Genomic DNA, 55,560 nt, shown 5'->3' with positions numbered 1-55,560 from the left:
GAGCCTGGGCGGACCGGAGAACTCGCTGGCCGCGTTCGAACGCGCGGTCAGACTCGGGTACCGCTATCTGGAGACCGACGTCCACGTCACGTCCGACAACGTCCTGATCGCCTTTCACGACACCCAGCTGGACCGGGTCACCGACGGCACCGGGGCGGTGGCCCAACTGCCGTGGCGGACCGTCTCCGCAGCCCGGATCGCGGGGCGGGAGCCGATCCCCACGCTGGCCGAACTGCTCGACGCCTTCCCGACCACGCGCTTCAACATCGACGTCAAGGCCCCGGGAGCGATCCGCCCGCTGGTCGACGTGATACGCCGCACCAACGCCTGGGACCGGGTCTGCGTCGGCTCCTTCTCCGACGCGCGGATGCGCGCCCTGCGGCAGGTCGCCGGGCCGCGCCTGGCCACCTCCGCCGGGCCGCGCGGCGTAATGGCGCTGAAGCTGCGCTCGCTGACCGGCGGACACGCGCCGATCGCCCGCGCCGTCCGGCGGCAGGCGGTCTGCGTCCAGGTGCCGGAGACCGTGCCGGGCACCGAACTGCGCCTGGTGGACCGGGCGTTCGTGACCACCGCGCACCGGATGGGCCTCCAGGTGCACGTCTGGACGGTGGACGAACCGTCACGCATTCGTGATCTTCTCGATCTGGGCGTGGATGGCATCATGGCGGATCACATCGATGTCCTTCGCGATGTCCTGATCGAGCGCGGAGCCTGGTTTTGATCTCTTCTCCCACTGCCGCCACCTCTCCGGCGACAGCCGACCCCGCCGCCCTGAAACGCACCCAGTTCGGCTGGTACATGAACGACTGGGCCAACGCGGCCTTCTCGGCCACCGTGCTGACCGTCTTCCTCGGGCCGTACCTCACCGACATCGCCAAGAAGGCCGCCGACGCCCACGGCGACGTGCACCCCTTCGCCATCCCCGTCAAGGCGGGGTCGTTCTTCCCCTACACCGTCTCGTTCTCGGTGTTGATCTCCGTCGCCGTGATGCTGCTGGCCGGCGCGGCGGCCGACCGGACCGGGCGGCACAAGACGCTGCTCGGCACCTTCGCCTACGTGGGCGCCGCCGCGACGCTCGGGATGTTCTTCCTCGGCGGCTCGCACTACCTGCTCGGCGGTGGCCTGCTGGTCGTGGCCAACATCTGCTACGCCGTCTCGGCGGCCCTGGCCAACTCGTTCCTGCCGGGCCTGGCCGCGCCCGACGACCGCGACGCCGTCTCGTCCAAGGGCTGGGCGTTCGGTTACGGGGGCGGCGGGCTGCTGCTGATCGTCAACCTCGGCCTCTTCCTCGGCCACAGCGCGCTCGGCCTGTCGTCCGGTACGGCGGTCCGGCTCTGCCTGGCCTCGGCGGGCGCGTGGTGGGCGACGTTCACCCTCTTCCCGATGCTGCGCCTGCCGCAGCGCCCGGCCACGGCCCCCGTCGCCCGCCCGGTCGACGAGCACGCCGGGGGCACCCTGCGCGAACTGGTCGGCACCCTGCGCTCGATGCGGCGCTACCCGCTGACGCTGCTCTTCCTGATCGCGTTCCTCTGCTACAACGACGGCATCCAGACAGTCATCTCCCAGGCCTCCCTCTACGGCAGCCAGGAGCTGGGCATGAGCCAGACCACGCTGATCGCGGGCGTGCTGCTGGTCCAGATCGTCGCCATCGGCGGCGCACTGCTGCTCGGGCGGATCGCGCGGCGGTACGGGGCGAAGAAGACCATCCTCGGCTCGCTGGTCGCCTGGGTGGTGACGCTCGCCTTCGGCTACGTGATGCCCGGGCACCAGCCTGTCTGGTTCTACGCCCTCGCCGCCGCCATCGGGCTGGTCCTGGGCGGCAGCCAGGCGCTGTCGCGCTCGCTCTTCTCCCACCTGATCCCCGCCGGGCACGAGGCGGAGTACTTCAGCCTCTACAAGATCAGCGACCGCGGCACGAGCTGGATGGGCCCGCTCGTCTTCGGGCTCGCCTACCAGCTGACCGGAAGCTATCGGATCGCCATCATCTCGCTGCTCGTCTTCTTCGCGATCGGTTTCCTGCTGTTGTTGCGCGTTCCGGTACGCCGGGCGATCGAGGCGGTCGGCAATCCGGTGCCGTCAATTTCGTGAGGATGTGACGGCCACCACACGGATGTCGTTGCGGATGTCCTTGCGGATTCGTGACGGATGGGAACTGCGGGCCAACAGAGGGTGATATCTGCCTGCAGATGTGACAAATCGGACGCCGATGGGTACAAACAGGTGCGGTGCGGGTGTGCGGCGAAGGTCGCGCGTTTTGCGCGCTTACCGCGGGAATCTTCGACGATTGCCGCGCGTTGTACGGATCGACGAAGACAGCGACATCCAGTCCTGTGGGCCAAGAGCCCGGGAGGCACGATTCATGAGTGAGCGAGCTCTCCGCGGCACGCGACTCGGGGCGACCAGCTACGAGACCGACCGCGGTATCGATCTGGCGCCCCGCCAGACCGTCGAGTACGCATGCCAGAACGGACACCGCTTCGAGGTGCCGTTCTCCGTGGAGGCCGAGATCCCCCACGTGTGGGAATGCCGGTTCTGCGGCAGCGAGGCGCTGCTGATCGACGGCGAGGAGCCGGAGGAGAAGAAGACCAAGCCGGCCCGTACGCATTGGGACATGCTGATGGAACGGCGTACGCGCGAGGAGCTGGAGGAGGTGCTCGCCGAGCGCCTGGCGGTCCTTCGCTCGGGCGGCATGAACCTCGCGGTGCATCCGCGCGACGCGCGCAAGTCCGCGTAGCCGCGACAGCGGCACGGACCTGACGACGAGGCCCGGGCTCCCCTTCGGGGGAGCCCGGGCCTCGTCGTGCTTTTCCCCTTTTCCGGTAACCGGTCCGGGGTCCTCCGGGGACCGGTCGGGTCAGCGGCGGATCTGGCCGTAGGGGCCGTCGTCGTCGCGGCGGCCGTAGTCGTAGGGACCGGACTTCGGCTCGTCGTCGTGGATCACCTCGCCCTGGACGACCTTGCCGTCCGGCTGGTGGATCCGCATCTGCTCCTGGACCTGCTCCTGGTACCGGACGGCGTCACCCAGCGGTCCGCGCCGCAGCAGCGCCCTCGGGACCCGCTGCAGCGCCTTGGCCACCGGCGGCACCAGGCAGAGCAGCCCGACCACGTCGGAGAGGAAGCCCGGCACCATCAGCAGGACGCCTCCGGCGATGGTCACCGCGGTCCTGGCCTCGCCGTCGGGCATCCGCCCGGTCGTGGTCGCGCGCAGGGCGCGCAACCCGGCCCGCTTGATCACCCACCCGCCCAGCACGAACCCGCCGGCCAGCAGCGCGAGCACGGCGAGCCACCCGATGACTCCGGCGAGCTCTACGACGATCCAGAGCTCCAGCAGCGCGTAGGCCGCGACGAGCAGAGGGAGGAACCGCTTGATGCGTGAGCCGCGCACGGTGGCCGGGACCTTTCGTCGAACGAGGGGTTCCTACCGGAAACGCACGAGGTGAATCCTGTGTTCCACGGAGCCCGCGCCCCCAGCGTGCTGCAACTACTTCGGCTGCCGCCGACGCTGCCACACGGCGAAGCCGCAGGCTGCAAGCCCCAGCAGGGCCAGTGCCCACTCCGGCGTCGCTCCGACGCGGTCCGCGAGGGTGAGACCGTCCCGCAGAGGGACGTTCGCTTCGAGCTCGGCCTGGGTGGCCAGCTGGGTGCGTTCGATCACTGAGCCGTTCGGGGCGATGACCGCGCTGATCCCGCTGGTCGCGGCGATCACGACCGACCGGCCGTGCTCGACCGCGCGCAGGCGCGACATCGCGAACTGCTGGTCCGGCTGGTCGGTGTGCTCGTAGGTCGCGTTGTTGGTCTGGATGACGATGACGCGTCCGCCCTTGGTGACCGCGTCGCGGACGATGCCGTCGTAGGCGACCTCGAAACAGATCACGTCGCCGATCTTGGCCGGGCCCACCTGGAGGACGCCCGTCTTGTCGCCCGGGGAGAAGTCGACGGCGACCCGCTTCAGCTCGGAGATGTACTGGCTCAGGAACGACCGGAACGGCACGTACTCGCCGAACGGCACCAGATGCTGCTTGGTGTAGTGCGCGCCGGGGCCCGTCTTCGGGTCCCAGACGATGCCCTCGTTCATCACGTGCGTCGCGTCCGGGCCGTCCACCAGGGCGCCGACCAGGATGGGGACTCCGGCCTGCTTCGCCGCGCCGTCGATCAGCTGGTAGGCCTCAGGCGTGACGTACGGGTCGACGTCGGAGGAGTTCTCCGGCCAGATCACCAGCTGCGGCTGCGGCAGCTTGCCCTCGCCGACCTTGGCCATCAGCGCCTCGGTGGCGGCGACGTGGTTGCCGAGCACCTGCATCGGACGGCCGAGGAAGTCCATGCCCGCGTGCGGCACGTTGCCCTGGATGAGCGCGATCTCGGCCGAGGCCGGGCCACCGGCGGTGTCGCCGCCGGTCGGCAGCGGGACCGCGTACCCGACGACGCCGAGCGCGACCGCGCCCGCCGCGCAGGCCACGCCCGCGCGGCGTCCGCGGGCCCGCAGCGCGAGGATCGCGGCGGCCAGCAGCGCGCCGCTCAGCGCGACGGCGAAGGTGACCAGCGGGGCACCGCCGAGCGCGGCCAGCGGGGTGAAGGGTGACGAGGTGTTGGCGAAGGCGAGCCGGCCCCACGGGAGCCCGCCCAGCGGAACCCGGTCGCGGGCCCACTCCTGGGTGACCCACAGGCACGCCGTCCACAGCGGCCATGCGGGCAGCCGGGAGACGGCCGCCTGGCCCATCGCCATCAGCATCACGAACGCGGCCTCGGCGAGCGCCAGCAGCACCCACGCGTCGTAGCCGATGACGTCGATCCAGATCAGCAGCCAGAACATGAAGACGCCGCCGAAGACGATGCCCGTCCACGCGGCCTGCTTGAGCGTGCGCCGGTAGGTCAGCAGCGCCAGTCCGGTGACGGCGACGATCGACAGCGGCCAGATCCCGAAGGAGGGGAAGGAGAGGGCGAGCAGCGCACCGCAGAGCGCGGCGAGCCCCGTGCGCGGCAACCCGGCGCGGACGCGCGCGAGGCGCGACGGACGCGCGGTGGGCTGGGCCTCCGCGCGGTCGTCGGTTTCCAGAGTCAAGGGCACGCTCGCCGCCTATCCGCAGCCGATCGGGTGATCACGATGATCCATGGCAGTGGGAAGACGGTACATCCTCACGGTAAGCGCAGGTGAGGACGGGAGCGCACAGGTTCGGAAAGAGGCGCGGAAAGGGGCCCGGAACGGGGCTGGAAACGGCGCGGAAACGGGCTCGGCCCGGACGCTCTTCGGGCCGACTCGGGATCCGCTGGCTGCGGGTCGACCAGAAGCCGTTGTCTACTGAGCGTCCGGGCCGAGCCCGGGTCGCACCCGTCGGCGTTGGGCCCGCGGACCCGGTGCCGCCCACGCTCCCCGGTCCGGCAACACTGGACCTGGCTGCCTGCCAGCGGCGATCCCGGGTTTGGCGTGGGTGGTGAGGTGGGGTGGACGACGACGAACCTACTCGCCCGCCGGGGCGGCCTGTCAACCGCCGCTCTACCTGCGCGGACGGCGCGTCGTCGCAGGTCAGCCACGTGTGCTGGGGCTGTGAGCGGCGTGTGGGCAACCCTTCGTTCGGCGGTATCCGGGCGTGTCGGGCCACTCGCGAGGATGATGGGCTCCGCCGGACGGGTGCCCGGCGGAGCCCGTCGCGCCGGTCAGGCGGCGGGCGCGGCTCAGGCGGTTCAGGCGGGAGCCGCTCAGGCAGCGAGGTGGACGGCGCGGCCGCCGACCAGCGTGGCCAGGCAGCGCGGCAGCTCGCGGCCGGGCGTGAGGTCGGGCAGGCCGGGGACGCCGCTGCGCGGGTCGGTGGACCAGTTGGCGACCCGCTGGTCCGGCGCCTGGACGACCAGCTCGCCCGGCTCCCAGACCGCCAGCGACGCGGGCGCACCGGGGACCAGCACGCCGGCGTCGTCGCGTCCGAGGGCGCGCCAGCCGCCGCGGGTGTGCGCGGTGAACGCGGCTCGCACGGAGATCCGGTGCTCGGGCGTGCGGTGGAAGGCGGCGGCGCGGACGGTCCCCCACGGGTCCAGCGGGGTGACCGGGGCGTCGGAGCCGAAGGCGAGCGGGACTCCGGCGCGCAGCATCGCCGCGAAGGGGTTCATCGTCCGCGCGCGCGCAGAGCCGAGCCGCTCGACGTACATGCCGTCCTGGCCGCCCCAGGCCGCGTCGAAGGCGGGCTGGACGGAGGCGGTCAGGCCGAGCTCCGCGAAGGCGGCGATGTGGGCGGGGGTCAGCAGCTCGGCGTGCTCGACCCGGTGGCGCATCGACCGGACCCGGTCCAGGCCGAGCTTCTCGGCCACCGCGCGGACGCCGTCGACCAGCGCGGTCAGCGCGGCGTCCCCGATGGCGTGGAAGCCCGCCTGGAGGCCCGCCTCGGTGCAGGCGGCGACGTGGTCGGCGATCTGCGCGGCGGAGAGGTAGGACGCGCCGGTGTGGGCGGAGTCGGTGTAGTGGTCGTGCAGACAGGCGGTGTGCGAGCCGAGCGCGCCGTCGACGAACAGGTCCCCGCCCGCGCCGACCGCGCCGAGCCGCCGGGCCGTCTCGACCGCGCCGAGCTCGCCCCAGTAGCCGAAGACCTCCGGACCGGGCGTCCCGGCAGCCAGTGCGAGCAGCGCGGAGAGGTCCGCCTCGGAGGAGATGTCCGGGCCCGCGCACTCGTGCAGGGAGCCGATGCCGAGCGTGACCGCGTGCGCGAGGGTCGCCCGTTGGGCCGCGTCCCGCTGAGCGGGCGTCAGATGCGCGAGCGCGGCGCGGCGGACCGCGTGGTGCGCGTCGCGGCTCAGCGGCGCGTCGGGGGCGTGTCCGGGCAGCGCGGCCAACTCCGGCCCGACGAGCGCACGGAGCGCGGTCGAGGCGAGGGCGGAGTGGACGTCGGTGCGGGAGAGGTAGATCGCGGCCCCGCCGGCGGCCTCGTCCAGCTCTGCGCGGGACGGCGCGCGGTGCTCGGGCCACTTGGTCTCGTCCCAGCCGTGGCCGAGCAGGACGCCGTCGCGGGTGTCGCGCGTGGCGACGAAGGCGCGGATGCGGTCCAGGGCTTCGGCCAGGCTCGGGCAGTCGGTGAGGTCCAGCCCGGTCAGCGCGAGGCCGGTGGAGGTCGCGTGCACGTGCGCGTCGACGAACGCCGGGGTGACGAGCGCGCCCTGGAGGTCGACGACCAGCTCGGCGTCCCGGGCGTAGCTCTCGGCCGCGCCCTCCTCGCCGACCCAGGCCACGGTCCCCTCCTGCAACAGGACGGCGGTGGCGAAGGGGTCGGCCGGGCTGTAGACGTCCCCGCCGCGCAGCAGGACGCTGCGCGGGGCTGTCTCGGCAAGGGCGGTGAGGGGTGCGGCGGCGCTCATGCGGTCAAGGTTATGCAAGCGAGAAGGCTGCACTCACCTCAGGGCGCGGGGCACTCATCTGAACCGGGGTGGCCTCGCCTCGTAGGGCGTGCTCAGCACGACCGTCGTGCGGGTCGAGACGCCTGCCGCGGAGCGGATGCGGGCGAGCAGGTCCTCCAGGTCACCCGGTGCGGTGACGCGGACCTTGAGGATGTAGTTCTCGTCGCCCGCCACGCTGTGGCACGCCTCGATCTCCTCGATGCCGGCCAGCCGCTCCGGGGTGTCGTCGGGCGCGCTCGGGTCGAACGGCTTCACCGAGATGAACGCGGTGAGCGGCAGGTTGACGGCGTCGGGGTCGACGATCGCGGCGTATCCGCGGATCACTCCTCGTTGTTCGAGACGTCGCACCCGTTGGTGCACCGCCGAGGTGGACAGGCCCGTGGCCTTGCCCAGGTCTGTGTAGCTCATCCGCCCGTCGGCGACCAGCAGCTGCACAATTTGTCGGTCGAGTTCCTCCACCCGCACAACTTATCCGACGCGAGATGTGAGCAAGGCCACAGTCGCACGACAACCACGCTGCCACGCCCAGGATTATCGGATGCCGCGCGCGGGAAGTGCTCGCTATGGTCGCGACCACCGAGGTCCGCGTGCCTGCTCCAGGGGGAGTTCAGATGACTGTTGCCGAACAGCTTCCTGCTGTCGTCGAGCCTGTCGGGCTCGGCGAGCGCCTCGACTCCGAAAGAACGCCCGGCATGGACCCGGGCGAGGCGGAGACCTGGGAGATCACCCGGTTCCTCTGCCCCGACTGCCACCGCCCGATCGCCGTGCTGGACAACGAGGAGCGCTTCCCGCAGCACGCCGTCGTGAGCAACCCGTGGCACCCCTTCTCGGCCGCCCTCTGCCAGGGCTCGGGCCGCGGGCTGGAGGACGCCGCGGACTACGACGCCGACGAGGACCCGGAGTTCGACTCCGAGCCCTCGCTCGCCGAGTTCCTCACCCTGCCCGCGGAGCTCGACTGGCGTCGGCAGCCGTTCTCGCACGTGGGCGGGGCCGGGTCGACCCCGATACGGCGTCAGGGCCAGTAACGGTCCGTCAGGACCAGTAGCGGCCCTCGACCATGGCCGCGAGCGCGTCGCGGTGCAGGATCAGGCGGTCGGGCTCCTCCGGCAGTTGGGCTTCGCCGAAGTGGATCTGCCGGTGGCCGATCCTGAGCATCACCACCGCGTGGCGCAGCGCCGCGTAGAGCGTGTAGAACTCCAGGTCGGTCGGTGTGTGGCCGCTGGCCTCGGCGTACTGGGCCGTGACCCGGTCGCGGTCCAGGAAGCCGGGCAGTCCGGGCTGACCGAAGGCGACCGTCAGGTCCTGGAAGAACCGGTGCAGGAAGACGAACCAGCCCAGGTCCAGCTCCCGCGGGCCCAGGTCGGCCATCTCCCAGTCCAGCACCGCCGCCGGGGTGAAGCCCTGGTAGATCACGTTGCCGATGCGTGCGTCGCCCCAGCTCAGTACGGTCTCGCCCTCCTCGCTCGGCCAGAGCTGCTCCAGCCGGGCGAAGGCGCGCTCGATCAGCGGCGAGGCGGGGTTTCCGTCCACCACCCAGGCGTAGTAGGCGCGTTGGGCGTCGACGTGCCTGCGTAGGGTACTCCTGCCGTCGCCCTGATCCGGCTGCAGGAAGGCTGCTTCGGCCACCGGGACCGTGTGCAGCTCGGCGAGGAGGGCGACGCTCGCGTGCTCCAACTCGGCGCGTTCGGCGTCGGTCGCCTCGTGCAGCCAGTTGCCGCTGTAGGTGTAGGGCATGACATCGGGCGGGACTCGCCCGTCCACACGTTCCATCAGAATGGCTGCGGTGCCCAGTGGTTCGGGATCGGTCTCCAGTCGCAGCAGGCGTGGCACCGGGGCCTTGGTGTGCGCGGCGACCAGTTCCATGCAGCGGTACTGCCGCTCCATGTCATACCCGGGGAATACGGTGAAACCGGCGGGGTCGGCGGGGTCCGGGGCGCGTCGCAGCACGCAGGGCTGCACGCTGCCGTCGGCGTGCCGCAGATCGAAGAGGACGGTGTCGCTGGACATGCCGTTGGACTGAGGGACGGTCAGATCGGTGACGGAGGCTCCGGGCAGCCAGCCGTCGATCCAGGCTGCGAGCCGGACGCGGAGCTGCTCGGGGTCGCGGGTGCTGGTGCGCGGACGCGGTGCGCTGGGGGTGGCCATGGCGCGGCTGCTCCTCTCGTGAACGGACGGATCAGGGTGCGACGGAGGAGAAGTCGGCAAAGCCTCCCCCGGCCTTCGGCTAGGGGGTACCCCCACGATCGTGGCGGCCGAAGCTGCCGTGTTCGAAGATGCCGTGGCCGGTCTCCCCGTCGAGGGTGAACCGGGCCGCGTGGTCGGTGACGCCGTACGCGGCGAGGCCGAGGTCGTTCGGGTCGGTGAGGTCGTAGCTGCGGCGGTCCACCCAGCCGCGTCCCTGCCAGGTGCCGTGCTGCCAGTCGGCGGCGGGCGGGTAGCCGGCGCCGACGGCGAGCGGGGAACCGCCGAGGAGTTCGGCGCGGATCTCGACCGGCTTGCGCGCGGAGTCGGTGAGGTGCAGCACCGCGCCCTCCGGCACACGCGTGCCGGAGCGGTAGCGGATGTCGACGTGCGGCCAGCCGAGCTGCTCGTCGCGCCGCGTCCCGTCGTGCCTTGCCTCGCCGTGGCCGGTCGCGTCCCGCCCGGTCCCGTCGGCGTGGACGAGAAGTGCCTCGTTGAGGGTGCGGTAGCCGTCGGCGTCCTCCTGGAGGATCACCATGACGAAGCGGTCCCGGAAGCGGATCGGGCACCAGACCCAGTGGAACCCCTCGGGCCGCTGCTCCTCGGCCGCGCGGCCGGGCTGCTCGCCGGGGATCGGTCGGACGCCCCAGCTGCGGTCCCGGGTGCCGGTCCACTCCTCCGGCGTGACCCGGTACTCCACGCCCCCGGCGCGGATCACGCCGGTCGCGCCGCCCGCCTGCACGAAGCGCCGACCTTCGAGGGTGAGCCGGTCACCGGTGCGGCCGACGTGGTGCGGTTCCCACACCGCGGGGAACTCGGACTGCCAGGTGAGGTCGACGGCAAGGCCGTCGGGTGTGCCGTCCCCCTCGCAGACGAGGCGCAGCGTCTGCAGCGGCTCCACCACCTCGATCCGGATCGGCCCGACCTGGAGCTTCATCCGGTCCTCGCCCAGCGCGTCCGAGGCGCGGACGGCATGCAGCGTGTCGCCGACCTTGAGCGTCGCGTAGGCGTCGATGACGCCGGTGTTGGGGTAGACCCCGAGCCCGGCGATGAGGAGGGCGCGGCCGCTGTGGTCGAACACGTGGAAGATGCAGCGGTCGTAGGCGTTGCGGTCGCCGGTGGCGACGTGCCGCATGGACAGCGGCACCTGGTGCACGGGGTACTCGTCCAGAGGGACGGGACGGAGGGTCACGCTGGCCTCCTCGACAGGAAAGGTATCTGACGGTACGTCAGGTAAACTCGGGAGGCCATACCCCGATCGGCCGGTTCGCGGCGACCCTCGACAGCCGGCGGCACGGTGACTACGCTCGCCGACGCAGATACTCAACTAATTGACTATCTTCGAAGTTCGACGAAGCAACAGAGCGACGAAGCGGAGCGTGGCCATGGAGCGCACGGTGCACCCATTCCGGGCAGCGGTCGAGGCCGGTGACCACGCGGCCCTGGAGGCGCTGCTGGCCGAGGACGTCGTCTTCACCAGCCCGGTCGTCTTCAAGCCCTACCCGGGCAAGGCCTTCACGGCGGCGATCCTGCGCGGAGCGGGCCGGGTCTTCCAGGACTTCCGCTACGTCCGCGAGATCGGCGGCGACGACGACCGCGACCGCGCCTTCGTCTTCAAGGCGACCGTCGACGGCCGCGAGGTGCACGGCTGCGACTTCCTGCACTTCGACGAGGACGGCCTGATCGACGAGTTCACGGTGATGGTGCGCCCGCTCTCCGGAGCGCAGGCGCTCGCGGCGGCGATGGGCGCGCAGTTCGAGCGGATCACCGCCGAGGCGCTGGGCTCGTCGGCGGAGTCGGTGACGTCCGGGGAGTCGGCGGAGTGAGCGCCGCGTCCGGCGGGACGGCACGCCGTTCCAGGACGGCGAGCGCCTGCTCGCACCAGCGCAGGTTCTCCCGCTCGAACATCAGGCCGCGCAGCAGCGTGATGTAGGGACCGACGGGTTCGGCGGCGGCCAGGAACTCCTCCTCGCCGCGACCGTCCAGCAGCCGTGCGCGCAGGCGTTCGTAGCGCGTGATCTTCGCCTCCGCCCAGGCCGCACGCTCACGGAGCGCGGCGCGCACCGCGTCCGCCTCGCCCGCGTCCACGGCGTGCACCTGGACCAGGAGTTCGTCCCGGATCGCGGACGGCCGAGGGGCCTCGGCCGTGAAGGCGTGGAGCGCGGCGCGGCCGGCGTCGGTGAGCGAGAAGAGCCGCTTGTTCGGCCGCCGCTCCTGCTCGACGACCCGCGCCTGGACCAGGCCGTCGGCCTCCATCCGGTCCAGCTCGCGGTAGAGCTGCTGCGGCGTGGCCATCCAGAAGTTCGCCACCGAGGCGTCGAAGGCCTTGGCCAGGTCGTAGCCCGAAGCCTCGCCGTCGAGCAGCGCGGACATGATCGCGTTGCGCAGTGCCATGCGCCGAGCGTAACCGGCGCAGGGTGGCTGGATACCCTCACAGCATCATGCTCACCTTGGACTCACTCGCGGCGCGGCTGGCGGCGCTGCCGCCCTCCTGCGGCCCGACCCGGCTGATCGCCGTCGACGGCTTCGCCGGTTCCGGGAAGACGACCTTCGCCGCCCGGCTCTCGGCCGCGCTCTCGCCACGTCCCGGGGACGCGCCGGTCGTGCATCTGGACGACCTGGCGACGCACGAGCAGTTCTTCGACTGGACCGACCGCCTGCGCGACGAGGTGCTGGAGCCGCTCGCCGCCGGGCGGCCGGTGCGGCACCGCGTCTACGACTGGACGCTGCGCCGCTTCGCCGCCACCCGTGAACTGGCCGCCGCCCCTCCGTTTCTCCTGCTGGAGGGGGTCGGCGGCGGACGCCGGGCGGTGCGGCCGTATCTGGTCGCGGTGGTCTGGATGGAACTCGACGCCGCCACCGCCCGCGCGCGTGGCGAGGACCGGGACGGACCGGATCAGGCCGACTTCTGGTCGCACTGGTTCGTGGAGCAGTCGACACACTTTCGGCACGATCCCACCAGACCTTTCGCCAATTTTCTGGTGGACGGGGCGACCGGGGATCCGATCGGCGACGCACCGTAATCATGACTGCGTGTGCCCGGTGTGTTGTCTGCGAGCCAATGAATTGCCACCCCGCAAAGGGAGTTGCACCAGGGACCTGCAGCAGGTGGGGCCTTGACCTGCGGGCCTGGCAGCAACTACGTTCTCATCAGCGCGACAGAGCGTGATCGCGCTCCAGAGACACGAGCTGCCGGCCGTTCCCCCGTGGCCGGCAGCTCGTCCTTTTTTCGGCGGATCCGCCCCTTTGGCCCGACATGCGTCGTGCGGCCTGCGTGACCGTCGGTTACCACCGGAACCCCGCGCGCCGCTTGTGTCCGCCGTTTGTCCGTGTTCCCACCAGCCGATACGGCCGCACGGCACTCTTCCGGATCAGCATCGGGCCGGTACGATGCCCCCATGAGCGCGGTGCCTCGGCCCCGCGCGCTCACGGACCGTCAAAGTGCGGCGTCTGCAGGCCTCCCGGGTCGGTCCAGTAGCTGGGGCCAGCCCAGCAGCTGGGCGGCGGGTCGCGGCACAGCAGGGGGCAGAGCGGTGGGGACAGAGGACAACGGCGACAGGCGTTCCCGTAGCCTGGCCGACCGCGCCTGGCTGCGGGCCATGGACGCCTATGCCGCCGGCGCGTACACCCGCGCCGAGGAGGAGTTCCGCGCCGCTGTCCGCCTTGACCCGGGCATGGCCGACGCGTGGCTGGGCCTGCACGCCCTGCGTTCGGACACCTCCGCCGCGCTGCTCGCCATGTACCGGAACCGGCACCGCTTCGGCGAGCAGCGGGGCAGGCACCGGCGCCCGCTCAGTTCCTGGTACTGGCTGGGCTGGTGGGTGCAGCCACTGCTGGAGGACGAGCGCGACCTGGCGCTCGCGCACGCCTCGCACTGGCTGGACGGCCGCCATCTGCCCGAGCTGGACCAGGCTTTGGCCGACTGCCCGCCGCCCGGGCTGGACCACGCGGTCCGGTTCCTGCACGCCTGCCGCTCCTACCTGACCAAGGACTGGGAGCAGTTGATCCGCGACACGGACGGCCTGCTGGACGATCCGCTGCTCGGGATCGAGGCGGGCCTCTTCGCCGGGATGGCCCGGGTGCGGCTGGACATGGCCGGTCAGGCCGAACTGCCGCTGGCCACCTCTCTGGCCCGCTGCCGTTCCGAGCAGCCGCAGCGCAAGGAGTTGCGCTACTGGCTCGCCCGCGCCTACGAGGGCGTCGGCCGCAGCGCGGCGGCGCTCTCGCTCTACCGTGCGGTGCACCGCGTCGACCCCGGCTTCATGGACACCGCCGCCCGCCTTGCCGCGATCACCGCGGAGGACGGCGTCGACCCGTCCTTGCTGGAGTCCCCGCCGGAGCCCGGTCTGCACCGCCCGCGCCACGTGAGCGGCGGCGCCGGTTTCGCGGGCTCACCGCCCGAGACGGCGTCGGCCTCGCCGTTCGACCCGCTGGACCCTTCGCTGGACTCCTCCCTCGAAGGGGCCTTCGACCCCGCCTACTACGACCCGCTGCCCGGCTTCCCTCTCGCAGACGAGGACGACGACGGTGCGGACGCGGACGCGGCCTCAGGCGCCGTGGACGGCGCGAACGGCGCCGCCGACTCCGCCGACTCCGCGTACTTCGACGCGGCGGGCACGGGTGCCGCGGACGCCGACGAGGACGACGAGCCCGAGGAGAGCGACGACGCCGAACCCCGGATGCCGGGGGCCACCGCGCTGGGCGCGCGCCACCGCGCCGACTCCGCGGCGGTGCCGCCGCTGCCCCCCGGCACGACCGTCCAGCCGGACCAGCAGCGCCTGGACGCCGCGCTCGCCGAGCTGGACCGGATGGTCGGCATGGCACCGGTCAAGCGCCAGGTGCTGGCGCTGTCCGCGCAGTTGCGGATGGCCCGCCTCCGCGCCGACCAAGGCCTCCCGGTGCAGCCGCCGAAGCGGCACTTCGTCTTCTCCGGCCCGTCGGGTACCGGCAAGACCACGGTGGCCCGGATCCTCGGCCGGGTCTTCTACGCCCTCGGCCTGCTCAGCGGCGACCACCTGGTCGAGGCCCAACGAGCCGACCTGGTCGGCGAGTTCCTCGGTCAGACGGCCGTCAAGGCGAACGAGCTGATCGACTCGGCGCTGGACGGCGTGCTCTTCATCGACGAGGCCTACAGCCTGGCCAACTCCGGCTACTCCAAGGGCGACGCGTACGGGGACGAGGCGCTCCAGGTCCTGCTGAAGCGCGCCGAGGACAACCGCGACCGGCTGGTGGTGATCCTCGCCGGCTACCCGGAGGGCATGAACCGCCTGCTGGCAGCGAATCCCGGGCTCAGCTCGCGGTTCACCACCCGCGTCGACTTCCCCAGCTACCGGCCGGACGAACTCTCCGCGATCGGCGAGACGCTGGCCGAGGGCGACGGGGACTTCTGGGACGAGGAGGCGCTGGAGGAACTCCGTTCCATCTGCGCCCACGTCGTCCGCGAGGGCTGGATCGACGACCTCGGCAACGGCCGCTTCATGCGGACGCTGTACGAGAAGTCCTGCGCGTACCGAGACTTGCGTCTCTCCGTCCTGGCTGATCCGCCGTCCCGGCAGGACCTGGCCGCGTTGCGGTTGCCGGATGTGCTCCAGGCCTACGGCGAGCTAATAGACGGACGCTGACTTTTCACTCCCGCAGGTACTTGCACCTTCCTCAGGGGCGCGGGGAACTGCGCGAGCAACCACCCTGTGCGAATGGCCCTGCTCGATCGGCGACTCACCACACAGGGTGGCTTGTCGCGCCCACGCGGCGGAGCCGCAAATCAGCAGAGCCCCGCGCCCCCGAGGCAGTGCAACTACTACGCCGCCTTCAACGCCTCCTTGAGCGGCACCCTGGCCCCGCTCCGCAGGACGGAGTTGCGGTAGATCCGTCCCGCGAAGCGCAGCATCACCGCGCCGCAGGCGAGGGTGAGGGCCAGGGAGACGAGGACCTGCCAGAGCGGGGCCACGCCGAGCGCCCAGCGCATGGGCATGATCTCCGGGGCCGTCAGCGGGACGAAGGAAAGAACCTCGGCGAGCTGGTTCTGCGGGTTGCTCGGCAGGACCGAGATGGCGACGACCCAGCCGACGACCAGCGGCATGATGATCGGCGCCATCACACCGCCGAGGTCCTCCTGGCGGGAGACCATCGCGCCGGCCGAGGCGAAGATCATGGCGAAGAGCCAGAAGCCCGCCAGGAACCAGGCCAGCGTCCAGGCGAAGCTGCCGACCGACGCGCTGAGCGGGAGGTTCAACTGGCCGTCGGCCATGCCGATGGCCAGGCCGATCACGCTCGGCACGACCAGCTGCAGCGCGCCGATCACCGCGATGCCCGCGACCTTGCCCGCCAGCAGCTGCCACGGCTTGATCGTGGCGAGCAGCAGTTCGACGACGCGGCTGCTCTTCTCCTCGACCACGCCCTGGGCCACCATCTGACCGACCGTCATCAGGATCAGGTACATCAGCAGCCCGGCCGCGATCGCGATGGTGATCTTCTGGCCCTGCTGCGGGTCGTTCTTCTCCAGCGCCGTGACCTGGACCTGCTGCGACGCCAGCGTGGGTTGCTGGCCGACCAGGGAGAGGACGGTCTTGAGCGAGTCCGGCAGGGTCTTCTTGACGGTCACCGCCGTTCCGCTGCCGGAAGTGTGGACCGCGAAGGCGTCGACCTTGCCGCTCTGGACCAGGGCCGTGCCCGCCGCCGCGTCCGGGACGACCGTGACCGAGACGTTCTGGTGGAGCGCGTTCGCGATCTGCTCCAGGGAGTTGCCGTAGGCGGCCTCCTGCTGGGTGACCGCGACCTTGGCCGTGCTCGGCGACGAGTGGGCGAACTTGGTGATGATCGGCAGGGCGACGAACGCGAGGGCGGAGATCGCCATCACGATCAGGAACGCCTTGGAGCGGAGCCGGACCCGCAGTTCGCGACCGGCGACCAGCCGGATCGCCTCCCCGCTGCCGACCTCCAGGCGGTTGTGCTGCTCGCTGCTCACTGAACCCTCTCCCCCGTCGTGCCGACAGCAGTGCCGGCGGCAGTGTTGTCCGTGCTGACCACGTGCCGGAAGAGCTCCGTCAGCGTGGAGCGGCGGCGGGCGAACTCGCGGACCGGGCCGGTGGCCAGCGCTGCGGCCAGAACCGCCTGGTCGTCGGCGCCGTCGGCGAGGGCGAGGACCGTGCGTCCGGCGTCATGGCCGCGAACGCTGACGCCGGGCAGGCCGTCCGCCCATCCGTTTGGTGCCTCCGGCGCGTGGACCAGCAGTTCCTCGCCGCCGGAGGCGCGCAGCGCCTCGACGGTGTCGCAAGCGACCATGGTGCCCGCGCGGACGATGCCGACGCGGTCGCAGAGCCGCTCGACCAGGTCGAGCTGGTGGCTGGAGAAGATGACCGGGATGCCCTCGGCGACCTTCTCGCGGAGCACCTCGCTCATCACGTCCACGGCCACCGGGTCCAGGCCGGAGAAGGGCTCGTCGAGGACGAGTATCTCCGGGTGGTGGACCAGCGCGGCGGCCAACTGGACGCGCTGCTGGTTGCCGAGGCTCAGCTTCTGCACCTCGTCACCGAAGCGGGCCTCGACGCCCAGGCGCTCGGACCAGGTCCGGGCGGCGCTGACCGCGTCGGCGCGGGTGAGGCCGTGCAGGCGGGCCAGGTACTCCAGCTGCTCGCCGACCTTCATCCGCGGGTAGAGGCCGCGCTCCTCCGGCATGTAGCCGATGCGGCTGCGGGTCTCCAGCGTCACCGGCGCGCCGTCCCAGCGGACCTCGCCGGAGTCGGCGGCCAGCACGCCCAGGATGATCCGCATGGTGGTGGTCTTGCCGGCGCCGTTGCTTCCGACGAAGCCGAAGATCTCTCCGGCCCGGACGTCGAAAGCCATACCGTCCAGCGCGACGGTGTCGCCGTAACGCTTGGAGACACGATCGACTTCAAGCCTTCGATCGCTCACGTTGCTCATCACTCCCCCGTGAGGCTGTCAATCGGTCAGTCGTTCATTCGACTGACCGGGTGTCACCCTAGCGGGTGGCACGGTGATCAGGATCGTGGACCTCACCGACCAGTTCCTCAAGTACGTCTTCCAGCGCGACCAGGCCCAGAGTGCGTCCCTCGGCGTCCACGACGCCCGCCAGATGCGCGGCGGAGTGGCGCATCTGGCCGAGCGCGTCGTCCAGCGGAAGGTCCCCGCACAGGGTGAGGATCGGCCGCCACAGGCGCTGCGGCACCGTCGCGTCCCGCTCCTCGAGATCCAGCACGTCCTTGACGTGCAGGTAGCCGAGGAACCCCGGGGACGGCTCGTCACCGACCGAGTCACCTACCGGGTCGCCGATCGAGTCGCCGACGACGGGGAAGCGGGAGTAGCCGGTGCGGACGGCCAGTTCCTCCAGGCCCTCGGCGGTCACCGTGCGGTCGACCGTGACCAGACGGTCCATCGGCATGACGACCTCGCGCACCGGCCGCAGCCCCAGCTCCAGCGCGTCCTCCAGCCGCTCCTGCGCGTGTCCGGCCAACAGGCCCGCCGCGTAGGAGTCGTTGATCAGATGCCCGAGCTGCTCGCTGGTGTAGGCGGCGTCGATCTCGTCCTTGGACTCCACGCGGATCAGCCGCAGCAGCAGCTCGGCGCAGGCGTTGAGGAACCCGATGAAGGGCCGCAGTGTGCGGGCGATCGCCGCCAGCGGCGGGCCGAGGACGAGCGCGGCGCGCTCGGGGGTGGCCAGCGCGATGTTCTTCGGGACCATCTCGCCGATCACCATGTGCAGTGCGACGACGACGGCCAGCGCCAGCACGTAGGAGATCGGGTGCACCAGCTGCTCGGGCACGCCGAGCGCGTGGAACGGGCCTGCCAGCAGTCCGGCCAGGGCCGGTTCGGCCAGCGCGCCGAGGAGCAACGAGCAGACGGTGATCCCGAGTTGGGCGGCGGCCATCATCGCGGTGACGTCTTCGAGTGCGCGCACGACTATGGCCGCGCGCCGGTCTCCGGCCTCCGCCAGCGGCTCGACCTGGCTGCGGCGCACCGAGACCAGCGCGAACTCCGCGCCGACGAAGAAGGCGTTGCCGAGCACGAGCAGGATGGCGAGCGCGAGTTCGAGAACGTTCATCGCTCACCCGCCGGGCTCGCCGGACTCGCCGGGCTCGTCGGACTGGCCGGACCCTGCGCGGCACGATCGGAGCGGTGCCCATGGTTCCGGTCGCGGTGGTTTCGGTGATCGCGCTGTTCCGGGTCCACCAGGCGTTCCAGGCGGACCAGTTCGGTGCGGTGCCGCTGCACCTCCAGCGCGGTGAGCCGCCAGCCGGGCAGCTCCGCGCTGTCGCCCTCCGCGGGCAGGCGGCCGAGCAGGTCGGTGAGCAGACCGGCGACCGTCTCGTACGGGCCGTCCGGCGCCCGCAGGCCGACGGACTCCAGTACGTCGACGCGGCAGCGGCCCTCCGCCTCCCACGCCGACCGGCCCTCGACGGCCGCGACCGGCCGCAGTTCGGGCAGGTCGGCGGGGTCGTGCTCGTCCTGGACCTCGCCGACCATCTCCTCGACGATGTCCTCCAGCGTCGCCACCCCGGCCGTCCCGCCGTACTCGTCGACCACCACGGCCAGTTGCTGACGGCTGCGCAGCAGGTCAAGCAACCGGTCGGCGGGCAGCGTCTCCGGCACCAGCAGCGGCGGCGAGGCGAGCGCGCCGACCCGCACCGCGGCGCGGTTCCCTGCCCGCACGGCGAGCGCGTCCTTCAGCGTCACCACGCCGACCACGTCGTCGATCGACTGACGGTAGACGGGGAAGCGGGAGAGCCCGGTCGCCCGGGTCAGGTTGAGCACGTCGGCGGCGGTGGCGTGGTCCTCCAGCGCGGCGACGTCGATGCGCGGGGTCATCACGCTCTCCGCCGTCAGCTCGGCCAGGCCGAGCGTGCGGACGAACAGGTCGGCGGTGTCGCTCTCCAGCGCGCCCTCGCTCGCCGAGTGGCGGGCCAGCGCGACCAGTTCCTCGGCGCTGCGCGCGGAGGCGAGCTCCTCGGCGGGCTCCAGGCCGAACCCGCGGACGATCCGGTTGGCGATCCCGTTGAGCAGCAGGATCAGCGGGCGGCAGAGCGTGGAGAAGATCCGCTGCGGCGCGGCGACCGCGCGGGCCACCTGGAGCGGACGCGAGATCGCCCAGTTCTTCGGGACCAGCTCGCCGATCACCATCTGCAGCACGGTCGCCATCACCAACCCGACCACCGCCGCCACCCCGGTCGCGACCGACCCGGGCAGACCCAGGGACGTCAACGGCGGCGAGAGCAGCCGGGCCAGTGCGGGGTTGGCCAGCACGCCGACGAGCAGCGAGGTGACGGTGATGCCGAGCTGTGCGCCGGAGAGCTCGAAGGAGAGGGTGCGCAGTGCCCGCGCGACCCCGGCGGCCCGCCGGTCCCCCGCCGCCGCGGCCCGGTCCACCTCCCCCCGGTCGACGGTGACGAAGGCGAACTCGGCGGCCACGAAGACGCCGTTGGCCAGGATCAGCAGGACGGCGATGCCGAACAGCAGCCAGGCCGCGGCGATACTGTGAGGGTCCATGGACGGGGCAACTTCTCCAGGTCATCCAAAGTTTTGGCAAAGACGCCTACCGTACCAGGATGCCTGAAAACTCCGGATGAACGACGCAGGTCAGCGATGTGCCGTTCCGGTCGGCGGCATGCTTCCCGGCCCGGTCAGCGCTGTGCCGTCCCGTAGGCGTCGACGCACGCCTGCAACTCGTTGGCCATCCGGGCCGCCTGACGCCGTCCCGCGCCCGGCTGGATCGCGACGACCGCGAGCGTGTCCCCGTCGGCGAGGTCGAGCAGCACCCACGGGTCGCCCTGCCGCAGGTTGACCGAGACGATCTGCGGCCACTCCAGGCGGCGCGTGCGGACGAAGTTGACCACCGTCAGCCCGGTCCGGTCGGCCTTGGCCTTGGGACGGGCCAGCACCACCAGGACGATCGCGAAGACCACGCCGGAGCTGCCGATGCCGATCCGGTCGTGGCGCTGCCAGTCGGGCGCGGAGAGGATCGCGATGGTCGCGAAGAACGCCACGGAGAGCACCGCCAGCCCGAGCAGCACGACGCGGGTCAGCACCGGCCGCCAGGTGTGCGGCAACGTCGGCGGCCCGGTCACCCGGCTCGGGCGGGCGGTCATGTCAGCGCCTCCACAGTGTCTCCCTCGTGGTTCACCAGTGATCCTCCCCCGGTGACCGCCAAGGATGCACGGGTGGGTTGGCCTCTCAGAGACGGCAGGCGTGGATGTTGGTCACCAGGATGGCGCGCGCCCCGATGCCCCACAGGTCGTCCATGATCCGCTGGGCCTCCTTGCGCAGCACCATCGACCGGACCGCCACCCAGCCCTCGCTGTGCAGGGGGGAGACGGTCGGCGACTCCAGGCCGGGAGTCAGCGCGACCGCCTCGGCGACGCGCTCCGCACGGATGTCGTAGTCCATCATCACGTACCGACGGGCCACCAGGACGCCCTGCAGACGCCGCATGAACTGGTCGACGGCGGGGTCCTCGGTCGCGCCGACGGAACGGATCACCACCGCGTCGGAGACCAGGATCGGCTCGCCGAAGACCTCCATACCGGCGTTGCGCAGGCTCGTGCCGGTCTCCACCACGTCGGCGATCACGTCGGCGACGCCGAGCTGCACGGCGGTCTCGACGGCGCCGTCCAGCTTGGTCACGGTGGCGGAGACGCCCGCGTCGGCCAGGTGCTTCTCGACCAGGCCGGTGTAGGAGGTGGCGATCCGGCGGCCCTCCAGGTCCTTGACGCTGGTGGCGACCCCGGGCGGGCCGGCGAAGCGGAAGGTCGAGCCGGCGAAGCCGAGCGAGAGGATCTCCTCCGCGTTGGCCCCGGAGTCCAGCAGCAGGTCGCGGCCGGTGAAGCCGACGTCGAGACGGCCGGAGCCGACGTAGATCGCGATGTCGCGCGGGCGCAGGTAGAAGAACTCGACGTTGTTCTCCGGGTCGACCAGGACCAGCTCCTTGCTGTCCTTGCGCTGGCGGTACCCGGCCTCATGGAGCATGCCGGCCGCCGGTTCGGCGAGGGAGCCCTTGTTGGGGACGGCGATGCGGAGCATGGGTCTTGGCCTTTCGTCCGGTGCTGCGTGGGTGAACTGCGTGAACTGGGTGAACTCGGTGAACTGAGCGGTGGGAAGAGCTGGTTGGTGCAGGTGACGAGACGTCCGCGGAATCAGGCCCCGGACACGAAGAAGCGGGGCACCGAAACGGCTCGGTGCCCCGCTGCGTCATGACACGCGGGGTCTACAGATGGGCGTAGACGTCTTCCAGGCTGAGGCCGCGCGCGACCATCATCACCTGCAGGTGGTACAGCAGCTGGGAGATCTCCTCGGCGGTCCGCTCGTCGGACTCGTGCTCGGCGGCCATCCACACCTCGGCCGCCTCCTCGACGACCTTCTTGCCGATGGCGTGGACGCCCAGGCCGACCAGCTCGGCGGTGCGCGAACCGGTCGCGCCGGAGGTGGCCTTCTGCTGCAGCTCGGTGAAGAGCTCTTCGAATGTCTTCTGCGCCATGATGGGCTCCACCCTACGTGCTTCCCCGGGAACAGGTCGTGTCGTCCCACCGTACGGACGGCGTCATGGACAACAAGCCTGTCGACACCTGGAGAGGGTCAGCCGGCCAGGCCGCGGAGCAGCACGGCCGTGCTGAGCGCCGCGGTGGTCGCCTCGTGGCCCTTGTCCTCCTTGGAGTCGGGCAGTCCCGCCCGGTCCAGCGCCTGCTGCTCGTTGTCGCAGGTGAGCAGGCCGAAACCGACCGGGATCCCGGAGTCCACGGAGACCTGGGTCAGGCCCATGGTCGCGGCCTCGCACACAAAGTCGAAGTGGGGTGTTCCGCCTCGGATGACGACGCCGAGCGCGACGATCGCGTCGTACTCACAGGCCGCGAGCACCTTGGCGGCCACCGGCAGCTCGAAGCTGCCGGGCACGCGCAGCAGCGTGCGGTCGGTGACGCCGTACTCGTCCAGCGCCCGCTCGGCGCCCGCGATCAGACCGTCCATGACCACGGTGTGCCACTGCGCCGCGACAACCGCGACCTTCAGGTCCTTCGCGCCCTGCACGTCGAGCTTGGGGGCTCCCTCGCCGCTCACTTGCCTCGTCCTCTCGGTGGTGATTCTCGGTGTTCTGGGTGGTGTTTCTCGGTGGTCGTTCTTCGGCCGTGCGTGTGGCTGTCAGGCGCTGTGGGCCGGAACGGGCTCGTCCAGCCACGGCAGGTCGTGGCCCATCCGGTCGCGCTTGGTCAGCAGGTAGCGCAGGTTGTGCTCGCCGACGCCGACGCGCACGGCCTCACGGTCCGTCACCTGGACGCCGTGACCGCTGAGCGCCTCGTGCTTGTCGGGGTTGTTGCTCAGCAGCCGCACCGAGCGGACGCCGAGGTCCGCAAGGATCATCGCGGCGGCGCGGTAGTCGCGGGCGTCGGCAGGCAGGCCCAACTCCAGGTTGGCGTCGACCGTGTCGCGGCCGTCCTCCTGCAGCTCGTAGGCGCGCAGCTTGTGCAGCAGGCCGATGCCGCGGCCCTCGTGACCCCGCAGGTACAGGACGACGCCGCGGCCCTCCTGCGCTATCCGGTCGAGCGAGGCGCCCAGCTGCGGCCCGCAGTCGCAGCGCAGCGAGCCGAAGACGTCGCCGGTCAGGCACTCGGAGTGGACCCGGACCAGCACATCCTCGCCGTCCGGCAGCCGTCCGTCCGGGCCGAGACCGCCCGCGACCAGGGCGATGTGCTCGACGCCGTCCGGCTCGCTGCGGTAGCCGAGCGCGGTGAACGAGCCGTGCTCGGTGGGCAGCGAGGTGGTCGCCGCCCGGGTGACGCGCGCCTCGGTGCGACGGCGGTAGGCGATCAGGTCCTCGATGGAGACGATGGCCATGCCGTGGCGGCGCGCGAACGGGACCAGCTCCGGCAGCCGCGCCATGGTGCCGTCGTCGTTGGCGATCTCGCAGATCGCGGCGGCCGGACGCAGCCCGGCCAGGCGGCACAGGTCCGGCCCTGCCTCGGTGTGCCCGTCGCGCTCCAGCACGCCGCCCGCGCGGGAGCGCAGCGGAAAGACGTGGCCGGGGCGGACGAAGTCGCCGGGGACGGTGGTCGGGTCGGCGAGCATACGGATCGTCAGCGCCCGGTCGGCGGCGGAGATCCCGGTGGTGGTGCCCTCGCGGGCGTCGACCGAGACGGTGAAGGCGGTGCGCATCGACTCGGTGTTCTGCTGGACCATCTGGTCCAGCTCCAGCCGGTCCAGGTCCTCGCCGACCATCGGCACGCAGAGCAGGCCGCGGCACTCGCGCATGGCGAAGGCGACCAGCTCGGGCGTGGCGAGCTCGGCGGCGAAGACCAAGTCGCCCTCGTTCTCGCGGTTCTCGTCGTCGACGACCACGATGCCGCGCCCGGCGGCGAGTTCGGCGACGGCGTACTCGATGCTGTCGAGGGTGAGGTCCTCGTAGACCTCGCCGTGCTGCTGGGCCAGGTCCGGAAGGGCAAGCTCCTGCTGAGCGAGATCCTGAACGGCGGTCATGCGACGGCTCCTTCCGCGTTCGCTGCGCGGTCCTGCTGCGCGGGGAGAGTGGGTTGCTGCGGGATGCGGGTGCGCAGCCACCAGGACCGCATGCCCAGCACCACCAGGACGAAGTAGACGACGTAGATCAGGCCGGAGAAGGCGAGTCCGCTGGTGAACGCGAGCGGCACGCCGACCAGGTCGACGGCCAGCCAGGCGAACCAGAACTCGACCCAGCCACGGCCCTGCGCGATCATCGCGGCGAGCGTGCCGACGAAGAGGTACGCGTCCTCCCAGGGCGACCAGGAGAGGTTGTAGGCCTGGAAGAGCAGCGCGACGGCGACCGTGCCGACGGCGGTGCCGAGCACCAGCCAGGCCCGCTCGGCCCAGGTGGCGAAGCGGACGGAGATGCCGCCCTCGCGCTGCCGCCCTCGGCTCCACCGGAGCCAGCCCCAGACCGCGACGACGATGACGACGATCTGCTTGCCGACGCCGCCGCTCAGGTGGGCGGACGCGTAGGCGGAGACCAGCACCAGGCCGGAGAGCAGCTGAACCGGCCAGCTGACGACCGACCGGCGCCAGCCGAGCGCCAGCGCGGCCAGGCCGAGCAGGTTGCCGATCATGTCGGACCACTTGATGTGCTCGCCGAACACCGTGAACGCGGTGCCGTTGAGCTCCGTGAGGAAGCTGCTCATGATGCGTCAGACCCCCGGCCGGGTACGCCCGGTGGCGTCCGCCAGAGCCTGGACGTCACGCGCGTCGGCGCCAGTTCCGGCGCTGCCGCCGTTCAGGTCGAAGGCGCGGTCGGTGAGCATCCGCTCGACGTACTTGGCGATCACGTCGACCTCCAGGTTGACCGGCTGGCCGATCTCCTTGGCGCCCAGCGTGGTGTGGGCGAGCGTGGCCGGGATCAGGCTGACCGTGAACGAGTCACGGGCCGCCTCCACCACCGTCAGGCTGATGCCGTCGACGGTGATCGAGCCCTTCTCGACCAGGTAGCGGGAGAGGTCAGCCGGGAGGCTGAAGCGCAGCACCTCCCACTGCGGGGTGCCGTCCGCGCCGGCCTCGCCAGGGGTGCGGGAGAGCAGTTCGGCGGTGCCGTCGACATGACCCTGCACCAGATGTCCGCCGAGGCGGGCGCCGAGGGCCATCGCCCGCTCCAGGTTGACCCGGGAGCCGACGGCGAGGGCGGCCAGGCTGGACCGCTCCAGCGTCTCGCGCATCACGTCGGCGCTGAACTCGCCGGGCTGGGCCGCCAGTTCGGCGTCGGTGTCGAGGACGGTGAGACAGACGCCGTTCACCGCGATGGACTGGCCCTCGTGGGCGTCAGCGGTGGTGAGGGGGCCGCGCAGGCGGATCCGGGCGGAGTCGCCCAGGTCCTCGATCGAGAGGACCTCGCCAAGCTCTTCGATGATTCCCGTGAACATTCAGCTCTCCGTGACCTCGCGCCTACTGCGCGGTCTCCGGGGCTGTAGCGGGAGCTGACAACGGACGACTAACCACGGGTCACGGGACGACGCGGAGCGCGGCCGGGTAGCCCGAAACGGGACACACCGGACGCCGAACGCATCCGGGGAGGATGCGCGCCTTGCGACGACGCCGCAGCCCGACGTCCGCCGCGCACTGCCTCCCATCCGGACTTTAACCGTCGGTCCAGGAATTTCACCTGGTCAACCGGCCGCTGGAGGCGGACGGGTCGCGGACTGTAACCGCCGGTTCGGAATTTCACCGACCCCGGAGTGCGCAAACGTCGTACTGCTGCAGTCAGTCTGCCACGAACCGGTGTCAAGGGCGCAAGACCCGTCCCCCGCATGCGCCTGTGGGATGGATCACCGCCGGTGTGGGGAATGAATCCACGCCGAGACGCTGAGCTGCCCGGCTGCTGTTCACGGGACCAGCTGCCAACCTGCCGTCGCGCTGCGCCGCGTCACTCCTCCGTGGGCTGCCCGGTGTTCGGCCGGACCAGGCCGCTCTCGTAGGCGAGGACCACCAACTGCGCGCGGTCGCGCGCGCCGAGCTTGAGCAGGGCGCGGCTGACGTGGGTCTTCGCCGTGAGCGGGCTGACTCCGAGTTGCTCACCGATCTCGTCGTTGGAGAGACCGGTGGCGACCAGAGCGACGATCTCGCGCTCGCGGTCGGTCAGCGCCGACAGGCTGGTCGGCGCGGGCACCGGTGCCGCGCGGTCGGGCTGGGAGAGGAACCGGGAGATCAGCTCCTTGGTCGCGGCGGGCGTCAGCAGTGCCTCGCCGCGCGCCACGACCCGGATCGCGTCCAGCAGCGCGTCCGGCTCCGCGCCCTTGCCCAGGAAGCCGCTGGCCCCGGCGCGCAGCGCCTGGAAGACGTAGTCGTCTATCTCGAAGGTCGTCAGCACCAGGACCCGGACGCCCGCCAGGTCCTCGTCCGCGATGATCCGGGCCGTGGCCTCCAGGCCGTCCAGCTCCGGCATCCGGATGTCCATCAGCACCACGTCGGCGCGGGCCGACTTGGCCAGCGCGACCGCCTCGTGCCCGGTGGCGGCCTCGCCGACGACCGTGAGGTCGGGCGCGGAGTCCACCAGCACCTTGAGACCCGCCCTGACCAGTACCTGGTCGTCGGCGAGCAGCACACGGATGGTCATGCGGTTCCCGTCATTCCGGCGACGGCAGGGGCCTCTGCCGCGGAGGTGGTGGGCACGGTCGCGGCAGAGCCCGCGCCCGGCTCGTAGGGCAGCTCCACCACGACGCGGAACCCCCCGTTCGGCCGCGGTCCGGCACGGAAGCTGCCGCCCACGGTGGCCGCGCGCTCGCGCATGCCGATGATCCCGTATCCGCCGGACGTCCGTTGCTCCGCGCGCCCGGCGCGTTCGCCGCGCTCGGCACGGTCGGCCCGCTCGGCCCGCTCACTGCGGTCCGCACGCTCGCTCGGCCCTCCGCCGGGCCCGTCGTCCTCGACCTCGATGTGCAGCGTGCGCGGCCCGTAGTCGAGCCGTACCGCGGCCGACGAGGACCCGGCGTGCTTGCGGACGTTGGTCAGCGACTCCTGGACCACCCGGAAGGCGGTCAGGTCGACGGTGGCCGGAAGCGGCTGCGGCACGCCTTCGACCTGCCGCTCGACCTGGAGGCCCGCCTTCTCGAACTTGGCCAGCAGCGCAGGAAGCTGGTCCAGTCCCGGCGCGGGTTCGCGGGGGCTGGCGCAGTTGTCGTCGCCGTCGCCGGTCTGCCGCAGCACGGCGACGGTCGCGCCGAGCTCGGTCAGCGCCGCGCGTCCGGCCTCGCGGACCTGGGCCAGCGCCTCGCGCGCCGTGTCGGGCTGGGTGGCGAGCACGGTCGAGGCGACCCCGGCCTGGATGTTGATCAGCGCTATGTGGTGGCCGACGATGTCGTGCAGCTCACGGGCGATCCGCAGCCGTTCCTCGGCGACGCGACGGCGGGCCTCCTCCTCGCGGGTGTGCTCCGCCCGGCGGGCCCGCTCCTCTATCGCCGCGACGAAGGCGCGACGGCTGCGCACAGCCTCGCCTATCGCGACGGTCATCGCGGTCCAGGCGAAGGCGTAGCCGTTGACGGCCTGGTCCCACTTCTCCGGGGAGAGCGCCATGCTCGCGATGCCGACGGAGAGGACGGCGACACCGCCGATGGCGAGCGCCAGCCGCCGCTCGACGACGGAGCAGACGGTGTAGATCGCGAGCCCCGCACCGGCCAGGATGGGTCCGCGCACCGGCCCGACGAACATGTAGCCGACGGTCGCGGCCACGACGAGCGCCAGCACCGTCACCGGGTAGCGGCGGCGCAGCGCCAGCGGGGCGTAGACCAGGAACCCGGCGACGACCAGCACCTCGGAGGGGTCGATCGAGGACCAGCTCTTGGTCGGACCGCCGTCGCGCCAGATCAGGGTGAGCCCGTAGAGCCCGAACGCCAGCAGCGTGTCCATCCAGTAGGGATGGGCACGCGCGAAGAGGCGGATGCGGCGGAGCAGGTCCATGGCTTCAACGGTAGAGGCAAAGCGGTCATGGACCGTCATGCCGTGGTACCGATCACCGTGGCCGAACACAGGTGCCACCTCGGATAACCTGGTCCGGTTTGGGCCGAAACACGGCGGAACGCTGCGGAACGCCGCAGAAGACTACGGAACACGACGATTGGGAGGGCTGATGGCAGGCCGGGGCCTCGGCGGCTGGGAACTGCACGGCGACGGTCGGCACATCGAGACCGGCGAGGTCGTCAAGCCCTGGGAGCGGCTCAGCTGGGGCCGGACCATCGGCCTGGGCGCGCAGCACGTCGCGTCGATGATCGGCGCCTGCTACGTCGCGCCGCTGCTGATGGGCCTGGACCCGAACCTCACCGTCATGATGTCGGGCGTCGCCACGATCCTCTTCCTGCTGCTGACCCGCGGCCGGATCCCGAGCTACCTCGGCAGCAGCCTCTCCTTCGTGGGCGCGGCGACGACGATCCGCATGCAGGGCGGGTCGACGTCAGCGATCACCGGCGCGCTGCTGGTGACCGGTGTGGTGCTGGCCGTGTTCGGCCTGGTGGTGAGGTCGGGCGGGGCGCGGATCATCCACGCGGTGCTGCCGCCCGCCGTGACCGGCGCGGTGGTCATGCTGATCGGCTTCAACCTGGCGCCGGTGACCGCGGGCACCTACTGGCCGCAGGACCAGTGGGTGGCGCTGGCCACCATGTGCGCGACCGGCTTCGCCCTGGTGGCGCTGCGCGGCTTCTGGTCCCGGATCGCGATCTTCCTGGGGCTGGTCTTCGGCTACGCGCTCTCCTGGGTGCTGGACCGGACGCTCGGCAAGATCCACTCGCCGGACGGCAGCGGCAAGGTCACCGACCACTGGCGGCTCGACCTCTCCGGCGTCGGCCACGCCCGGTGGGTCGGCCTGCCGCACTTCCACGGGCCCACGTTCAGCGCGTCGGCGATCGTGGTCGCGCTGCCGGTGGTGATCGCGCTGATCGCGGAGAACACCGGTCACGTCAAGGCCGTCAGCGAGATGACCGGCGCGGACCTGGACGACCGGATGGGCGACGCGATCGCCGCCGACGGCCTCGCCACGGTCGTCTCCACCGCGGTCGGCGGCGGCGCGACCACGACGTACGCCGAGAACATCGGCGTGATGGCGGCGACCCGCGTCTACTCCACCGCGGCGTACTGGTGTGCGGCAGTCTTCGCGCTGCTGTTCGGTCTCTGCCCCAAGTTCGGCGCGATCATCGCGGCGATCCCCGGCGGGGTGCTGGGCGGGATCACCGTCGTCCTCTACGGCATGATCGGGCTGCTCGGCGCGCAGATCTGGATCCGCAACAAGGTGGACCTGACCAATCCGATCAACCTGATCCCCTGTGCGGCCGGGATCATCGTCGGCGCGGGCGGCGTCACCATGAAGATCAGCGCGAACTTCTCACTCGGTGGCATCGCGCTCGGCACGATCATCGTCCTGTTCGGGTACCACGCGCTGCGCGCGTTGGCTCCCGCCGCGATGCGGCAGGCGGCGACGGCGGGGTCAGCAACGGGAGGGTCGGAAGAGGCGGAGGTCGACGGGACGCAGTCGACGGAGGGTCAGGCCGGGTCCTGACCGGTGCCCGGCAGCGCCCGGGCCGCGTCGACCAGCGCGGTGGCGGCCTCGTGCGGCAGGCCGAGGTGGGCGGCCAGCCAGCGGGCGTCATGGCCCTCGCGGGCCAGGATCCAGCCGGTCTGGACGCGATGGAGTTCCACCGCGCCCGGACCACGCAGATACGGCTCGACCAGCGCGGCGGGGAAGTCGGCGAGAGCCGACGCGTCGAACCACTCCGGCCGGTCCGGCCTCGTAGTGCCCGGCGTCACCCCGGACGACCTCCGTCGCCTGCGCACACGCACCGCGCCGAGCGTCAGCACCAACGCGGCCACGGCCACCAGCAGCACGCCCGTCGCCAACGCCCGGTCCACGCGCGGGGCCACCGCCAGGACGACGAGCTCCCCGCAGGCCACCGCCAGCACCACCGCTGCGGCAAGGACCTCGCCGTTGACCCGGCTTCGGGTGATCGGCACCGACGCACTCCTCTCCTCGGCTTCTCCGTCTTCTCTTCTCCACCGACAAACTGATGATCCGTCAGACGGCCAGGCAACAGTCAGGCGATGGCCCCGTCGCTGTGCGGCTCCTCCTCCATGTGCCAGTGCAGGTCCAGCACGCCCGGTTCGAGGGAGAGCCGGGTGACCACCGGTTCCAACGCCTTGCCGGCCTCGCCCTCGACCGTCACGGTCGCGCGCAGGCTGGCGATGTCCTCCCCCTCCCGGGTCGCGCGCAAGCCTGCTGGGGTGAGGCCCGCGGCGGTCAGCGCCTGGAGCAGCAGCGCGCGGATATGGGTTTCGTTGCGGCGGCTGCACCGCAGATGGACGATCACACGGCTGCTGCTGTCCGGGTCCGACCCGGCCGCGGGCGCCCGGTCCAGCATCCGCCCGGCCGGGCGCAGCACGAGATGCACGGCGAGCACCGCGAGCGTCCCCAGGAACGCCAACTGCAACCGCCCGGAGGCCGCCAGCACCCCGACCGCCGCCGAACACCACAGCGTGGCGGCCGTGTTGAGCCCTCTCACGCCGCCCCGGTCGCGCAGGATCACCCCACCGCCGAGGAAGCCGATGCCGGAGACGACGTAGGACGCGACGCGGGTGGGACTGCTGGTGTCCCCGGCCGCGACGCTGTAGAGGACGAAGAGCGTCGCGCCGGTGGCGACCAGCGCGTTGGTGCGCAGACCGGCCATCCGGGCGCGCCACTGTCGCTCGATGCCGATCAGCGCGCCGCAGCCGACGCCGGTGCCGAGACGGATCAGGAATTCGGCGGTGGTCAGGGACTGCACAGCCCGGACTCCTTCGGTGGTTCGTGTTCGGTGGTGCGCGTTCGGTGGTGCGCGTTCGGTGGTGCGCATGGGGGGTCGGGCCGAGTATGCGTGGTCGGAGCCGTCCTGCGGGGGAACTCCAGGCGTCGGCACGTCGGCGGGACGTCTCCTACTGCCTGAGCGGCCGTCAGCGACTGATGACGGGCCGTCAGTGGCCGGTGGCCATCTGGACGATCTTGACGACCACCAGGATCACGGCCATCAGCAGGTAGCCGCGCAGCGTCAGCAGGCCCGCCTTGCGAAGCGGCGAGAACGGCGGCCGGGACAGCGTGGAGAGGGCCGGGGTGCGCCACGCATCACGGTCGGCCTCCAGGAGCGCCTTGCGGTCGGCGGAGCTGAGCTTGGCCCGGTCGAGCGACCGCACCTCGCCCGGCTCGACGCCCTCGAACGCCGCCTCGACCGTGGCGGCGGCCGCCGTCCGCGCGGCGTTCCGGGACCGCAGGGCGACCAGCCCGCCGCCGAGCACGCCGATGACCACGCCCACCGCGAAACCCCACACGAGCTGGGAGGTGGTCAGGTTGGGGAAGAACACCGTCGCGGTCAGCGACAGCGACAGCAGCACCAGCGTCCACACGATCACGCCGGCGACGATGTTCTGCTTCACCGTGTTCACCCACGGACCAAGCACCGGACGGTCGTTGCAGAGCAGCACCAGGAAGACCGTGGCCGAGGGCAGCAGCACACCGGCCAGCGCCTGCACGCCCTGGGTGATCAGGCCCTGCACGTGGGCGTCGGAGAACATGGTGATCGCCGCCGCGATCGCAATCAGGATGGCGTAGCCGACGTAGAACAGCGGCGCTTCGGAGATCTTCCAGTGCAGCGAGTGGCGACGCTTGAAGGTGTCGCCGAGCGTGTAGGTGGTGGCCAGGCTGACCGCGTTGGCGCCCACCAGCGCGGCGTCGAGGAGCACGATGGCGAAGAGCGAGCCGAGCGCGTTGCTGCCGTGCTGCTTGAGACCCTGGGCGACGCCGCCCGCGTCGCTGAACTGGCCGAAGAGGTCGGTGCCCTCGAACATCCAGGCGGCGGTGCCCATGATGGCGATCGCGCCGACGATGACGACCGCGATGCCGATCCACAGGTCGGCGCGTTCGTAGCGGATCCAGCGCGGGGTGATCCGCTTGTCGACGATGTTGGACTGCTGGAAGAAGAGCTGCCACGGCGCCACGGTGGTGCCGACGATGGAGACGATGACCAGCAGCAGCGTCGAGTTGAGACCGCCGGGGAACTGCGGGATGAAGCCGGCCGCGGTCTCCCCGACCTTCGGGTGGGACATGAACGCCATCGGCAGCATCACGATGTTCAGCGCGATGAGCGCGAAGAGGAACCGTTCCCAGCGCCGGAACGATCCGCCCGCCACCACGGCGAAGAGCAGCGCCGCGCCGAGCGGGATCGCCACGTCCTTCGGTATCCCGAAGTAGCCCAGCGCGAGCTGGACGCCGATGAACTCGGTCACGATGGTCAGCGCGTTGACGACGAACAGGTCGCCGACGCTGAACGCGCCCCAGAACTTGCCGAAGCGCTCGAAGATCAGCCGGGCGTGACCGACCCCGGAGACCGCGCCGAGACGGACGACCATCTCCTGGTTGACGTAGAGCACGGGGATCAGCAGCGCCAGCGTCCAGGCCAGCTTCATGCCGTAGTTCTGGCCCGCGCCGGCGTAGGTGCCGACGCCGCCGGCGTCGTTGTCGCCGACCATCACGATCAGGCCCGGCCCCATGATGGCCAGCAGCGTGCGGATCCGGTGCCACCAGTTCGTCCGGCGCTCGGTGTCGTCCTGGCGGATCGTACCGAGCGCACCGACGATGTCCCCGACATGGGCGGTGTCCAGCACAGCCGAACCGCCGTCCACGACGGCGTCTCTGGACGGCGGTTCGGGGTGTCCGGCGGGGCGTGCGGTGTCGGAAGCCATGGGAATTCCTCCTCGGAATCGGGCAGCCCGAAGGGACGCACGCCGTGGGTGGAAACGACAGGGGCGAGCGTCGTGCGGGCGGTAGGAAAATGGTTCTGGTGAAGTGGGGTGAATTCGGCGCGCCGAATTCGGGCAGCACGAATTCACGCCCGTGACCGGACCGGCGGAATCACCGGATCAGGCCATGCGTGTGCGTACCCGCGTGCCGGGAACTTCAGGAACTGCCAGGAACTTCAGGAGCTGCCGACTGTGGGACCGGTCGGGCGCGGATGCGGACTACTGCCAGGTTTCATCAGGCCCCACCTCCCCAGGTCAGCGCACTCCCGTGCGGAACACCGACACCTCTCACGTAAGAGCTTCGGCACTGCACGGCGTGTCCCGCCCGAAGAGCGAGCGGGAAGCCACTTGGCCTCGACCCTTAAGCCGGGAGGAGGTGTCCTGACCCTGGGCGTCTCTCGACGTCGTCGGGTCAGTGGCCTGTGTCCGTGCAGACGCCTCACCGAACGAGGTGTCGCAGGAGAAGTGAAGCGAGCCGCACCGGGAAAAGTCAACCCGGCACGTAACAATCGGCCGCGCCGGTAGTTGCGCATCGGTCGCAGGTGGGCGGAGAGATGAAATGACGTCAGCCCCGGAACCGTCGCGACAACAACACGTCAAAGAATCCGGGGACTTGCTTTCCCACCGAATCACTGATCTATGCTGGAGGCGTTGAAACGAAGAGGGCACCTCGTTCGGTGAGGCGTCTTCACGGACACAGGCCACTGATCCCACCCGTCGAGAGACGCTCCGGATCAGGACACCTCCTCCCGACCTAAGGGTTGAGGCCAAGTGGCTTCCCGGTCAGCGCACCAGGGATCACGCCGTGGAGTGCCAAAGCTCTGACGAGTTGGGGTGTTCCGGCTGTGTGCCGCGTGCCGTCGCGGTCTCTCACGCCGGTCCGCTCCTTGCCGCGTCGCATCGGTGCCAGACGCACCACGGCCGGAGGGAGGCGAAGTCATGGACGACTGTCCGAGTCCCAGTCCGGGTCGACCCCTGCCCGGCTGTACGGCCCAAGCCCGTCCAGCCCAGCCCGGTCCGGCCCGCGTCCACCGCTGACCGCACGCACGCGCCGTCCGCCACGTCTCCTACGGCTGTGGCGCGCGCACGCCTGCCCAGAAGGAGCCCCTTCGCCATGACCGTGATGTCCTTCCGCCTGCACACCCCGCACACCCCGACCCCGACGCAGGCGACCGGCCGTCGCCTGCACGACGCCCTGCGCGGCGCGTTCGGCCGGCTCCAGCACACCAGGGCCGCGGCCGAGTCCGCCGAGGTGACGCTCGCCCAGGCCACCGTGACCGCGCTGCGGACCACCGCCGCCGAGTCCTCGACCGCACGCGGGACGCTGCGCCTGGCGCTGCACGACGGCGTCGAGCGGGTCTACCTGCTCGACCCGAACGACTTCGCCGCGACCACCTCCCCGGAGGTCGCCTACGACGCGCGGGTGCACGCCGCGTACATCCTGGCCGCTCAGGGCCACCGCGCGGAGTGGCTGGCGCCCCACCTCGACCTGCCGCTCCCCGCCGCCCGCGCGATCTGCGCCCGTGCGGAACGCCACGGCCCCGACGGTCCGTGCAACGCCGTCGCGCGCCGCTGAGCCGAACTCACCGCCGCCCCCCGCCCGGAAGGACTTCCCCGTGACGGTCACCTACCAGCGCGCGCACCAGCACCGCGAGCTGTCCGCCGCCATCCCGCCGTCCCGCCTGCCTCCGGCGGGCCGTCGGCCACCGGTCCCGGCGGCGGTGCCACCCGGGATCGACATCGACCGGCGTCGCCGCCGGGCCTCCGCCGGTGGCCAGGTCCTGGACCTGACCCGGCGTGAGTTCGACCTGCTGGCCCATCTGGTCCTCAACGCGGAGCTGGTCTTCTCGCGCAGCCAGCTCCTGGAGCTCGTCTGGGACCAGCCGGACGTCGGCGACGGCCGGACCGTCGACGTCCACGTCGCCCGGCTGCGCCGGAAGCTGGGCAATCCGTACCGCTGGATGGTCGCCACCGTGCGCGGCGTCGGCTACAAGTACGACCCCGCGCCGTAGCGACAGCGCGGTAATTGCGACGTTGTCGCAGGTAGAAGCCTCGGGCATCTGTCTTCTCATCTTCACGGATGCGAAGATGAGTGTGTACGGTGGTCCTGTGAACACGCTTCCTGCGCTGCTGCTCGCGGCGGGCGGCGTCGGCTTCGGCCACGCCGTCATGCCGGACCACTGGCTGCCGCTCGCCGTCCTCTCCCGCACCCGGCGCTACCGCACCGGCCGGGTCGTCCGACTGTCCCTGACCGCCGCGCTGACCCACGTGCTCGTCTCGCTGCTGCTGGGCGCGGTGCTGGTGGTCGTCGGCCTCCAGTTCCGTACGACGATCGCCCGCCACACCGACCTCGTCGTCGGCGGCGTGCTGCTGGTGACGGGCGCGGTCTTCCTCGTCCTGGACCTGCTGGGCAAAGGCCACGGCCACAGCCACGACGCCGACGGCGGGCACAGGTACGGGCATGGGCATGGGCATGGGCATGGGCACGACCACGGGCACGGGCACACGCACCACCACGACCACGACGGCCACCACGCCCACGCCGTCGCGACCACGGCCGTACTGGACCGACCGACAACGGAACACGAGCACAGCCACCCGCAGCACAGTCACCCGCAGCGCAGCCCGCGCGGACTGGCCGGGCTGCTGATCCCCTTCGGGGCCGCCGCCTCGCCGGATCTGACGATCCTTCCGGTCTTCCTCGCCGCAGGTGCGCTCGGTGCGACGGCGGCGATCGGCTCGCTGCTCGTCTTCACCCTGGCGACCGTCGGCACGATCGTGGGCCTGACCGTCGCCGCCGCGCTCGGGGCGCGGCTGCTCACGGCCCCCTGGATCGACAAGCGCGCCAACACGCTGACGGCGGTCACGCTGCTGGCGATCGGCGCGCTGGTCGCACTCGGCTGGATCTGACCTGACGGGATCCGACCTGGCTGGATCCGACCAGCGGGTCTGTTACGCGCCTGCTGCAGCCGCCCGGCCGGCACGTCCCGCCGGGCGGGGCAGGTAGGTCGCGGCGTAGACGAGGGTCGCCGCCGCCATGATGCCGAAGCTGGGCGGGCACTGCGGGATCCACGCGGCGGCGGCCAGGCCGGCCCACATCTCCGCGACCGCCAGGCCGCCCGCGAGCGCCAGGCCGACGAACGGCCGCTGGGTCATCCGCAGCGCCGCGCCCGCCGGAGCGGCCAGCAGGCCGAGCAGCAGCAGCGAGCCGACGGCCTGGGTGGCCTCGCCCGCCGTCAGGCCGACCAGGGCCAGAAAGCCCAACCCCAGCGCCTTGACCGGGACTCCGCGCGCGGCGGCGACGTTCTCGTCCAGCGTCGCGAAGAGCAGCGGGCGGGCGATCAGCAGCACCAGTGCCGTCACTACGAGCGCGATCACGACCGCGACCGTCGTCTGGCCGCCGTCGAGGCCGAAGATGGAGCCGAAGAGCACCGAGGTGCCCGCGCCGCCGTTCCCCATGCCGCTGGCCGAGGCGGTGTAGAGGGTGAGGAAGAACGAGCCGAGGCCGAGGATCCAGGCGAAGGCGCTGCCGATCACCACGTCGTCCGCCTTGCCGCGTCGGCCGATGCCGCCGAGCAGCAGCCCGACCAGGACGCAGGAGACGAAGAGGCCGAGTCGCAGGTCGTATCCGGCGGCGAGCGCGGCCATCGCGCCGGTGAAGGCGACATGGCTCAGCGCGTCACCGGTGAAGACCTGCGCACGCAGCACCAGGAAGAAGCCGACCAGACCGGCCGCCAGCGCGATGAACGTCCCTGCCAGCAGCGCGTTGTGGAAGAACGGCTGGGTCCAGGCCGACACCGCGAGGGACACGGTCGGGTTCACGGTCGGGGCCGTCATGCCGCACCTGCCAGGGTCGGGAGCGCGCGTCGCCGCTCGACGGCCGCGGCCAACGCCCGCGCGCCGTGGGCGAGCAGGAAGAGCGCGAACGCGAACGTGGTGACGAAGAAGCCGAGTGGGTAGTTCCAGTACCAGCCCGCGAACAGGCCGAGCCAGGTCACGCCGAAGCCGATGACGACGGTGAGCAGCAGGCTCAACCCCGGCCGGGCGGTGAGTACCTGGGCGGTCGCGGCGGGCAGCACCATCAGCGCGAAGACCAGCAGCGCGCCGGTGATCTGCGCCGCCTCGGCGGTCGCCGCGCCGAGCAGCACCAGGAACGCCACGGACAGCGCCCGCACCGGAACCCCGCGCGCGGCGGCGACCTGCGGGTCCACCGAGGCGAAGAGCAGCGGGCGGCCGATCACCGCGAGCACGCCCAGCACCACGACTCCGGCGACGGCCAGCGTGGTCACCTGACTGCTGGTGATGCCGGTGAAGCTGCCGAACAGCAGTGCCTGCGGGCCCTCCAACAGGCCCTTGTAGAGCGCCATGAAGAGGTAGCCGCAGGCCAGCAGGAAGGCCTGGACAGTGCCGGTGGCCGCCGACTCCTCCGAGTCGCCGGGCTGACCGGCGCGGTTGCGGCGCAGCAACGCCAGCACCAGCGCTGCGGCGATGCAGAAGCCGAAGTAGCCCAGGCTGAGCGCGAATCCGGCCAGCGTCGCGAACGCCGCACCGGGGAAGGCGACGACGGACAGCGTGTGCGCGGCGAAGGTCTGCCGCCGCAGCACGACGTACCAGCCGACGACGCCCGCGACGACTGCGACGATCGCGCCCGCGCGGAAGGCGTTCAGCATGAACGGGTACGACCACATGATCTGGAAGTCGTAGAGCAGGTTCCAGGAGAACGGAGGGGCGGTTCCCATCTCAGCCACCCGCTCCGGCGTGTGCTCCGGTGTGCTCCCCCGCACGTGCGCCGTGCACTCCGGAGTGCGCTCCGGCACCCTCGGGCTGCCCGACGACGACCAGCCGGCCGTCCTGGGTGGAGAGCACCTCGACGGGGGTGCGGTAGAGGCGGGTCAGCGTCTCGGAGGTGATGACCTCGGTGGGCCGACCGCTGACCGCGCCGCCCTCGGCGATGTACACGACCCGGTCCAGGTGGTGCAGGATCGGGTTGACGTCGTGCGCGACCATGACCACGGCGACCTGCTCCTGGTGGCAGATCCGGCCGATCAGCGCGGCGACGGCGCTCTGGTTGGGGAGGTCGAGGCTGTCCAACGGCTCGTCCAGCAGCAGCACTTCGGGCTTGCGGACGAGGGCCTGCGCGATCAGCAGCCGCTGCTGCTCGCCGCCGGAGCACTGCCCGATCGGCCGGTGCGCGTAGGCGCTCGCGCCGACGAGCTCGATCACCTCGCGGACGCGCTCCTGCTGGGCCCGACGGTTGCGCGCCCAGGGCAGCGGTATGCCCCAGCGGTCGCCGTCCAGGCCCATCCGGACGATGTCGACGCCGCGGATCCGCAGGCTCGGGTCGAAGCTGCGGCGCTGCGGCAGGTAGCCGACCCGGCTGCCCGCCTCTCCGGGCTTGCGGCCGAGCACGCGTATCTCGCCCTCGGCGGCGGGCACGACGCCGAGCAGCACCTTGACCAGCGTGGACTTGCCGACGCCGTTGGGGCCCAGCACGGCGACGAACTCGCCCGCCTGGACGTCCAGGTCGACGCCGGACCACAGCGTCCGCGCGCCCACGCGCACGGCGGCGGCGCGCAGAGCGACGACGGGCGCGGCGGCGGGCGTCGCGCCGGTCGTCGCGCCGGTCGTCGCGGGGGCCGGGACGGCCTTCGGTGCGGCGTCGACGGATGCGCTCACGGGGGGAGGATTCATGGCGTCACTTCCCGGTGGCCTGGTGGAGAGCCTGCTGGAGGCCCTGGAGCTCGGCGACCTGCCACTGCTGGAACGTGTCGTTCGCAGGGGCCAGTGTCTCGGTCACGGTGGTGACCGCAATGCCCTCGGACTTGGCCAGGTTGACCTGCGCGACCACGTCCGGGGTCGAGTTCTGGCTGTTGTAGACGTAGACCTTGATCTGCTTGCTCTTGATCTGCTGGTCGATCAGCGCCTTGTCCGCGGCGGTCGGGTCGGTGCCCTCGCTCATCGCGTCCAGGAAGGTCTCCGGCGTCATCATCTTCAGGCCGAGGCCCTCGGCGAGCGGCGTTACGATCGACTCGGACGCACCGATCGGCGTGCCCGCGTACTTCTGCTTGATCTGGGCGATCAGCTGGTTGTACGGAGCGAGGGTCTGCGTCTCGAAGGTCTGCTGCTGCGCGTCGAAGTAGGCGGCGTCGGCCGGGTCGAGCTTCTTGTACTCGGCGGTGATCGCGGCGATGACCTGCTTGACGTTGTCCGGCGAGTACCAGCGGTGCGGGTTGCCGCCCGGCTTGATGCCGACAAGGTCGCCGACGTTGAGCTCGGCGCGGCCCGTGCCCGGGTTGGTGGCCAGCAGCTTGTCCGCCCAGGCGTCGTAGCCGATGCCGTTGACGATGGCCAGCTGCGCCGTGGTGACGGTGCGCGCGTCGGCGGCGGTCGGGTCGTACGAGTGCGGGTCGGTGTTCGGGTTGGTGATGATGCTGGTCACGTGCACGCGGGAGCCGCCGAGCTGGGTGGCGATGCTGCCCCAGAAGTTCTCGGCGGCCGCAACCTGGATCACCTTGCCGCCGGACGCGCCGGCCGATCCCGTCGTGGTCCCCGCGGGCGCGGTGGTCGCGCAGGCGCTGACCGACGCCACCAGCGCGACGGCTCCGGCGCCCAGTGCCAGCTTGGCGGTACGACGGCGGGAAGCGGCGGCGGGCGCGGGCATGATCAGGGACCCCCTGGGCTGGGACATCGGTGCGGTGATGTCTTCAGGTTAACTTGGAAACGGTTTTCATCGTAGCCCGAATGGGTGTGAGATGAAAACCGTTCCCGCGCTCGCCCGTCCGGGGCGCCCGGTGCCAGGCCCGCGCCAAGAGCGCGTCAGGGTCTGCCGCCCGAGCGCTCGGAGCGCGTCAAGGACCGCCCCACGCGGGCCCGGACGGCGGTGAACTGGTGGCATGACTCAGCCAGTGATGGTTCTCGACGATTTCCCCGCTCTCGACGTCCCCGTCGCCCCGGCCCGCCCGACCCGTCCGGCCCGTCCAGCGAACGCGGCCACCCCGGCGCGCCCGGCCGACGCCGCGCCCGCGGACCATGACGCCGACGAGGACGAGGTGCTCGCCCTCACCGGCCACTGCCGGATGTCCATGCACTTCCAGCTCTAGTCGCCGAACGGACCAGCCGGGCCAGGTCGAGCGTGGTGACGGCGCCGACCAGGAGTCCTCCGTCGAGGACGAGCAGCGGCAGCCGTCCCCGGCTGTCGTCCAGCGCGTCCAGCAGGTCGTCCTGCGTCGACGCCGTCGCCCAGGTCGACAGCGGCACGGCGACGTCCCGCAGCCGCACCGCACCGCGCCGACCGGGCGGGATGCCCAGCACCGTGCGCCAGCGGACCACGCCGCTCGGGTAGCCGTTGAAGTCCACGACCGGGACCGCACCGAGGCTGCGCCAGGTGGTGCTCTCCTCGAAGACGCGGTCGACCGTGGACCAGTCGGGCCGGGTGAACGCGGGCGTGGTCATCGCCTCGCCGACCCGGACGCCCCGCGCGGACGCGGCCAGCGCCGCGTGCCGGACCTCCGCCGAGGCGGCCACCACGAGGAACCCGCCGACCAGCAGCAGCCATACGCCCGCCGAGCCGGTCGCGGTGCGCAGCAGCACGATCCAGCCGCCCAGCACCATCACCCCGCCGAGCGCCTGGCCGCAGCGACCGGCCTGCCGCTCGGCCCGGTCCCGGTCGCCGCCGCGCCACCAGAGCACCGCCTGCAGCACCCGGCCGCCGTCCAGCGGCGCGCCGGGCAGCAGGTTGAAGACGGCGACCAGCAGGTTGATCACGCCGGTCCAGATCAGCACCGCCGCCGGCACGTCCCAGTCCAGCACGTTCAGCGCCACCAGCCCCACGCCCCAGGTGGCCGCCGCGACGAGCAGGCTGACCACCGGGCCCGCGAGCGCCACCAGCAGCTCCCGGCCGGGGCCGTGCAGCCGTCCGATCCGGGTCACGCCACCGAGTCCCCAGACGGTCATGTCGTCGACCCGCGTCCCCGCCCGCCGGGCGACCACGCCGTGGGCGACCTCGTGCAGCACCAGGCTGGCGATCAGCAGCAGCGCCCCGACCAGGCCGCCGAGCAGGTAGACGCCGGAGGAGCGCCCCGGCACCCAGGCGGGTAGGACGTTCGCGGCCAGACCGAGGGTCAGCAGGAAGACGAGCAGCGGCGCACTCCAGTGGACCCGCAGCGGGATCCCGAAGAGCCTGCCCAGGGGCACGGAACCGTTCATGGCCACCGCCTCCCTTCCTACGTCCCTCCCTGGAGAGTCTGCGCCCGGGAGGGGCGCTCAAACAGGCCCCGGCGCCGGGGTCATGCGCTGATGCCGGACCCACCTGGCACACCGGCGCGCGGACCCTCTAGGTTGGGGCCGCGCAAGATCACCCCACGCCTACGCCCACGACTCCCGGAGCCCGCCGTGAACGATCTCTTCTCCGTCGCCGGAAAGACCGCCCTCGTCACCGGAGGCACCCGGGGCATCGGCCTGATGATCGCGCGCGGACTGGTCCAGGCGGGCGCGAAGGTCTACGTCAGCTCGCGCAAGCCGGAGGCCTGTGAGGCAGCCGTCAAGGAGCTCGCCCAGTACGGCGAGGCCGTGGCGCTCCCGGCCGACCTGTCGCAGGTGGAGGAGTGCCACCGCCTCGCCCAGGAGCTCGCCGCCCGTGAGGAGCGGCTGCACATCCTGGTCAACAACGCAGGCGCGACCTGGGGTGCGCCGCTGGACGAGTTCCCGGTCAGCGGCTGGGACAAGGTCATGGACCTGAACCTGCGCAGCCCGTTCCTGCTCACCCAGGCCCTGCTGCCGCAGCTGCGCGCGGCCGCCACGGACGAGGCCCCGGCCCGCGTCATCAACGTCGGCTCCATCGACGGCCTGCACGTCAGCCCACTCCCCGCCTACTCCTACGCGGCCAGCAAGGCCGGGCTGCACCACCTGACCCGCGTGCTGGCGAAGGAGCTCGGGCCGCAGGGCATCACCGTCAACGCGATCGCCCCGGGCCCGTTCGAGTCCAAGATGATGGCCGCGACGCTGGAGTCCTTCGGCGAGGCGATCGCCCAGGCCGCGCCGCTGCGCCGGATCGGCCGCCCGGACGACATGGCGGGGGTCGCGGTCTACCTGTCCAGCCGGGCGGGTTCCTACGTCACCGGCGCGGTCATCCCGGTCGACGGCGGCATCGGCACCACGGTCTGACCCGCGGCACGGCGGAACGGACAACCGAGCACTTCCAAGGGGACGGGACATGGAACGCCGCCAACTGCTGCGCGGGCAAAGAAGGCTGGCGCTCGTCGTGGTCACCGGGACGCTGGTGATCGCGATGATCGGGTTCGTCGGCTCGTACGACGCCGTGATGCGGCTGGCCCAGCGCAACGGCTTCGGCTGGTTCGCCTACGTGCTGCCCGTCGGCATCGACGTCGGCATCACCGTCTTCCTGGCGCTGGACCTGCTGCTGACCTGGATGCGGATCCCGCTGGCGCTGCTGCGCCAGTTGGCGTGGCTGCTGACGGCGGCGACCGTCGTCTTCAACGCCGCCTCGGCCTGGCCGAATCCGCTGGCCACGAGCATGCACGCGGTCGTCCCGCTGCTGTTCGTCGCGGCGATCGAGGCGGCGCGCCACATGGTCGGGCGGATGGCCCAGATCGAGGCCAACCAGTTCATGGAGGGGACGCGGCTGGGCCGTTGGTTCTTCGCCCCCGTCGCCACCTTCCGGCTCTGGCGCCGCCGCCAGCTGTGGGAGCTGCGCAACTACCAGGACGCGCTGGAGATGGAGCGCCGCCGACTGGTCTTCCGGGCCCGACTGCGGTCGCGCTACGGCCTGTTCTGGCGGCAGAAGGCGCCGGTCGACCAGATCCTGCTGCTCAAGCTGGCCAACCTGGGCGAACGGCTGCCCGAGTTCGAGCTGGAGATCGCCCGGATCGAGCCCGAGCCCGCCCCCGCTCCCCCGGTCCGCCCCGCGCTGCCGCCCGCGCCTACCGAGCCCGAGCAGGGCGTGACGGAGCCGGTCGAAGAGCAGCAGGAAGCGGTCCCCGTGACCGTCCCGTCCACGCCGACCGTGTTCGGCGCCGGCACGCCCATCGAGCAGTACCAGCACGGCTTCGACGAGTACACCCGGCAGCACGGCGCCCACCCGAACGCCGAGCAGCTGTCCGCCTGGCTCTTCGAGCAGCACGACATCAAGGGACGTACCGGCGAGCCGCTGCGCGTCGGCTACCTGCTCCGGCTCCTGCCGTCGTTCCAGGCACGCTGGACCGCGGCGCAGCAGGCCGCCCCGCACGTCCCCGCCGACGCCGAGACCGAACCGGTAGCCGACCCCGTCCCCGCAGGCGTCAGTGGAGCCAGTGACGTCAGTGCGGACGCATCCGGTCCCAGCCTCCCGCAGGGGTGAAGAGGTAGCGCAGTTTGCCCGTCGTGGTGCGCTCCGCCGGGCGGTAGTCGTCCGCCGGCGGTTCGATGCCCGGGTGCGGGGCCGGTTCCAGCAGCGGGTGGCGGCGCATCCCGCGCGCCCGGTCGCCGAGCTGGTCCAGCTCCTCCTGGTCCAGCGTGGCGCGCAGCAGCGGGAAGACCTGTGCCTCCTCCCAGTGCATGTGCCCGGTGACGTGGGTTCCCAGCACGCCCATCAGCCGGTCGAAGCCGGGCGCGTGCGCGTCGAGCAGACGGATCCGGCGCAGCAGCACGTCGGTCTGGGCGTGCGCGCCGAGGCACGGGACGGCCATCGCACTGCCGCCCTCGGTCCGCTCGCGGATCATCGGGTAGACCAGCGCCTCCTCGATGGCGTCGTGCGCCACGATCTGGCGGGTGACCTGGTCGGCGATCTCCTTGCGCTCCGGGTGGCCGAAGCCGACGCCCAGGAAGGCGCTGAAGGTCCGGGTGATTTCCTCGTGGTCGGCGATCAGGCCGTCGAGCAGGTCGCCTTGGGCGCGGTCGCGGTCGATGTGGGTCTCGATACTCATCAGAAGCACCTCCGGTCGAAAGAGGTCCCCCGCGTCTCTCTTACCCCGCCCGAGGCAGTTCCGATCTCCCCGCTCAGATCCAGTCGCGGCGCTTGAAGCCGAAGTAGAGCGCGACCGAGATGCCGATCGTCACGCCGGTCGAGACCCAGAAGCCCCACTCGGTGCCGAAGCCCGGGTACGGGACGTTCTGGCCGTAGAAGCCGGTGACGGCGGTCGGGACGGCGACGATCGACGCCCAGCTGGTCACCTTCTTCATGATCATGTTCATCCGGTTGCCCTGGACCGTCAGATTGGTCTCCATGATCGAGCCGACCATGTCGCGCAGCGACTCGGTCCACTCGGTCACCCGCAGCACGTGGTCGTAGACGTCCTGGTAGTACGGCATCATCGGGTCGGCCACGACGTGCACGTCGCGGCGCATCAGGGTGTTGACCATCTCGCGCATCGGCAGCGCCATCCGCCGCAGCCGGACCAGGCTCTTGCGCAGGGCGAAGGACGCGCGCTGGATGTCGCGGGTCTCCTTGGCGTTGGCGTCGAAGAGGATGTCCTCCAGCTCCTCGATCCGGTCGTCCATGTCCTGCACGGCGCGGAAGTGCCCGTCCACGACGTGGTCGAGCAGCCCGTGCAGCAGGAAGCCGACGCCGAACTGGCCGAGCTCCGGCGCGTCGTCCCAGCGGGAGACGACGTCGTCCATGTCGAACCGGTCGTCCGTCCGGACGGTGATCAGCGCGTTCGCGGTGACGAAGACCGACAGCTCGCGGATGACCAGGTCCTCGTGGTCATGGGCGGCGCACACCGCGTACATGGAGAGGAAGCAGTGGTCCTTGTAGCGGTCCAGCTTGGGCCGCTGGTGCTCGTGGCGGGCGTCCTCGACGGCGAGCTCGTGGAGGCCGAACTCCTCGGTGAGCAGCGCGAAGTCGTCCGGGGTCGGTGCGCAGAGGTCGAGCCAGACCACCGAGCCGTCCTCGGCGACGTGGTCCGAGATCTCGGCGGCCGGGAAGTTCTCCAGGGCGAGCTTCCCGTCACGGTAGAGACGGGTGCGGACGGTCGAGGTGGCGGACAAGGTCGCGGTCGAGGTCGCGGTCGAGGTCGCGGTCGGAGCTGCGGTCACGGCGGTGTCGGGCATCGGGACACCATAGCCGCACAACGATCGCGCCCCGGAACCGGGCTTGCCGGTCCGGGGCGCGATGGTGCGATCGGGCGTCGCTCAGCTCTCGCGGCGCGGCAGCTTCCAGCCCGGACGGGGGAAGTGGCAGGTGTAGCCGTTGGGGTAGCGCTCCAGGTAGTCCTGGTGCTCCGGCTCGGCCTCCCAGAACGGCCCGATCGGGGCCACCTCGGTGACGACCTTGCCGGGCCACAGCCCGGACGCCTCCACGTCCGCGATGGTGTCCTCGGCGATCCGCTTCTGCTCGTCGTCCAGGTAGAAGATCGCCGAGCGGTAGCTGGCGCCGATGTCGTTGCCCTGGCGGTCCTTGGTCGTCGGGTCGTGGATCTGGAAGAAGAACTCCAGGATCGCCCGGTAGTCGGTCTCGGCCGGGTCGTAGACGATCTCGATCGACTCCGCGTGGGTGCCGTGATTGCGGTAGGTGGCGTTGGGGACGTCACCTCCGCTGTAGCCGACCCTCGTCGTCAGTACGCCCGGCTGCCGCCGGATCAGCTGCTGCATGCCCCAGAAACAACCGCCCGCCAGGACAGCCTTCTCCGTCTGCGCCACCACGAGATCCTCCTTCGGTCCGTTCCACCCAGCCCAACGCGGCGGACATGGTCATCATTCCGCCGCGCGGGGCCACCGGCAGGTGCAGTTCGTCAGAACTCAGTTCTCAGTTCTTCGGGCCGGGCGCGAAGCCCAGCGCCGTGTTCGGCTGGCCCGACATCGCCGCGATCATCGCGTCGTGCCAGATCGGGCCGGCGGTCTCGTAACCGTAGGCCGGGTCGTAGCTGTGGCCGCCGATGTCCACGCCGTTGAGGGAGTTCAGCGGGTAGTTCGGGTTGGTGACCACGGTCGCGTCCGAGACCTGCGTGGTGTACCCCGCGAACCAGGCCTGGGCCTCGCTGTTGGTGGTACCGGTCTTGCCCGCGTCCGAGTACGGGATGGCCACCGAGGCACCAGTGCCCTGGTCGGAGACGACCGAGTGGAGCAGCGTGTTGACCTGCTGCGCCACGGCGGGCGTGAGCACCTGGTGGCAGTTGCCCGACGGCACCGTGAGGCTCTTGCCGGAGGCGTCGACCACCTGCGTGATCGCCGTCGGGCTGCAGTACGTGCCGTTGGCTGCGAAGGACGCGTAGGCGTTGGCGATCTGCAGCGGGGTGAGGTCGTTGACGCCCAGGGTCAGCGACTGCGCCTGCGCCAGCGGCTCCAGGCCGGTCCCGGCGGCGTTCATCATGCCCTGGTTGCCGAGCCCGAGGCTCTGCGCCATGTGCACGACGTTGCACAGGCCCGCCTGCGCCTCCAGCGGCACGAAGTAGGTGTTCACCGAGTCGGCCATGGCCTTGACCATGTCGATGTTCCCGTACGGGACGGTGGTGTCGTTCTGGTCGCCGGGGACGGCCGGGTGGACCACGCCGTCGCAGTCGGTCATCGCCGGATAGTCCGCGGAGGCGGGCGAGTTGATCGGGTAGCTGAGCGGAATGCCCTGGGAGAGCGCGGTCGCCGCGGTGACGGCCTTGAAGACCGATCCGGTCTGGAAGCCCTCGCCGCCACCGTGCATGGCGTCGACGTTGTAGTTGATCTCGGTCTGGTTGGTGCCGGTGCCGAACGGACGGCTCTGCGCCATCGCCAGGATCTGCCCGCTGCCGGGCTGCACCATGCTGGAGACCGCGACCGCCTTGTCGCTGGAGTAGATGTGGTTCTGCATGGCCTGCTCTTCGGCGGCCTGGTCCTGCGGGTTCAGCGTGGTGTGGATCTTCAACCCACCCTGGTCGAACAGCGCCTGCCGCGCCTCCGACGTCGCGCCGAACGCGGGGTCGTCCAGCAGCACGTGCTCGACGTAGTTGCAGAAGAACTCGTCGCCCGCCTTGGCGGCGATGCAGCCGGTCTTCGGCGTGGTCACCTTCAGGCCGAGCGGCTGGGCCTTGGCCTGGACCGCCTGGGCGGTGGAGATGCTCCCGTAGCTGGCCATCGCGTCCAGCACCTCGTTGCGGCGGGTCAACGCCGACGCCGGGTTCTGCACCGGGTCGTAGGCGGACGGCGACTGCACCAGCCCGGCGAGGAGCGCCGCCTCGGGCAGCGTCAGCTGGCTCGCGTGCTTGCTGAAGTACAGCTCCGCCGCGGCCTCGACGCCGTAGGCGCCGCCACCGAAGTAGGTGATGTTCAGGTAGTTGTCCAGGATCTGCTGCTTGCTGAGCTTCTGCTCCAGCTCGATCGCGTACTTCAGCTCCTGGATCTTGCGCCCGGCGGTCTGCCGGGTCGCCTCGGCGACACCGGCCGCGCTGTCGCCGGCCTCCTCGATGAAGACGTTCTTCACGTACTGCTGGGTCAGCGTCGATCCACCCTGGGAGACGCCGCCGCTGCTGCTGTCCTTGAGGAGCGCGCGGAGCGTGCCCTGGAGGTCGATGGCGCCGTGCTGGTAAAAGCGGTGGTCCTCGATGTCGACCAGCGCGTTCTGCATCACCGGGGCGATCTGGCTGAGCAGCACGGACGTGCGGTCACGCGAGTACACGGTCGCGATGACGCCGCCGTTGGCGTCGTAGATCGTCGACGCCTGCGAGAGCGTCGGGACGACGAGGTCGCCGGGAAGGTTGTTGAAGTCGTTCGCAGCGGCCTTGGCCGACAGCCCCACCCCACCGACGGCGGGCAACGCGATCCCCGCGACGATCGCGCCGGCGAGCGCGGAGGCGCCGACGAGCTGAACACCGAGCAAGGCCTTGTGTCCCGGGCCGCGGGATTCGCGCGGGGACGTACCGGAGAGGGGAGATCGCTTCGCTGCCACGGACCAACCCTAAGGCGCGAGGTCAGGGCCTCAGTCCCGAGTTGGGGGTCACGAGCGTCACAACTCTGCGACAGCCTGCTGAGCGTTGGCTGAGTGGGCTTGCGGCTGCGGACAAGTTGGACATTTCTGTGAGCTACCGCAGGGAGTTGCACCCGCTTCAGGGGCGCGGGGAACTAACGCAACGCGTGGAGCACGTCCTCGTCCGTCAGTTGGTGGAAATCCTGGTACCACTCCCCCACCGCGCCGAAGAAGCGCGGGACTTCGACGCAGATCACCTCGTCGCACACGCGTCCCACGACGCCGATCGCCTCCCGCGCAGCGACCGGGACCGCGACCAGCAGCCGCGCGGGCTTCGCTGCGCGCAGGTGCGTGCACGCCGCGCGAGCGGTGATGCCCGTCGCGAGCCCGTCGTCGACGACGACCACCGCCCGGTCACAGATGACAGGGGCCGGCCGGTCACCGCGATAGCGAAGCGCCCTGCGGTGGAGTTCGGCGCGTTCGCGAGCGACGTCGGGGGCGAGCTCGGCCGGGGTCAGGCCGAGCGTGGCCAGCGAGGCGTCGTCGAACAGGGGAGGGTCGTCGCCCGCCAGCGCGCCGACTCCGACCTCCGGCCAGCCCGGCGCGCCGATCTTGCGGACGACCAGGACGTCCCACGGCCAGTCCAGGGCGACGCCGACCCGCTCGGCGACCGGCACGCCGCCCCGGGCGAGGCCGAGCAGCAGGGGGTCGGGCAGGTCCGCCACGCCACGGTCCAGCAGGCGTTCGGCGAGCTGTCTGCCTGCGTCGATCCGGTCCCTGAATCGCATGGTCAGCCGAGATGTCAGAACAGGTCAGGTCAGGTGAGCAACAGCCGCAACTCCAGCTCGTGCTCGCCGGGTACGACGCCGCGGTCCTGGACGTGGACGGCCTCCTCCAGCGCCTCGCGGACGCGGTGCACCGAGTCCGCCGCGCCGATCAGGTCGGCGGAGACCTCGCCGTCGAGGTGGACCGGGGCGAGGTGCGTACCGTGGCGTCCGCCGGTGTCCAGCAGCAACGACCAGACGTTCGAGGCCGGGCGGGATCCCTCGGGCCGGACGTGGCCGGCGGTGGGCTCAGGCGGGAAGGCCGTTTCCAGCGCGGTCATCACCGCTTCGGCGTCCTCGGGTCGGCATCCGGCGAACTGGACGCAGACCTCCTCCTCGGCGCTCTTCCCAGGGTGCTTCGCAGTCGTGGCAGTCATGGAAACGCTCCGTCGTCCGGAAGCCACACAGGCACTACTGTCCGCGCTACCCGCCCCCAGCCAAGCGAAACGCTTCCCTCCGCTTCTGTTCCTGTTTACCTGTTACAGGCAACTAACTAGCCTGGAGAGTGAGGTGACAGCGCTCGGGTCCCGCCACCAGGAGGTGCGGCATGACCGGGAACACACCTGACCGGCCACGCGGTGGACCAGGTACGCCCACCTCCACACGTCCCCCGGACCCGCACCGCCCCGGCGCACCCGGCGGCCCCGGCGTGCCCGACCCGCGCGCCGAGCACCGCAGGATCCTGATCATCCTCTCCGCCCTGATGATGGGCATGTTCCTGGCCGCCCTCGACCAGACCATCGTCGCCACCGCGCTGCCCACCATCGCGGGCGACCTGCACGGACTCAACCACCTGTCCTGGGTGGTGACGGCGTATCTGCTGACGTCGACCATCTCCACGCCGCTCTGGGGGAAGCTGGGCGACCTCTTCGGGCGTAAACAGCTGTTCCAGGCCGCGATCGTGATCTTCCTGGTCGGCTCGGCTCTGTCCGGGCTCTCGCAGAACATGATCGAGCTGATCATCTTCCGCGCGATCCAGGGCGCGGGCGCGGGCGGGCTGATCGTCGGCGCGCAGGCGATCATCGGCGAGGTGGTCAGCCCGCGCGAACGCGGCCGGTACATGGGGTACTTCGGCGCGGTCTTCGGCGCCTCGTCGGTGATCGGCCCGCTGGCGGGCGGGTTCTTCACCGAGCACCTGAGCTGGCGCTGGGTCTTCTACATCAACCTGCCGATCGGCGCCCTGGCGGTCTTCGTCATCGCCGCCGTGCTGCACCTGCCGCGGACCCGCACCCGGCAGCGGATCGACTACGCGGGCGCGGCCCTGCTGGGCGCGGCGGCCACGGCCGTCATCCTGCTCACCACCTGGGGCGGCACCACCTACGGCTGGACCTCCGGGCCGATCATCGGCCTCGGCGTGGCCGCGATCGTGTCGATCGGGCTCTTCGTGGTCGTGGAGCGGCACGCGGCGCAGCCCGTGCTGCCGCTGGTGCTGTTCCGGACGCCGGTCTTCGCGGTCGCCAACTCGATCGGGTTCCTGATCGGCGCGACCATGTTCGGCGTCATCATCTACATTCCGCTCTACCTCCAGACGGTCCACTCGGCCAGTCCGACCAGCTCCGGTCTCCAACTGCTGCCGTTGATCCTGGGGATGCTGATCACCTTCATCACCAGCGGGCGTCTGGTCACCTCACGAGGGCGCTACAAGATCTTCCCGATCTTCGGCACCGCGATCATGACCTTCGGCGTCTGGCTGCTCTCGCTGATGACGCCGACGACGAGCCTGGCGGTGTCGTCCGCCTACATGTTCGTGGTCGGCTTCGGCATCGGCCTGGTGATGCAGGTGCTGGTCGTCGCGGTGCAGAACGCGGTCCCGCACGAGCAGTTGGGCGCGGCGACCTCTTCGACGACGTTCTTCCGCACCATCGGCGGTTCGTTCGGCGTCTCGGCGCTGGGCGCGGTCTTCAACCGGCAGTTGACCGCCAACCTGCCCAAGTACCTTCCGCCACAGGCGGTCCAGCAGCTCCACGGCAGCACGGTGACGGCCAGCCCGTCCCAGCTCAACGCGTTGCCGCCGCCGATCCGGCACGGCTTCATCCAGGCCTTCGACGCCTCGCTGCACGTGGTGTTCCTGGTCGGCGTGCCGATCGGGCTGCTGGCGTTCGTGCTGAGCTGGTTCCTCAAGGAACTCCCGCTCCGCGACAAGGCCTACGTCTCGGCGTCCGACCCCGTCGACCCGGTGGAACCTGCAGCATCTGCGGCACCCGCACCGCCCGACGAGCCCGTGAAGCCGGACAAGCCCGTGGGGCCGGAGCCGGAGCCGGAGCAGTCCTGAAGCGCGTCGTGGCGTGACCGCAGGAAAGCGGCGGTCGCCGCGTTGTCCGAGCGCGCCAGCGCGGCCTCGTACGCCGCGAGCGCCTCCTCCCGTCGGCCGAGGCGGCGCAGCAGGTCGGCGCGGACGGCGTGGAGCACGTAGAGCCGGTCCAACTCCCCTGCGACCGCGTCCACCTGTGGCAGCGCGACCGCCGGACCGTCCCGCTCCGCCACCGCGACGGCCCGGTTGAGCGCGGTCACCGGGCTCGGCGCGAGGCGCAGCAGGTGGTCGTAGAGGGCGACGATCTGCGCCCAGTCGGTGTCCTGCGCGCACGCCGCGTCGCTGTGGACGGCGGCGATGGCCGCCTGAAGCTGGTAAGGCCCGGGAGCGTTGCGGCGCAGGCAGCGGCGGACCAGGTCCTGGCCCTCGGCGACCAGCGCGGCGTCCCAGCGGGAGCGGTCCTGGTCGGGCAGCAGCACCAGCGAGCCGTCCGGCGCGGTCCTCGCCGGGCGGCGGGACTCGGTGAGCAGCATCAGCGCCAACAGGCCGTGCGCCTCCGGCTCGTCGGGCATCAGCGCGACCAGCAGCCGGGCCAGCCGGATCGCCTCCGCGCACAGGTCCTGACGGACCAACTCCTCGCCGGCGGAGGCGGCGTAGCCCTCGTTGAAGACGAGGTAGAGCACCGCGAGCACCGAGCGGAGCCGGTCCGGCAGGTCCGCCTCGCGCGGGACGCGGTAGGGGATGCGGGCGTCGCGGATCTTCCCCTTCGCGCGGACCAGCCGCTGCGCCATCGTCGGTTCCGGCACCAGGAACGCCCGCGCGATCTCGGCCGTACTGAGCCCGCCCAACAGGCGCAGCGTCAGAGCGACTTGGGACGGGACGGCAAGGGCCGGGTGGCAGCAGGTGAAGATCAGGCGCAGTCGGTCGTCCGACACGGCTCCCTCCTCCTCCCGCTCGTGCGACCCGGCTCCGGCGTCGGCTTCGGCTTCGGCTTCGCCGTGCAGGGCCAGGGCCTCGGCGTGCCGGGCGTCGCGTCCCGCCTCGCGGCGCAGGCGGTCGACGGCGCGGTTGCGGGCGGTGGTGACGATCCAGCCCTCGGGGCTGGGCGGAGGACCGGTCTCGGGCCATCGCTGGACGGCGGCGACGAACGCCTCCTGGACCGCCTCCTCGGCGAGGTCGATGTCGCCGAAGGCCCGGACCAGGACGGCGACGGCCTTGCCGTAGTGGCTGCGGAAGACCCGCTCGATCCCGGCGACGTCAGGGATCTGCGCCACCTCGGGGACCTCCGCGACGTCTGGGATCTCCGCGACGTCAGGGATCTCCCCGATGTCGGGGGTCTCCGCGACCCCCGACACCTCGCCCGGGTCCCCCGGTCCGCCCGGCCCGCCCGGGTCGGCCATCAGCCGTCGGCCTCGCCCGTGAACGGCCGCACCTCGATGGCCAGCGTGGTCGCGCGTGCGGCCTTGCGGCCCCACTCCAACGCCGCGTCCAGGTCCGGCGCCTTCACGATGCAGATGCCGCCGAGGTACTCCTTGCCCTCGGCGTAGGGGCCGTCGGTGACCAGCACCTCGCCGGTCGACGGCTCGGGCCGCAGCAGGGTCGCGGTGCTCGGGTCGTGGAGGCCTCCCGCGAAGACCCACGCGCCCGCGGCGCGCAGTTCCGCGTGGAACACCTCCAGTTCCCGCATGATCCCGGCCAGCACCTCGGGTTCCGGCCGAGTGCCCTCGGTCGGTGTCACCACACTGAGCAGATACTGCTTCATGGTCTCCTCCTCCGGAGTCTCTTCACCCTCTGTACGAACGGGAACCCCGGGGATCGACAGCGGCAGCGACTCTTTTTTCCAGGATGAGCCGGAAACGTGAAGGACGAGCGGCGGAACGCGGCGCTACAGCTCCGGCGCGTCCCCCTTGACCGCCTTCTCCGGCGGGTCGTCGCTGAGGCGGTGCAGCCCGAGCAGCACGCCGATCAGGCCTGCCTGGTCGGGGCTGAGGCGTCCGACCGCGTCCAGCATCGACAACGGCGCGGCAGGCGCTGCGGGGGCGACAGGCTCCTGCTGCCCGGCGTTGTCGGCTTCGGGCGTCTCGGGCCGGTCCGGCTCCATGAAGCTCTCCATTCGATGTCGTGAGGAACCAGGTCGAGGCAGCATTTCAGATCATCAGCCCGGTCCGCTGCACCGGTCCACCCAACGGGTTCCTGTGTCCCGGTGTGTCCCGCCGTGCCCCGTTCGGCTCACCCGGGGCCCGCCCGGCACGCGTCCCGCGAAAGGAACGCGAAAGGATGGAGCCGACGAGTCGGTAGAGCCGCCCGGAGGTGGACCCCGTGGCTTGGGACGCAGGCGAGCAGTTCAAGAAGGACCTCGACGAGGAGCAGCTCGGCACCCCGGAGCAGTGGTACTGGTGCCTTCGCCACAACCGCGTCGAACAGGGCCGCCAGGACCCGGAACGTTTCCTGCTCGGCCCGTTCCCGACCGCGGAGGCGGCGAGCCACGCGCTGGAGTCGATCGACGAGCACAACAAGGCCTGGGACGCCCAGGACGACCCCGCCCGCCCGGACGGCGGCGGTGACGCCAGCGGCGACGACAGCGCCGACGGCACCGGGGAGGACGGCACGGAGAAGGGTGACCGGCCATGAACGAGATGTCCGACGACATGGCCCACGACGACAAGATGCTCTTCCTCGACGTCGCCGACGCCGACGCCGCCGCGGCGGTCTTCGACGAGATCACCCAACTGCCCACCGTCACGAGGGCGGTGCTGCTGGAGCGCGACGCGGACGGCCGGATCAGCGTGCCCAAGGACTACGACCCGCAGGCGGGCGGCGCGATGTTCGGACTCGGCGCGGTCGGAGCGCTGGTCGGCCTGCTGGGCGGCCCGTTGGGCGTCGCGATCGGCCTGACGCTGGGCACCGGCGTGGGCGCGGTCGCCGACGGCCGCGAGGCCGAGGACGAGACCGACGCGCTGATCGGCCTGACCGCGTGGGTGGACCCCGGACACTGCCTGGTCACGGCCGAGATGGTCGAGTCCGACCCCCGCTCCGTCGACGCCATCGCGGCCCGCCACCACGCCGTCCTGCACCGCGTCCCCGCCTCCGACGCGGCCGCCGACCTGGAGAAGCTGCGCGCGGCGGCGTCGCGATCGAACGACTGATATCGAGTAGCGACCGGCCCCCGCCCACGAGGAGTGAGCGGGGGCCGTTGACGTGACGTGCCGGAGGGTCAGCGGCGCGCTGCGGGCAGGCTCAGGCCGTTGAAGACGTCCGGGCCGAAGTCCGAGGCCGTGGCGGCGAAGCCAAGGTGGCCCTGGCCGTCCGCGCCGCCGGTGCGCAGGCCGAGCAGGTCCTCGAAGGTGCGCAGTGCCGAGTAGTGGTTGTAGCTGCCGGTGGTGTCGGTGCTGCCCGCCTTGATCCAGAACGGGTTGAGCAGCAGGGCGCCGACCTGTCCGCCGCCGGGCATGGTTCCGGCGGGCGGTTCCTGACCGGGTGTCAGGCCGTTGAAGCCGAGCAGCTGGTAGTAGGTCTTGCCACCGAGCGACGGGATCGGCGTGTTCAGCAGCGGCGAGTAGCCGGGGTTGGCGCTGCCGGGGCCGGGCTGCTCGTGGTCGCCCGCGGCGACGTCGGCCACCGAGCCCTCGTCGAACGTGATCATCACCAGCATCGACCCGTCCTTGTAGGCGGGCGAGTCGAGGATCAGCGGCATCCATGCCTTGAGAAAGGCGTCCGCGCCGACCAGCCCGCCGGTCGTGGTGCCCGCCGCGTTGACGCCGGCGCAGGTCGCGTCGTGGCCGTCGTCGCAGACGTTCGGGCTGACCATGGCGAAGCGCGGGGTGGTGAACGGGCTGGCCAGGTCCTGGGCCAGGTGGCCCTGGTAGTGGTAGCCGCCGCCCGTCTTCGCCGTCACCGTGCCGAGCGGCACGACGTGCTGCGCGCAGGACGACGCGTCGTCGGTGACCGAGTGGAAGAACGCGAACGGGTTGTGCCGGTCCACGTACTGGTCGGTGGTGCTCGACTTCACCTGCGAGCCGGTCGCGTTGGGGCCCTCGGCGTTCTCGGTGTCGTCCGCCCCGACGCCGTTCGTCTGCGTCGGGTGGGCGCAGTCGGTGCCGCCGCTCGGGTCGGGGGTACCACCGTCGCGGGCGGGGTCGTTGCCCATGTCGCCCGCGTACTCGCGCCAGTCGACGGCGGTGGGGATCCCGGGCAGGCGCCTGGCGTCCTGGAGCTGGCCGCCGATGGTCTGCACGTCCGCCGGGTAGACGCAGCCCTGGCCGTCGGTCTGGCCGGGGTAGCGCGCCTGGTCGGGGTCGGGCGTGCCGGGCAGCACGTCGTCGAAGGCGCCGCCGGCGGCCGTGGTGCAGTCGCTGCTGGTGACCTGGTTGGGCGCCTGGCCGGAGACCTGGGCGAGGTAGTTGTCCAGGCTGACGTGGCCCACCGCGTAGTAGCCGGGCAGCAGTTCGCCCTTGGGCACCAGCGTGCCGTTCAGGTAGGTCGCGGGCGAGCCGGACCCGAAGGTCTCGCCGTAGCTCTCGTTCTCCAGGTCGATCACCAGCACGTGGTCGATCGCCCCGGCGGGCGGCAGGGCGGTCCCGGCCGGGCGCGGCAGCGGGGCGGGGCGGGCCGAGGCGGCGGGTGCGGCGGCGGTGAGCGAGAGGGCCAGCCCGGTGGCGGCTGCTGCGACCAGGGTGGCCTTGTGCGGCGTTCGTCGCGTCATGCGAAAGTCCTTGTGTCTTCGGTCGTTCAGTCAGTAGGACATTGATCAGTCGATCAGTCAGTCGTTCAGTCGGTCGGCCCGCCGGACAGTCGATCAGTCCGTG

At 71.4% G+C, this 55,560-nt stretch carries 54 protein-coding genes, 1 pseudogene and 3 riboswitches (1 of these 58 only partly in view); of the genes and pseudogenes, 17 read left to right on the top strand and 38 right to left on the bottom strand.

Going from position 1 to position 55,560, the window contains the following annotated elements:
* The 3 genes from I2501_RS35780 to I2501_RS35770 all read left to right on the top strand — a co-directional run.
* Positions 1-721, top strand: the 3' portion of a protein-coding gene (locus I2501_RS35780; RefSeq protein ID WP_328806342.1) for a glycerophosphodiester phosphodiesterase. 83 nt of this gene lie to the left of the window's left edge; only the last 721 of its 804 coding nucleotides appear in the window; the start codon falls outside the window, past its left edge; its stop codon occupies positions 719-721.
* A 77-nt stretch (positions 722-798) separates the two neighbouring features.
* Positions 799-2,088 (top strand): MFS transporter, encoded by a 1,290-nt coding sequence (locus I2501_RS35775; protein ID WP_196194165.1) that lies wholly within the window; start codon positions 799-801, stop codon positions 2,086-2,088.
* 271 nt (positions 2,089-2,359) lie between these two features.
* Entirely contained in the window at positions 2,360-2,734 is a 375-nt protein-coding gene (locus I2501_RS35770) for an RNA polymerase-binding protein RbpA (protein ID WP_196194063.1), read from the top strand.
* Between the two features lie 120 nt (positions 2,735-2,854).
* Here the strand turns inward: I2501_RS35770 and I2501_RS35765 are convergent, their stop codons facing one another.
* The 4 genes from I2501_RS35765 to I2501_RS35750 all read right to left on the bottom strand — a co-directional run bounded on the left by I2501_RS35765 (position 2,855) and on the right by I2501_RS35750 (position 7,833).
* A complete protein-coding gene (locus I2501_RS35765; protein ID WP_196194062.1) occupies positions 2,855-3,385 on the bottom strand; it encodes an FxsA family protein in 531 nt (176 codons plus the stop codon).
* A gap of 96 nt (positions 3,386-3,481) precedes the next feature.
* The gene (lnt, locus tag I2501_RS35760; protein ID WP_328806341.1) at positions 3,482-5,065 is read right to left on the bottom strand and encodes an apolipoprotein N-acyltransferase; all 1,584 of its coding nucleotides are present in this window, start codon (positions 5,063-5,065) and stop codon (positions 3,482-3,484) included.
* A 629-nt stretch (positions 5,066-5,694) separates the two neighbouring features.
* Positions 5,695-7,335 (bottom strand): amidohydrolase, encoded by a 1,641-nt coding sequence (locus tag I2501_RS35755; protein WP_196194061.1) that lies wholly within the window; start codon positions 7,333-7,335, stop codon positions 5,695-5,697.
* A 54-nt stretch (positions 7,336-7,389) separates the two neighbouring features.
* Positions 7,390-7,833 (bottom strand): Lrp/AsnC family transcriptional regulator, encoded by a 444-nt coding sequence (locus I2501_RS35750; protein WP_196194060.1) that lies wholly within the window; start codon positions 7,831-7,833, stop codon positions 7,390-7,392.
* A gap of 152 nt (positions 7,834-7,985) precedes the next feature.
* Here I2501_RS35750 and I2501_RS35745 point away from each other — a divergent pair, with 152 nt between their 5' ends.
* The gene (locus I2501_RS35745) at positions 7,986-8,399 is read left to right on the top strand and encodes a hypothetical protein (protein ID WP_236046163.1); all 414 of its coding nucleotides are present in this window, start codon (positions 7,986-7,988) and stop codon (positions 8,397-8,399) included.
* A 7-nt stretch (positions 8,400-8,406) separates the two neighbouring features.
* Here the strand turns inward: I2501_RS35745 and I2501_RS35740 are convergent, their stop codons facing one another.
* Both I2501_RS35740 and I2501_RS35735 read right to left on the bottom strand, forming a co-directional pair.
* The gene (locus I2501_RS35740; protein ID WP_196194059.1) at positions 8,407-9,519 is read right to left on the bottom strand and encodes a phosphotransferase family protein; all 1,113 of its coding nucleotides are present in this window, start codon (positions 9,517-9,519) and stop codon (positions 8,407-8,409) included.
* 79 nt (positions 9,520-9,598) lie between these two features.
* A complete protein-coding gene (locus tag I2501_RS35735) occupies positions 9,599-10,690 on the bottom strand; it encodes a hypothetical protein (RefSeq protein WP_215909608.1) in 1,092 nt (363 codons plus the stop codon).
* A gap of 262 nt (positions 10,691-10,952) precedes the next feature.
* On the opposite strand from I2501_RS35735, the gene I2501_RS35730 reads away from it, so the two are divergent.
* The gene (locus I2501_RS35730; RefSeq protein ID WP_196194162.1) at positions 10,953-11,381 is read left to right on the top strand and encodes a nuclear transport factor 2 family protein; all 429 of its coding nucleotides are present in this window, start codon (positions 10,953-10,955) and stop codon (positions 11,379-11,381) included.
* Here I2501_RS35730 and I2501_RS35725 read toward each other — a convergent pair.
* A complete protein-coding gene (locus I2501_RS35725) occupies positions 11,320-11,949 on the bottom strand; it encodes a PadR family transcriptional regulator (RefSeq protein WP_196194057.1) in 630 nt (209 codons plus the stop codon). The genes I2501_RS35730 and I2501_RS35725 overlap by 62 nt on opposite strands.
* A 47-nt stretch (positions 11,950-11,996) precedes the next feature.
* Here I2501_RS35725 and I2501_RS35720 point away from each other — a divergent pair, with 47 nt between their 5' ends.
* Together I2501_RS35720 and I2501_RS35715 are read left to right on the top strand one after the other, a co-directional pair.
* Positions 11,997-12,578, top strand: a complete 582-nt coding sequence (locus I2501_RS35720; RefSeq protein WP_196194056.1) for a uridine kinase family protein — start codon at positions 11,997-11,999, stop codon at positions 12,576-12,578.
* A gap of 576 nt (positions 12,579-13,154) precedes the next feature.
* Entirely contained in the window at positions 13,155-15,176 is a 2,022-nt protein-coding gene (locus tag I2501_RS35715) for an AAA family ATPase (protein ID WP_196194161.1), read from the top strand.
* 176 nt (positions 15,177-15,352) lie between these two features.
* Here I2501_RS35715 and I2501_RS35710 read toward each other — a convergent pair whose 3' ends face one another.
* The 13 genes from I2501_RS35710 to I2501_RS35650 all read right to left on the bottom strand — a co-directional run bounded on the left by I2501_RS35710 (position 15,353) and on the right by I2501_RS35650 (position 27,963).
* A complete protein-coding gene (locus I2501_RS35710; protein WP_196194055.1) occupies positions 15,353-16,519 on the bottom strand; it encodes an ABC transporter permease in 1,167 nt (388 codons plus the stop codon).
* Positions 16,516-17,475, bottom strand: coding sequence for an ABC transporter ATP-binding protein (locus I2501_RS35705; protein WP_196194054.1), 960 nt, complete (start codon positions 17,473-17,475; stop codon positions 16,516-16,518). The genes I2501_RS35710 and I2501_RS35705 overlap by 4 nt, the downstream gene beginning before the upstream one ends.
* Positions 17,476-17,533: 58 nt before the next feature.
* Positions 17,534-18,613 carry a hemolysin family protein gene (locus I2501_RS35700; protein ID WP_196194053.1) on the bottom strand — a complete coding sequence of 360 codons (1,080 nt, stop codon included), beginning with the start codon at positions 18,611-18,613 and terminating at the stop codon, positions 17,534-17,536.
* Positions 18,610-20,040 (bottom strand): hemolysin family protein, encoded by a 1,431-nt coding sequence (locus I2501_RS35695; RefSeq protein WP_408022730.1) that lies wholly within the window; start codon positions 20,038-20,040, stop codon positions 18,610-18,612. Before I2501_RS35695 ends, I2501_RS35700 begins: the two co-directional genes overlap by 4 nt.
* Before the next feature lie 149 nt (positions 20,041-20,189).
* Positions 20,190-20,654 carry a PH domain-containing protein gene (locus tag I2501_RS35690; protein ID WP_196194051.1) on the bottom strand — a complete coding sequence of 155 codons (465 nt, stop codon included), beginning with the start codon at positions 20,652-20,654 and terminating at the stop codon, positions 20,190-20,192.
* 85 nt (positions 20,655-20,739) lie between these two features.
* On the bottom strand, positions 20,740-21,585 hold the full coding sequence (hisG, locus tag I2501_RS35685) for an ATP phosphoribosyltransferase (protein ID WP_196194050.1): 846 nt from the start codon (positions 21,583-21,585) through the stop codon (positions 20,740-20,742).
* Between the two features lie 184 nt (positions 21,586-21,769).
* Entirely contained in the window at positions 21,770-22,039 is a 270-nt protein-coding gene (locus I2501_RS35680) for a phosphoribosyl-ATP diphosphatase (protein ID WP_196194049.1), read from the bottom strand.
* A gap of 98 nt (positions 22,040-22,137) precedes the next feature.
* Complete coding sequence (ribH, locus tag I2501_RS35675) at positions 22,138-22,614, bottom strand: 6,7-dimethyl-8-ribityllumazine synthase (RefSeq protein WP_196194048.1); 477 nt, start codon at positions 22,612-22,614, stop codon at positions 22,138-22,140.
* A gap of 81 nt (positions 22,615-22,695) precedes the next feature.
* The gene (locus I2501_RS35670) at positions 22,696-24,027 is read right to left on the bottom strand and encodes a bifunctional 3,4-dihydroxy-2-butanone-4-phosphate synthase/GTP cyclohydrolase II (RefSeq protein WP_196194047.1); all 1,332 of its coding nucleotides are present in this window, start codon (positions 24,025-24,027) and stop codon (positions 22,696-22,698) included.
* Positions 24,024-24,701, bottom strand: coding sequence for a nicotinamide mononucleotide transporter family protein (locus tag I2501_RS35665; protein WP_196194046.1), 678 nt, complete (start codon positions 24,699-24,701; stop codon positions 24,024-24,026). Before I2501_RS35665 ends, I2501_RS35670 begins: the two co-directional genes overlap by 4 nt.
* 6 nt (positions 24,702-24,707) lie before the next feature.
* Positions 24,708-25,433 carry a riboflavin synthase gene (locus tag I2501_RS35660; RefSeq protein WP_196194045.1) on the bottom strand — a complete coding sequence of 242 codons (726 nt, stop codon included), beginning with the start codon at positions 25,431-25,433 and terminating at the stop codon, positions 24,708-24,710.
* 189 nt (positions 25,434-25,622) lie between these two features.
* Positions 25,623-25,753: riboswitch (FMN riboswitch) on the bottom strand.
* Positions 25,754-25,933: 180 nt separating this feature from the next.
* Entirely contained in the window at positions 25,934-26,623 is a 690-nt protein-coding gene (locus I2501_RS35655; protein WP_196194044.1) for a response regulator, read from the bottom strand.
* A complete protein-coding gene (locus tag I2501_RS35650; RefSeq protein WP_236046162.1) occupies positions 26,620-27,963 on the bottom strand; it encodes a sensor histidine kinase in 1,344 nt (447 codons plus the stop codon). The genes I2501_RS35655 and I2501_RS35650 overlap by 4 nt, the downstream gene beginning before the upstream one ends.
* Positions 27,964-28,132: 169 nt before the next feature.
* Here I2501_RS35650 and I2501_RS35645 point away from each other — a divergent pair, with 169 nt between their 5' ends.
* Complete coding sequence (locus I2501_RS35645; protein WP_196194042.1) at positions 28,133-29,551, top strand: uracil-xanthine permease family protein; 1,419 nt, start codon at positions 28,133-28,135, stop codon at positions 29,549-29,551.
* Here I2501_RS35645 and I2501_RS35640 read toward each other — a convergent pair.
* The 3 genes from I2501_RS35640 to I2501_RS35630 all read right to left on the bottom strand — a co-directional run bounded on the left by I2501_RS35640 (position 29,536) and on the right by I2501_RS35630 (position 32,757).
* Positions 29,536-30,003, bottom strand: coding sequence for a hypothetical protein (locus I2501_RS35640; RefSeq protein ID WP_196194041.1), 468 nt, complete (start codon positions 30,001-30,003; stop codon positions 29,536-29,538). The two genes, I2501_RS35645 and I2501_RS35640, sit on opposite strands and share 16 nt — an antisense overlap.
* Positions 30,004-30,083: 80 nt before the next feature.
* Entirely contained in the window at positions 30,084-30,809 is a 726-nt protein-coding gene (locus tag I2501_RS35635) for an MgtC/SapB family protein (protein WP_196194040.1), read from the bottom strand.
* Between the two features lie 187 nt (positions 30,810-30,996).
* Positions 30,997-32,757, bottom strand: coding sequence for an NRAMP family divalent metal transporter (locus tag I2501_RS35630; RefSeq protein WP_196194039.1), 1,761 nt, complete (start codon positions 32,755-32,757; stop codon positions 30,997-30,999).
* A 335-nt stretch (positions 32,758-33,092) separates the two neighbouring features.
* Positions 33,093-33,272, bottom strand: a riboswitch (M-box (ykoK) riboswitch).
* 204 nt (positions 33,273-33,476) lie between these two features.
* Positions 33,477-33,655, top strand: a riboswitch (M-box (ykoK) riboswitch).
* A gap of 273 nt (positions 33,656-33,928) precedes the next feature.
* On the opposite strand from I2501_RS35630, the gene I2501_RS35625 reads away from it, so the two are divergent.
* From I2501_RS35625 to I2501_RS35615, 3 genes are all read left to right on the top strand, one after another.
* The gene (locus tag I2501_RS35625) at positions 33,929-34,390 is read left to right on the top strand and encodes a hypothetical protein (RefSeq protein ID WP_196194038.1); all 462 of its coding nucleotides are present in this window, start codon (positions 33,929-33,931) and stop codon (positions 34,388-34,390) included.
* 40 nt (positions 34,391-34,430) lie between these two features.
* On the top strand, positions 34,431-34,826 hold the full coding sequence (locus tag I2501_RS35620; RefSeq protein ID WP_328806340.1) for a winged helix-turn-helix domain-containing protein: 396 nt from the start codon (positions 34,431-34,433) through the stop codon (positions 34,824-34,826).
* Positions 34,827-34,923: 97 nt separating this feature from the next.
* Positions 34,924-35,724: a hypothetical protein gene (locus I2501_RS35615; RefSeq protein WP_215909529.1), complete on the top strand. Its 801-nt coding sequence runs from the start codon at positions 34,924-34,926 to the stop codon at positions 35,722-35,724.
* 42 nt (positions 35,725-35,766) lie between these two features.
* Here the strand turns inward: I2501_RS35615 and I2501_RS35610 are convergent, their stop codons facing one another.
* From I2501_RS35610 to I2501_RS35595, 4 genes are read right to left on the bottom strand one after another with little or no spacing between them, the layout of a single operon-like run.
* Complete coding sequence (locus I2501_RS35610; protein WP_196194035.1) at positions 35,767-36,651, bottom strand: metal ABC transporter permease; 885 nt, start codon at positions 36,649-36,651, stop codon at positions 35,767-35,769.
* A complete protein-coding gene (locus I2501_RS35605; RefSeq protein ID WP_196194034.1) occupies positions 36,648-37,553 on the bottom strand; it encodes a metal ABC transporter permease in 906 nt (301 codons plus the stop codon). Before I2501_RS35605 ends, I2501_RS35610 begins: the two co-directional genes overlap by 4 nt.
* Position 37,554: 1 nt before the next feature.
* Positions 37,555-38,490 carry a metal ABC transporter ATP-binding protein gene (locus I2501_RS35600; RefSeq protein WP_328806852.1) on the bottom strand — a complete coding sequence of 312 codons (936 nt, stop codon included), beginning with the start codon at positions 38,488-38,490 and terminating at the stop codon, positions 37,555-37,557.
* 19 nt (positions 38,491-38,509) lie between these two features.
* Complete coding sequence (locus I2501_RS35595; protein WP_236046161.1) at positions 38,510-39,502, bottom strand: metal ABC transporter solute-binding protein, Zn/Mn family; 993 nt, start codon at positions 39,500-39,502, stop codon at positions 38,510-38,512.
* 205 nt (positions 39,503-39,707) lie between these two features.
* Here I2501_RS35595 and I2501_RS35590 point away from each other — a divergent pair, with 205 nt between their 5' ends.
* The gene (locus I2501_RS35590) at positions 39,708-39,914 is read left to right on the top strand and encodes a hypothetical protein (RefSeq protein WP_196194032.1); all 207 of its coding nucleotides are present in this window, start codon (positions 39,708-39,710) and stop codon (positions 39,912-39,914) included.
* Here the strand turns inward: I2501_RS35590 and I2501_RS35585 are convergent.
* Positions 39,874-41,019: a site-2 protease family protein gene (locus I2501_RS35585; RefSeq protein ID WP_196194031.1), complete on the bottom strand. Its 1,146-nt coding sequence runs from the start codon at positions 41,017-41,019 to the stop codon at positions 39,874-39,876. The genes I2501_RS35590 and I2501_RS35585 overlap by 41 nt on opposite strands.
* 186 nt (positions 41,020-41,205) lie before the next feature.
* Between I2501_RS35585 and I2501_RS35580 the strand changes: the two genes are divergently transcribed.
* The gene (locus I2501_RS35580; protein ID WP_196194030.1) at positions 41,206-41,976 is read left to right on the top strand and encodes an SDR family oxidoreductase; all 771 of its coding nucleotides are present in this window, start codon (positions 41,206-41,208) and stop codon (positions 41,974-41,976) included.
* A 49-nt stretch (positions 41,977-42,025) separates the two neighbouring features.
* On the top strand, positions 42,026-43,168 hold the full coding sequence (locus I2501_RS35575) for a DUF2637 domain-containing protein (protein ID WP_196194029.1): 1,143 nt from the start codon (positions 42,026-42,028) through the stop codon (positions 43,166-43,168).
* Here I2501_RS35575 and I2501_RS35570 read toward each other — a convergent pair.
* The 6 genes from I2501_RS35570 to I2501_RS35545 all read right to left on the bottom strand — a co-directional run bounded on the left by I2501_RS35570 (position 43,128) and on the right by I2501_RS35545 (position 48,881).
* Positions 43,128-43,733: a hemerythrin domain-containing protein gene (locus I2501_RS35570; protein ID WP_196194028.1), complete on the bottom strand. Its 606-nt coding sequence runs from the start codon at positions 43,731-43,733 to the stop codon at positions 43,128-43,130. The two genes, I2501_RS35575 and I2501_RS35570, sit on opposite strands and share 41 nt — an antisense overlap.
* Positions 43,734-43,806: 73 nt before the next feature.
* Positions 43,807-44,859, bottom strand: coding sequence for a magnesium transporter CorA family protein (locus I2501_RS35565; protein WP_196194027.1), 1,053 nt, complete (start codon positions 44,857-44,859; stop codon positions 43,807-43,809).
* 81 nt (positions 44,860-44,940) lie between these two features.
* The gene (gene msrA, locus I2501_RS35560; protein WP_328806338.1) at positions 44,941-45,450 is read right to left on the bottom strand and encodes a peptide-methionine (S)-S-oxide reductase MsrA; all 510 of its coding nucleotides are present in this window, start codon (positions 45,448-45,450) and stop codon (positions 44,941-44,943) included.
* 103 nt (positions 45,451-45,553) lie between these two features.
* Positions 45,554-47,662, bottom strand: coding sequence for a transglycosylase domain-containing protein (locus tag I2501_RS35555; RefSeq protein WP_196194026.1), 2,109 nt, complete (start codon positions 47,660-47,662; stop codon positions 45,554-45,556).
* A 173-nt stretch (positions 47,663-47,835) separates the two neighbouring features.
* On the bottom strand, positions 47,836-48,468 hold the full coding sequence (locus I2501_RS35550) for a phosphoribosyltransferase (RefSeq protein ID WP_196194025.1): 633 nt from the start codon (positions 48,466-48,468) through the stop codon (positions 47,836-47,838).
* Positions 48,469-48,497: 29 nt separating this feature from the next.
* Complete coding sequence (locus tag I2501_RS35545; RefSeq protein WP_196194024.1) at positions 48,498-48,881, bottom strand: hypothetical protein; 384 nt, start codon at positions 48,879-48,881, stop codon at positions 48,498-48,500.
* Positions 48,882-49,051: 170 nt separating this feature from the next.
* On the opposite strand from I2501_RS35545, the pseudogene I2501_RS39990 reads away from it, so the two are divergent.
* Positions 49,052-50,431: pseudogene (locus tag I2501_RS39990) on the top strand (MDR family MFS transporter); the annotation flags it as partial.
* Positions 50,432-50,649: 218 nt separating this feature from the next.
* Here the strand turns inward: I2501_RS39990 and I2501_RS35540 are convergent.
* The 3 genes from I2501_RS35540 to I2501_RS35530 all read right to left on the bottom strand — a co-directional run bounded on the left by I2501_RS35540 (position 50,650) and on the right by I2501_RS35530 (position 52,856).
* Entirely contained in the window at positions 50,650-52,155 is a 1,506-nt protein-coding gene (locus I2501_RS35540) for an RNA polymerase sigma factor (RefSeq protein ID WP_196194023.1), read from the bottom strand.
* Positions 52,155-52,517 (bottom strand): YciI family protein, encoded by a 363-nt coding sequence (locus I2501_RS35535; protein ID WP_196194022.1) that lies wholly within the window; start codon positions 52,515-52,517, stop codon positions 52,155-52,157. The genes I2501_RS35540 and I2501_RS35535 overlap by 1 nt, the downstream gene beginning before the upstream one ends.
* A gap of 123 nt (positions 52,518-52,640) precedes the next feature.
* The gene (locus I2501_RS35530) at positions 52,641-52,856 is read right to left on the bottom strand and encodes a hypothetical protein (RefSeq protein WP_196194021.1); all 216 of its coding nucleotides are present in this window, start codon (positions 52,854-52,856) and stop codon (positions 52,641-52,643) included.
* Between the two features lie 218 nt (positions 52,857-53,074).
* Between I2501_RS35530 and I2501_RS35525 the strand changes: the two genes are divergently transcribed.
* Complete coding sequence (locus I2501_RS35525) at positions 53,075-53,386, top strand: hypothetical protein (RefSeq protein WP_196194020.1); 312 nt, start codon at positions 53,075-53,077, stop codon at positions 53,384-53,386.
* Positions 53,383-53,901, top strand: coding sequence for a histidine kinase (locus I2501_RS35520; protein ID WP_196194019.1), 519 nt, complete (start codon positions 53,383-53,385; stop codon positions 53,899-53,901). Before I2501_RS35525 ends, I2501_RS35520 begins: the two co-directional genes overlap by 4 nt.
* Before the next feature lie 68 nt (positions 53,902-53,969).
* Here I2501_RS35520 and I2501_RS35515 read toward each other — a convergent pair whose 3' ends face one another.
* Complete coding sequence (locus I2501_RS35515) at positions 53,970-55,457, bottom strand: phosphoesterase (RefSeq protein WP_196194018.1); 1,488 nt, start codon at positions 55,455-55,457, stop codon at positions 53,970-53,972.
* Positions 55,458-55,560 lie beyond the last annotated feature (103 nt).

The sequence above is a fragment of the Streptacidiphilus fuscans genome, assembly GCF_015690355.1.
Classification (GTDB): Bacteria; Actinomycetota; Actinomycetes; order Streptomycetales; family Streptomycetaceae; genus Streptacidiphilus; species Streptacidiphilus fuscans.
This window is presented reverse-complemented; position numbering and strand designations above follow the sequence as displayed.

Excerpts from the sequence above, each read along its gene's own strand:
- I2501_RS35605 (WP_196194034.1), bottom strand. The coding sequence starts at position 37,553 with ATGGGAACCGCCCCTCCGTTCTCCTGGAACCTGCTCTACGACTTCCAG.
- I2501_RS35735 (WP_215909608.1), bottom strand. The coding sequence starts at position 10,690 with ATGCGGCACGTCGCCACCGGCGACCGCAACGCCTACGACCGCTGCATC.
- I2501_RS35520 (WP_196194019.1), top strand. The coding sequence starts at position 53,383 with ATGAACGAGATGTCCGACGACATGGCCCACGACGACAAGATGCTCTTC.
- I2501_RS35680 (WP_196194049.1), bottom strand. The coding sequence starts at position 22,039 with ATGGCGCAGAAGACATTCGAAGAGCTCTTCACCGAGCTGCAGCAGAAG.
- I2501_RS35515 (WP_196194018.1), bottom strand. The coding sequence starts at position 55,457 with ATGACGCGACGAACGCCGCACAAGGCCACCCTGGTCGCAGCAGCCGCC.
- I2501_RS35645 (WP_196194042.1), top strand. The coding sequence starts at position 28,133 with ATGGCAGGCCGGGGCCTCGGCGGCTGGGAACTGCACGGCGACGGTCGG.
- I2501_RS35590 (WP_196194032.1), top strand. The coding sequence starts at position 39,708 with ATGACTCAGCCAGTGATGGTTCTCGACGATTTCCCCGCTCTCGACGTC.
- I2501_RS35585 (WP_196194031.1), bottom strand. The coding sequence starts at position 41,019 with ATGAACGGTTCCGTGCCCCTGGGCAGGCTCTTCGGGATCCCGCTGCGG.
- I2501_RS35655 (WP_196194044.1), bottom strand. The coding sequence starts at position 26,623 with ATGACCATCCGTGTGCTGCTCGCCGACGACCAGGTACTGGTCAGGGCG.
- I2501_RS35705 (WP_196194054.1), bottom strand. The coding sequence starts at position 17,475 with ATGAGCAACGTGAGCGATCGAAGGCTTGAAGTCGATCGTGTCTCCAAG.
- I2501_RS35610 (WP_196194035.1), bottom strand. The coding sequence starts at position 36,651 with ATGACGGCCCCGACCGTGAACCCGACCGTGTCCCTCGCGGTGTCGGCC.
- I2501_RS35625 (WP_196194038.1), top strand. The coding sequence starts at position 33,929 with ATGACCGTGATGTCCTTCCGCCTGCACACCCCGCACACCCCGACCCCG.
- I2501_RS35770 (WP_196194063.1), top strand. The coding sequence starts at position 2,360 with ATGAGTGAGCGAGCTCTCCGCGGCACGCGACTCGGGGCGACCAGCTAC.
- I2501_RS35720 (WP_196194056.1), top strand. The coding sequence starts at position 11,997 with ATGCTCACCTTGGACTCACTCGCGGCGCGGCTGGCGGCGCTGCCGCCC.
- I2501_RS35565 (WP_196194027.1), bottom strand. The coding sequence starts at position 44,859 with ATGCCCGACACCGCCGTGACCGCAGCTCCGACCGCGACCTCGACCGCG.
- I2501_RS35775 (WP_196194165.1), top strand. The coding sequence starts at position 799 with ATGAACGACTGGGCCAACGCGGCCTTCTCGGCCACCGTGCTGACCGTC.
- I2501_RS35535 (WP_196194022.1), bottom strand. The coding sequence starts at position 52,517 with ATGAAGCAGTATCTGCTCAGTGTGGTGACACCGACCGAGGGCACTCGG.
- I2501_RS35755 (WP_196194061.1), bottom strand. The coding sequence starts at position 7,335 with ATGAGCGCCGCCGCACCCCTCACCGCCCTTGCCGAGACAGCCCCGCGC.
- I2501_RS35570 (WP_196194028.1), bottom strand. The coding sequence starts at position 43,733 with ATGAGTATCGAGACCCACATCGACCGCGACCGCGCCCAAGGCGACCTG.
- I2501_RS35670 (WP_196194047.1), bottom strand. The coding sequence starts at position 24,027 with ATGACCGCCGTTCAGGATCTCGCTCAGCAGGAGCTTGCCCTTCCGGAC.
- I2501_RS35715 (WP_196194161.1), top strand. The coding sequence starts at position 13,155 with ATGGACGCCTATGCCGCCGGCGCGTACACCCGCGCCGAGGAGGAGTTC.
- I2501_RS35595 (WP_236046161.1), bottom strand. The coding sequence starts at position 39,502 with ATGTCCCAGCCCAGGGGGTCCCTGATCATGCCCGCGCCCGCCGCCGCT.
- I2501_RS35725 (WP_196194057.1), bottom strand. The coding sequence starts at position 11,949 with ATGGCACTGCGCAACGCGATCATGTCCGCGCTGCTCGACGGCGAGGCT.
- I2501_RS35690 (WP_196194051.1), bottom strand. The coding sequence starts at position 20,654 with ATGACCGCCCGCCCGAGCCGGGTGACCGGGCCGCCGACGTTGCCGCAC.
- hisG (WP_196194050.1), bottom strand. The coding sequence starts at position 21,585 with ATGCTCCGCATCGCCGTCCCCAACAAGGGCTCCCTCGCCGAACCGGCG.
- I2501_RS35660 (WP_196194045.1), bottom strand. The coding sequence starts at position 25,433 with ATGTTCACGGGAATCATCGAAGAGCTTGGCGAGGTCCTCTCGATCGAG.
- I2501_RS35700 (WP_196194053.1), bottom strand. The coding sequence starts at position 18,613 with ATGAACGTTCTCGAACTCGCGCTCGCCATCCTGCTCGTGCTCGGCAAC.
- I2501_RS35665 (WP_196194046.1), bottom strand. The coding sequence starts at position 24,701 with ATGAGCAGCTTCCTCACGGAGCTCAACGGCACCGCGTTCACGGTGTTC.
- I2501_RS35530 (WP_196194021.1), bottom strand. The coding sequence starts at position 52,856 with ATGGAGCCGGACCGGCCCGAGACGCCCGAAGCCGACAACGCCGGGCAG.
- I2501_RS35650 (WP_236046162.1), bottom strand. The coding sequence starts at position 27,963 with ATGGACCTGCTCCGCCGCATCCGCCTCTTCGCGCGTGCCCATCCCTAC.
- I2501_RS35550 (WP_196194025.1), bottom strand. The coding sequence starts at position 48,468 with ATGCGATTCAGGGACCGGATCGACGCAGGCAGACAGCTCGCCGAACGC.
- I2501_RS35740 (WP_196194059.1), bottom strand. The coding sequence starts at position 9,519 with ATGGCCACCCCCAGCGCACCGCGTCCGCGCACCAGCACCCGCGACCCC.
- I2501_RS35575 (WP_196194029.1), top strand. The coding sequence starts at position 42,026 with ATGGAACGCCGCCAACTGCTGCGCGGGCAAAGAAGGCTGGCGCTCGTC.
- I2501_RS35745 (WP_236046163.1), top strand. The coding sequence starts at position 7,986 with ATGACTGTTGCCGAACAGCTTCCTGCTGTCGTCGAGCCTGTCGGGCTC.
- I2501_RS35540 (WP_196194023.1), bottom strand. The coding sequence starts at position 52,155 with ATGGCCGACCCGGGCGGGCCGGGCGGACCGGGGGACCCGGGCGAGGTG.
- I2501_RS35630 (WP_196194039.1), bottom strand. The coding sequence starts at position 32,757 with ATGGCTTCCGACACCGCACGCCCCGCCGGACACCCCGAACCGCCGTCC.
- I2501_RS35545 (WP_196194024.1), bottom strand. The coding sequence starts at position 48,881 with ATGACTGCCACGACTGCGAAGCACCCTGGGAAGAGCGCCGAGGAGGAG.